This window comes from Micromonospora sediminicola, assembly GCF_900089585.1.
Lineage (GTDB): Bacteria > Actinomycetota > Actinomycetes > Mycobacteriales > Micromonosporaceae > Micromonospora > Micromonospora sediminicola.
Window position 1 is genome coordinate 4,475,906 of the sequence record NZ_FLRH01000003.1, and the last position, 54,451, is coordinate 4,530,356.

At 73.2% G+C, this 54,451-nt stretch carries 65 protein-coding genes (2 of these 65 cut by a window edge); 38 read left to right on the plus strand and 27 right to left on the minus strand.

All coding sequences use genetic code 11. The features are described from left to right. Positions 1–878, minus strand: the 5' portion of a protein-coding gene (locus GA0070622_RS20635; RefSeq protein WP_091576362.1) for a zinc-binding dehydrogenase. Its footprint begins 160 nt before the window's first position; 878 of the gene's 1,038 nt are visible here — the first part of the coding sequence; its start codon is at positions 876–878; its stop codon lies off the left edge, out of view. A 121-nt stretch (positions 879–999) separates the two neighbouring features. On the opposite strand from GA0070622_RS20635, the gene GA0070622_RS20640 reads away from it, so the two are divergent. Genes GA0070622_RS20640 through GA0070622_RS20660 form a run of 5 tightly spaced genes read left to right on the plus strand, consistent with a single transcriptional unit; the run spans position 1,000 to position 5,465 of the window. Further along, a complete protein-coding gene (locus GA0070622_RS20640) occupies positions 1,000–2,391 on the plus strand; it encodes an ABC transporter substrate-binding protein (protein ID WP_091576365.1) in 1,392 nt (463 codons plus the stop codon). After that, the gene (locus GA0070622_RS20645) at positions 2,388–3,347 is read left to right on the plus strand and encodes a carbohydrate ABC transporter permease (RefSeq protein ID WP_091576367.1); all 960 of its coding nucleotides are present in this window, start codon (positions 2,388–2,390) and stop codon (positions 3,345–3,347) included. The genes GA0070622_RS20640 and GA0070622_RS20645 overlap by 4 nt, the downstream gene beginning before the upstream one ends. After that, the gene (locus GA0070622_RS20650) at positions 3,347–4,213 is read left to right on the plus strand and encodes a carbohydrate ABC transporter permease (protein ID WP_091576370.1); all 867 of its coding nucleotides are present in this window, start codon (positions 3,347–3,349) and stop codon (positions 4,211–4,213) included. Before GA0070622_RS20645 ends, GA0070622_RS20650 begins: the two co-directional genes overlap by 1 nt. A 23-nt stretch (positions 4,214–4,236) precedes the next feature. Next, positions 4,237–4,839, plus strand: a complete 603-nt coding sequence (locus GA0070622_RS20655; protein WP_091576373.1) for a phosphatase PAP2 family protein — start codon at positions 4,237–4,239, stop codon at positions 4,837–4,839. Between the two features lie 23 nt (positions 4,840–4,862). Then, a complete protein-coding gene (locus GA0070622_RS20660; protein ID WP_091576375.1) occupies positions 4,863–5,465 on the plus strand; it encodes a class I SAM-dependent methyltransferase in 603 nt (200 codons plus the stop codon). Between the two features lie 13 nt (positions 5,466–5,478). On the opposite strand, the gene eccB is transcribed toward GA0070622_RS20660, so the two are convergent. Further along, a complete protein-coding gene (eccB, locus tag GA0070622_RS20665) occupies positions 5,479–6,861 on the minus strand; it encodes a type VII secretion protein EccB (RefSeq protein WP_091576377.1) in 1,383 nt (460 codons plus the stop codon). A 908-nt stretch (positions 6,862–7,769) separates the two neighbouring features. Between eccB and GA0070622_RS20675 the strand changes: the two genes are divergently transcribed. The 8 genes from GA0070622_RS20675 (at position 7,770) to GA0070622_RS20710 (ending at position 14,497) form a co-directional block, all read left to right on the plus strand. Beyond that, positions 7,770–8,039 carry a metal-sensitive transcriptional regulator gene (locus tag GA0070622_RS20675; protein ID WP_091064957.1) on the plus strand — a complete coding sequence of 90 codons (270 nt, stop codon included), beginning with the start codon at positions 7,770–7,772 and terminating at the stop codon, positions 8,037–8,039. Between the two features lie 133 nt (positions 8,040–8,172). Then, positions 8,173–9,573: an MBL fold metallo-hydrolase gene (locus tag GA0070622_RS20680; RefSeq protein ID WP_091576379.1), complete on the plus strand. Its 1,401-nt coding sequence runs from the start codon at positions 8,173–8,175 to the stop codon at positions 9,571–9,573. A gap of 72 nt (positions 9,574–9,645) precedes the next feature. Further along, positions 9,646–10,233 (plus strand): rhodanese-like domain-containing protein, encoded by a 588-nt coding sequence (locus GA0070622_RS20685; RefSeq protein WP_091576382.1) that lies wholly within the window; start codon positions 9,646–9,648, stop codon positions 10,231–10,233. Continuing rightward, a complete protein-coding gene (locus GA0070622_RS20690) occupies positions 10,230–11,129 on the plus strand; it encodes a sulfite exporter TauE/SafE family protein (RefSeq protein WP_091576384.1) in 900 nt (299 codons plus the stop codon). The genes GA0070622_RS20685 and GA0070622_RS20690 overlap by 4 nt, the downstream gene beginning before the upstream one ends. Beyond that, entirely contained in the window at positions 11,068–11,676 is a 609-nt protein-coding gene (locus GA0070622_RS20695) for a class I SAM-dependent methyltransferase (RefSeq protein WP_091576387.1), read from the plus strand. Before GA0070622_RS20690 ends, GA0070622_RS20695 begins: the two co-directional genes overlap by 62 nt. 81 nt (positions 11,677–11,757) lie before the next feature. Beyond that, positions 11,758–12,468, plus strand: a complete 711-nt coding sequence (locus tag GA0070622_RS20700; RefSeq protein WP_091576390.1) for a polyamine aminopropyltransferase — start codon at positions 11,758–11,760, stop codon at positions 12,466–12,468. Positions 12,469–12,541: 73 nt separating this feature from the next. Then, a complete protein-coding gene (locus GA0070622_RS20705) occupies positions 12,542–12,721 on the plus strand; it encodes a hypothetical protein (protein WP_091576392.1) in 180 nt (59 codons plus the stop codon). A 96-nt stretch (positions 12,722–12,817) separates the two neighbouring features. Next, complete coding sequence (locus tag GA0070622_RS20710) at positions 12,818–14,497, plus strand: long-chain-fatty-acid--CoA ligase (RefSeq protein ID WP_091576394.1); 1,680 nt, start codon at positions 12,818–12,820, stop codon at positions 14,495–14,497. A gap of 26 nt (positions 14,498–14,523) precedes the next feature. Here GA0070622_RS20710 and GA0070622_RS20715 read toward each other — a convergent pair whose 3' ends face one another. After that, on the minus strand, positions 14,524–14,724 hold the full coding sequence (locus tag GA0070622_RS20715; protein ID WP_091576396.1) for a hypothetical protein: 201 nt from the start codon (positions 14,722–14,724) through the stop codon (positions 14,524–14,526). A gap of 89 nt (positions 14,725–14,813) precedes the next feature. Between GA0070622_RS20715 and GA0070622_RS20720 the strand changes: the two genes are divergently transcribed. The 3 genes from GA0070622_RS20720 to GA0070622_RS20730 all read left to right on the plus strand — a co-directional run bounded on the left by GA0070622_RS20720 (position 14,814) and on the right by GA0070622_RS20730 (position 16,556). Further along, positions 14,814–15,137, plus strand: coding sequence for a dihydrofolate reductase family protein (locus tag GA0070622_RS20720; protein WP_141561886.1), 324 nt, complete (start codon positions 14,814–14,816; stop codon positions 15,135–15,137). Positions 15,138–15,177: 40 nt separating this feature from the next. Further along, entirely contained in the window at positions 15,178–15,405 is a 228-nt protein-coding gene (locus tag GA0070622_RS20725; RefSeq protein ID WP_141561887.1) for a hypothetical protein, read from the plus strand. A gap of 62 nt (positions 15,406–15,467) precedes the next feature. Continuing rightward, on the plus strand, positions 15,468–16,556 hold the full coding sequence (locus GA0070622_RS20730) for a winged helix DNA-binding domain-containing protein (RefSeq protein ID WP_218012348.1): 1,089 nt from the start codon (positions 15,468–15,470) through the stop codon (positions 16,554–16,556). 7 nt (positions 16,557–16,563) lie between these two features. Here the strand turns inward: GA0070622_RS20730 and GA0070622_RS20735 are convergent, their stop codons facing one another. The 3 genes from GA0070622_RS20735 to GA0070622_RS20745 form a co-directional block, all read right to left on the minus strand. Continuing rightward, positions 16,564–17,052: a hypothetical protein gene (locus GA0070622_RS20735; protein ID WP_091576400.1), complete on the minus strand. Its 489-nt coding sequence runs from the start codon at positions 17,050–17,052 to the stop codon at positions 16,564–16,566. An 85-nt stretch (positions 17,053–17,137) separates the two neighbouring features. Then, entirely contained in the window at positions 17,138–17,782 is a 645-nt protein-coding gene (locus GA0070622_RS20740) for a hypothetical protein (RefSeq protein WP_141684600.1), read from the minus strand. Positions 17,783–17,800: 18 nt separating this feature from the next. Next, complete coding sequence (locus tag GA0070622_RS20745; RefSeq protein WP_091576405.1) at positions 17,801–18,439, minus strand: class I SAM-dependent DNA methyltransferase; 639 nt, start codon at positions 18,437–18,439, stop codon at positions 17,801–17,803. Between the two features lie 42 nt (positions 18,440–18,481). On the opposite strand from GA0070622_RS20745, the gene GA0070622_RS20750 reads away from it, so the two are divergent. Continuing rightward, positions 18,482–19,255: a class I SAM-dependent methyltransferase gene (locus tag GA0070622_RS20750; RefSeq protein ID WP_091576407.1), complete on the plus strand. Its 774-nt coding sequence runs from the start codon at positions 18,482–18,484 to the stop codon at positions 19,253–19,255. Between the two features lie 18 nt (positions 19,256–19,273). Here GA0070622_RS20750 and GA0070622_RS20755 read toward each other — a convergent pair whose 3' ends face one another. After that, complete coding sequence (locus GA0070622_RS20755; protein WP_091576409.1) at positions 19,274–20,224, minus strand: hypothetical protein; 951 nt, start codon at positions 20,222–20,224, stop codon at positions 19,274–19,276. A gap of 76 nt (positions 20,225–20,300) precedes the next feature. Here GA0070622_RS20755 and GA0070622_RS20760 point away from each other — a divergent pair, with 76 nt between their 5' ends. Next, positions 20,301–21,206 (plus strand): aminoglycoside phosphotransferase family protein, encoded by a 906-nt coding sequence (locus GA0070622_RS20760; RefSeq protein WP_245666460.1) that lies wholly within the window; start codon positions 20,301–20,303, stop codon positions 21,204–21,206. Here GA0070622_RS20760 and GA0070622_RS20765 read toward each other — a convergent pair. Further along, a complete protein-coding gene (locus tag GA0070622_RS20765; RefSeq protein ID WP_176710517.1) occupies positions 21,181–22,131 on the minus strand; it encodes a LysR family transcriptional regulator in 951 nt (316 codons plus the stop codon). The genes GA0070622_RS20760 and GA0070622_RS20765 overlap by 26 nt on opposite strands. A 91-nt stretch (positions 22,132–22,222) precedes the next feature. On the opposite strand from GA0070622_RS20765, the gene GA0070622_RS20770 reads away from it, so the two are divergent. Then, positions 22,223–23,476 carry an MFS transporter gene (locus GA0070622_RS20770; RefSeq protein WP_245666462.1) on the plus strand — a complete coding sequence of 418 codons (1,254 nt, stop codon included), beginning with the start codon at positions 22,223–22,225 and terminating at the stop codon, positions 23,474–23,476. Between the two features lie 31 nt (positions 23,477–23,507). Further along, positions 23,508–24,224, plus strand: a complete 717-nt coding sequence (locus tag GA0070622_RS20775) for a hypothetical protein (protein ID WP_091576414.1) — start codon at positions 23,508–23,510, stop codon at positions 24,222–24,224. Between the two features lie 29 nt (positions 24,225–24,253). Here GA0070622_RS20775 and GA0070622_RS20780 read toward each other — a convergent pair whose 3' ends face one another. Then, complete coding sequence (locus GA0070622_RS20780) at positions 24,254–24,838, minus strand: carboxymuconolactone decarboxylase family protein (protein WP_091576416.1); 585 nt, start codon at positions 24,836–24,838, stop codon at positions 24,254–24,256. Positions 24,839–24,968: 130 nt separating this feature from the next. Here GA0070622_RS20780 and GA0070622_RS20785 point away from each other — a divergent pair, with 130 nt between their 5' ends. After that, complete coding sequence (locus tag GA0070622_RS20785; protein ID WP_091576419.1) at positions 24,969–25,634, plus strand: HAD family hydrolase; 666 nt, start codon at positions 24,969–24,971, stop codon at positions 25,632–25,634. A 39-nt stretch (positions 25,635–25,673) separates the two neighbouring features. After that, entirely contained in the window at positions 25,674–26,975 is a 1,302-nt protein-coding gene (locus GA0070622_RS20790; RefSeq protein ID WP_091576422.1) for a low temperature requirement protein A, read from the plus strand. A gap of 18 nt (positions 26,976–26,993) precedes the next feature. Here GA0070622_RS20790 and GA0070622_RS20795 read toward each other — a convergent pair whose 3' ends face one another. Further along, a complete protein-coding gene (locus tag GA0070622_RS20795) occupies positions 26,994–28,214 on the minus strand; it encodes an ROK family transcriptional regulator (RefSeq protein WP_091576424.1) in 1,221 nt (406 codons plus the stop codon). A 96-nt stretch (positions 28,215–28,310) separates the two neighbouring features. Here GA0070622_RS20795 and GA0070622_RS20800 point away from each other — a divergent pair, with 96 nt between their 5' ends. Further along, positions 28,311–29,174, plus strand: coding sequence for an alpha/beta fold hydrolase (locus tag GA0070622_RS20800; protein WP_091576427.1), 864 nt, complete (start codon positions 28,311–28,313; stop codon positions 29,172–29,174). Between the two features lie 31 nt (positions 29,175–29,205). Continuing rightward, a complete protein-coding gene (locus GA0070622_RS20805; RefSeq protein WP_091576430.1) occupies positions 29,206–29,811 on the plus strand; it encodes a YdeI/OmpD-associated family protein in 606 nt (201 codons plus the stop codon). Here the strand turns inward: GA0070622_RS20805 and GA0070622_RS20810 are convergent. From GA0070622_RS20810 to GA0070622_RS20820, 3 genes are all read right to left on the minus strand, one after another. Beyond that, positions 29,801–30,406: a class I SAM-dependent DNA methyltransferase gene (locus tag GA0070622_RS20810; RefSeq protein ID WP_091576433.1), complete on the minus strand. Its 606-nt coding sequence runs from the start codon at positions 30,404–30,406 to the stop codon at positions 29,801–29,803. The genes GA0070622_RS20805 and GA0070622_RS20810 overlap by 11 nt on opposite strands. A gap of 17 nt (positions 30,407–30,423) precedes the next feature. Then, positions 30,424–31,662: a low temperature requirement protein A gene (locus GA0070622_RS20815; RefSeq protein WP_218060604.1), complete on the minus strand. Its 1,239-nt coding sequence runs from the start codon at positions 31,660–31,662 to the stop codon at positions 30,424–30,426. A 104-nt stretch (positions 31,663–31,766) separates the two neighbouring features. Further along, entirely contained in the window at positions 31,767–32,399 is a 633-nt protein-coding gene (locus tag GA0070622_RS20820; RefSeq protein ID WP_091576435.1) for a GNAT family N-acetyltransferase, read from the minus strand. Between the two features lie 122 nt (positions 32,400–32,521). Between GA0070622_RS20820 and GA0070622_RS32105 the strand changes: the two genes are divergently transcribed. After that, positions 32,522–32,779, plus strand: coding sequence for a hypothetical protein (locus tag GA0070622_RS32105; protein WP_141561889.1), 258 nt, complete (start codon positions 32,522–32,524; stop codon positions 32,777–32,779). A 3-nt stretch (positions 32,780–32,782) separates the two neighbouring features. Here the strand turns inward: GA0070622_RS32105 and GA0070622_RS32640 are convergent, their stop codons facing one another. The 3 genes from GA0070622_RS32640 to GA0070622_RS33720 are packed head-to-tail and all read right to left on the minus strand — an operon-like array spanning position 32,783 to position 33,347. After that, a complete protein-coding gene (locus GA0070622_RS32640) occupies positions 32,783–32,956 on the minus strand; it encodes a hypothetical protein (protein WP_172967801.1) in 174 nt (57 codons plus the stop codon). Further along, a complete protein-coding gene (locus GA0070622_RS20825) occupies positions 32,953–33,171 on the minus strand; it encodes a hypothetical protein (RefSeq protein ID WP_091576437.1) in 219 nt (72 codons plus the stop codon). The genes GA0070622_RS32640 and GA0070622_RS20825 overlap by 4 nt, the downstream gene beginning before the upstream one ends. Next, entirely contained in the window at positions 33,168–33,347 is a 180-nt protein-coding gene (locus GA0070622_RS33720) for a hypothetical protein (RefSeq protein WP_245666464.1), read from the minus strand. The genes GA0070622_RS20825 and GA0070622_RS33720 overlap by 4 nt, the downstream gene beginning before the upstream one ends. 403 nt (positions 33,348–33,750) lie before the next feature. Here GA0070622_RS33720 and GA0070622_RS20835 point away from each other — a divergent pair, with 403 nt between their 5' ends. The 6 genes from GA0070622_RS20835 to GA0070622_RS20860 all read left to right on the plus strand — a co-directional run bounded on the left by GA0070622_RS20835 (position 33,751) and on the right by GA0070622_RS20860 (position 38,627). After that, a complete protein-coding gene (locus GA0070622_RS20835) occupies positions 33,751–34,878 on the plus strand; it encodes a helix-turn-helix domain-containing protein (protein ID WP_091576442.1) in 1,128 nt (375 codons plus the stop codon). Next, positions 34,875–35,450 (plus strand): HD domain-containing protein, encoded by a 576-nt coding sequence (locus GA0070622_RS20840; RefSeq protein WP_091576445.1) that lies wholly within the window; start codon positions 34,875–34,877, stop codon positions 35,448–35,450. Before GA0070622_RS20835 ends, GA0070622_RS20840 begins: the two co-directional genes overlap by 4 nt. An 80-nt stretch (positions 35,451–35,530) precedes the next feature. Further along, a complete protein-coding gene (locus GA0070622_RS20845) occupies positions 35,531–36,460 on the plus strand; it encodes a GlxA family transcriptional regulator (RefSeq protein WP_091576448.1) in 930 nt (309 codons plus the stop codon). Between the two features lie 16 nt (positions 36,461–36,476). Beyond that, positions 36,477–37,118, plus strand: a complete 642-nt coding sequence (locus GA0070622_RS20850; RefSeq protein ID WP_091576451.1) for a DJ-1/PfpI family protein — start codon at positions 36,477–36,479, stop codon at positions 37,116–37,118. After that, complete coding sequence (locus GA0070622_RS20855) at positions 37,115–37,786, plus strand: lysophospholipid acyltransferase family protein (RefSeq protein WP_091576454.1); 672 nt, start codon at positions 37,115–37,117, stop codon at positions 37,784–37,786. The genes GA0070622_RS20850 and GA0070622_RS20855 overlap by 4 nt, the downstream gene beginning before the upstream one ends. Before the next feature lie 319 nt (positions 37,787–38,105). Further along, the gene (locus tag GA0070622_RS20860) at positions 38,106–38,627 is read left to right on the plus strand and encodes a GNAT family N-acetyltransferase (protein WP_091576456.1); all 522 of its coding nucleotides are present in this window, start codon (positions 38,106–38,108) and stop codon (positions 38,625–38,627) included. Between the two features lie 37 nt (positions 38,628–38,664). Here GA0070622_RS20860 and GA0070622_RS20865 read toward each other — a convergent pair whose 3' ends face one another. After that, a complete protein-coding gene (locus GA0070622_RS20865; protein WP_091576458.1) occupies positions 38,665–39,204 on the minus strand; it encodes a GNAT family N-acetyltransferase in 540 nt (179 codons plus the stop codon). A 74-nt stretch (positions 39,205–39,278) separates the two neighbouring features. On the opposite strand from GA0070622_RS20865, the gene GA0070622_RS20870 reads away from it, so the two are divergent. The 3 genes from GA0070622_RS20870 to GA0070622_RS20880 all read left to right on the plus strand — a co-directional run bounded on the left by GA0070622_RS20870 (position 39,279) and on the right by GA0070622_RS20880 (position 42,212). Continuing rightward, a complete protein-coding gene (locus GA0070622_RS20870) occupies positions 39,279–39,776 on the plus strand; it encodes a DinB family protein (protein WP_091576460.1) in 498 nt (165 codons plus the stop codon). A gap of 68 nt (positions 39,777–39,844) precedes the next feature. Then, positions 39,845–41,035, plus strand: coding sequence for a serine hydrolase domain-containing protein (locus tag GA0070622_RS20875; RefSeq protein WP_091576463.1), 1,191 nt, complete (start codon positions 39,845–39,847; stop codon positions 41,033–41,035). A 76-nt stretch (positions 41,036–41,111) separates the two neighbouring features. After that, positions 41,112–42,212, plus strand: a complete 1,101-nt coding sequence (locus GA0070622_RS20880; protein WP_218012349.1) for a pentapeptide repeat-containing protein — start codon at positions 41,112–41,114, stop codon at positions 42,210–42,212. Between the two features lie 14 nt (positions 42,213–42,226). Here GA0070622_RS20880 and GA0070622_RS20885 read toward each other — a convergent pair whose 3' ends face one another. Then, complete coding sequence (locus GA0070622_RS20885; protein ID WP_141561890.1) at positions 42,227–42,739, minus strand: ribonuclease FAU-1 family protein; 513 nt, start codon at positions 42,737–42,739, stop codon at positions 42,227–42,229. Between the two features lie 134 nt (positions 42,740–42,873). On the opposite strand from GA0070622_RS20885, the gene GA0070622_RS20890 reads away from it, so the two are divergent. Next, on the plus strand, positions 42,874–43,758 hold the full coding sequence (locus tag GA0070622_RS20890) for an aminoglycoside phosphotransferase family protein (RefSeq protein ID WP_176710518.1): 885 nt from the start codon (positions 42,874–42,876) through the stop codon (positions 43,756–43,758). Positions 43,759–43,812: 54 nt separating this feature from the next. Here GA0070622_RS20890 and GA0070622_RS20895 read toward each other — a convergent pair whose 3' ends face one another. Continuing rightward, positions 43,813–44,376 (minus strand): dihydrofolate reductase family protein, encoded by a 564-nt coding sequence (locus tag GA0070622_RS20895; RefSeq protein ID WP_091576470.1) that lies wholly within the window; start codon positions 44,374–44,376, stop codon positions 43,813–43,815. Between the two features lie 276 nt (positions 44,377–44,652). Continuing rightward, positions 44,653–45,096 carry a DUF4240 domain-containing protein gene (locus GA0070622_RS20900; protein ID WP_245666466.1) on the minus strand — a complete coding sequence of 148 codons (444 nt, stop codon included), beginning with the start codon at positions 45,094–45,096 and terminating at the stop codon, positions 44,653–44,655. A gap of 330 nt (positions 45,097–45,426) precedes the next feature. Between GA0070622_RS20900 and GA0070622_RS20905 the strand changes: the two genes are divergently transcribed. Continuing rightward, positions 45,427–46,077 carry a hypothetical protein gene (locus GA0070622_RS20905; protein ID WP_091576472.1) on the plus strand — a complete coding sequence of 217 codons (651 nt, stop codon included), beginning with the start codon at positions 45,427–45,429 and terminating at the stop codon, positions 46,075–46,077. Between the two features lie 18 nt (positions 46,078–46,095). On the opposite strand, the gene GA0070622_RS20910 is transcribed toward GA0070622_RS20905, so the two are convergent. Then, complete coding sequence (locus GA0070622_RS20910; RefSeq protein ID WP_218060605.1) at positions 46,096–46,815, minus strand: DinB family protein; 720 nt, start codon at positions 46,813–46,815, stop codon at positions 46,096–46,098. 120 nt (positions 46,816–46,935) lie between these two features. Further along, positions 46,936–47,406 carry a hypothetical protein gene (locus GA0070622_RS20915; protein WP_091576475.1) on the minus strand — a complete coding sequence of 157 codons (471 nt, stop codon included), beginning with the start codon at positions 47,404–47,406 and terminating at the stop codon, positions 46,936–46,938. A gap of 221 nt (positions 47,407–47,627) precedes the next feature. Here GA0070622_RS20915 and GA0070622_RS20920 point away from each other — a divergent pair, with 221 nt between their 5' ends. After that, positions 47,628–48,281, plus strand: a complete 654-nt coding sequence (locus GA0070622_RS20920; protein WP_091576479.1) for a tetratricopeptide repeat protein — start codon at positions 47,628–47,630, stop codon at positions 48,279–48,281. A gap of 9 nt (positions 48,282–48,290) precedes the next feature. Here GA0070622_RS20920 and GA0070622_RS20925 read toward each other — a convergent pair whose 3' ends face one another. From GA0070622_RS20925 to GA0070622_RS20935, 3 genes are read right to left on the minus strand one after another with little or no spacing between them, the layout of a single operon-like run. After that, entirely contained in the window at positions 48,291–48,665 is a 375-nt protein-coding gene (locus GA0070622_RS20925; protein WP_176558805.1) for an MmcQ/YjbR family DNA-binding protein, read from the minus strand. Then, positions 48,658–49,638 carry a S66 peptidase family protein gene (locus GA0070622_RS20930; protein WP_218060606.1) on the minus strand — a complete coding sequence of 327 codons (981 nt, stop codon included), beginning with the start codon at positions 49,636–49,638 and terminating at the stop codon, positions 48,658–48,660. The genes GA0070622_RS20925 and GA0070622_RS20930 overlap by 8 nt, the downstream gene beginning before the upstream one ends. Before the next feature lie 59 nt (positions 49,639–49,697). After that, complete coding sequence (locus GA0070622_RS20935) at positions 49,698–50,327, minus strand: hypothetical protein (RefSeq protein ID WP_218060607.1); 630 nt, start codon at positions 50,325–50,327, stop codon at positions 49,698–49,700. Positions 50,328–50,411: 84 nt separating this feature from the next. On the opposite strand from GA0070622_RS20935, the gene GA0070622_RS20940 reads away from it, so the two are divergent. Then, positions 50,412–51,152, plus strand: coding sequence for a phosphotransferase family protein (locus tag GA0070622_RS20940; protein WP_091577750.1), 741 nt, complete (start codon positions 50,412–50,414; stop codon positions 51,150–51,152). A 16-nt stretch (positions 51,153–51,168) separates the two neighbouring features. Here the strand turns inward: GA0070622_RS20940 and GA0070622_RS20945 are convergent, their stop codons facing one another. Next, on the minus strand, positions 51,169–52,986 hold the full coding sequence (locus GA0070622_RS20945; protein WP_091576486.1) for an acyl-CoA dehydrogenase: 1,818 nt from the start codon (positions 52,984–52,986) through the stop codon (positions 51,169–51,171). Positions 52,987–53,001: 15 nt separating this feature from the next. Then, positions 53,002–54,451, minus strand: the 3' portion of a protein-coding gene (locus GA0070622_RS20950) for an ATP-binding protein (protein ID WP_091576489.1). It continues 20 nt past the right edge of the window; 1,450 of the gene's 1,470 nt are visible here — the last part of the coding sequence; its start codon lies beyond the right edge, outside the window — the gene reads right to left on this strand; its stop codon occupies positions 53,002–53,004.

Below are 54,451 nucleotides of genomic sequence, written 5' to 3' on the forward strand. Positions count from 1 at the left end.
CCGGACCACCGGCCGGCCGTGCCGGGTGCCGGGTCCGGCCCGGAGACCTGGGCGGCCACCAGCTGGATCCGGTTGTGGTGGAACTCCTCGCCGAGTTCCAGCCCGTGGGCGTACCCCTGGTAGAAGCCGGCGGCGACGACGCGGCCGGCGTGCGCGGTGGCCCGGATCGCCTCGTGCAGCGCCGGGTAGGAGCCGGACAGTTCCAGGCAGACGTCGGCGCCCCGGCCGTCGGTCTCCGCGCGCAGCGCGGCGGCGGCCGAGTCGGCGCCGGCGTCGACGACCCGGCGGGCGCCGAGCCGGGTGGCGTGGGCGAGCCGTCCGGGCACCCGGTCGACGGCGACCACCCGCGCGCCGGACAGCACGGCGAGCCGGGTGCCGAGCAGCCCGATCACGCCCTGCCCGAAGACGCCGACCCAGTCGCCGAGGTGCAGGTCGCCGGCGAGCACGGCGGTCAGCGCGATGGCGCCGGGGCGGGCGAAGACGGCGGTGAGCGGGTCGAGGCCGGGGGCGAGCGGGTGCGCCGCGGCGGCGGGGAGCACCGCTTCGGCGCGGTGTCCCCAGATGCCCCAGACGAGTTGGCCGACCCGGCGGTCGGCGACGTCGGGGGCGACCTCGACGATCTCGCCGACCTCCTCGTACCCGAAGCCCACGACCGGGTACGCGGGCGTGGCCTGTCGGGGCACGAACATCCGGGCGGCGGCGTCCCAGTCCTTGCGGAGGCGGGGATTGCTGCCCCGGTAGAGGGTCAGCTCGGTGCCGGCCGAGATGCCGGAGTAGCAGGTGCGGACGCGGACCTGGCCCGGGCCGAGCCGGTCCGGGGGGCAGGGCTCCAGGCGTACGCGCCGGGGCCCGGCCAGAGAGACAACCCAGTTGCCCATGGCGTCGCTCCGAGGGAAGTGCCGGCCTCGATTCTAACCGAAAAAATGGGCATATGTGATTAGATCGATGAATCGGTGGGTATTGATGCCGCGCCGTGCTCTTTCGAGAGGAGTGCCACCGATGTCATCACCCTCAACACGGCTGCTCGCTTCGAGCCTGATCCTGGCACTGGCCGGGACCGGCGCGACCGCCTGCAGCGACGACGGGCAGAAATCCGACAGTTCCCAGATCACCGTGTGGAGCCTGGAGGACGTGGCGGACCGGGTCAACGCCACCAAGGCGATCATCGCCGACTACACCGCCAAGACCGGCGTCAAGGTCAACCTGGTCACCGTCAACGAGGACCAGTTCCCGTCCCTGATCGCGTCCAGCGCCGCCGCCGGCGACCTGCCCGACGTGGTCGGCTCGGTCTCGCTCGCCGGCGTACGGACCCTCGCCGGCAACGAGCTGCTGGAGCCCGACGCCAACGGCGCCGTCGTCGACGCCCTCGGCCGGGACACCTTCTCCCCCCGCGCGCTGGAACTGACCAGCGACGACGGCCGACAGCTCGCCGTGCCCAGCGACGGATGGGGTCAGCTGCTGGTCTACCGCAAGGACCTGTTCGACGCCGCCGGCCTGCCGGCCCCCGACACGTACGAGAAGATCGCCGCCGCGGCGGCGAAGCTGAACACCGGCGGGGTCGCCGGCATCACCGCGGCCACCGCCCCCGGCGACGTGTTCACCCAGCAGACCTTCGAGCACCTCGCGCTGGCCAACAACTGCCAGCTCACCGACGACGCCGGGAAGGTCACGCTGGACTCGCCGGAGTGTGTGGAGGCGTTCCGCTTCTACGGCGACCTGATGCGGAACAACTCGGTCAAGGGCGCCCAAGACGTCGACACCACCCGGGCCACCTACTTCGCCGGCAAGGCGGCCATGCTGATCTGGTCGCCGTTCATCCTCGACGAGCTGGCCGGGCTGCGCAACGACGCCCGGCCCACCTGCCCGCAGTGCCAGTCCGACCCGGCCTGGCTGGCGAAGAACAGCGGTTTCGTCACCGCCATCAAGGGCCCGAACGGCACCGAACCGGCCCAGTACGGCGAGGTCAGCTCCTGGGCGGTGCTCGACGGCGCAGCCGACCCGGCCAAGTCCTTCGTGGAGTACATGCTCTCCGACGGCTACCCGCGCTGGTTCGGCATGTCCCCCGAGGGGCGCTTCCCGGTGCGGACCGGCACCAAGGAGGACAAGCAGAAGTTCCGCACCGCCTGGAACACCAGCCCGGCCGGTGTGGACACCAAGAAGCCGCTCTCCGAGGTCTACGGCGACGACGTGCTCACCACCCTGCGGGAGAGCCCGGACACCTTCCAGCGCTGGGGCCTGACCCAGGGCCAGGGCAAGCTGGTCGGCGCCATCCTCGGTGAGCTGCCGGTGCCCAAGGCGCTCGCCGACGTGGTCGGCGGCAAGTCCGACGCCCGGGGCGCGGCGGAGCGGGCCAAGAAGGACGTGGACGCCATCGCCAAGGGTGTCAATTGACCACCACCGTGCCGGAGGCCGGCCGCTCCCCCACCCCGGAGCGGCCCCGCCGACCCGGCCGCCGGCCACTGACCCTGCGCCGCCGCGAGTCCCGCGCCGGGCTCGCGCTGGTCGCGCCCACGCTGCTCGTCGTGCTCGCGGTGATCGGCATACCCATCGTCTGGACCGTGGTGCTGGCCTTCCAGCGGGTACGCCTGGCGACGCTGCGCAAGACCGGCCTCTTCGGCGAGCTGACCCTGGACAACATCGACCGGGTGCTGCACACCCCCGGCTTCGCCGACACGCTCTGGACCACCGTGCTCTACAGCGTCGGCGGCACCGTCGGGTCGATCGTGGTCGGCCTGGCGGCGGCGCTCGCCGTCCGCGGGCCGTTCCGCGGCCGCACGCTGGTGCGCGCGTCGATGCTGCTGCCGTACGTGGCGCCGGTGGTCGCCATGACATTCGTCTGGCAGGTGATGCTCGACCCGCAGCTCGGCATCGTCAACGACTGGGGCCGGCGGTTCCTCGGCTGGGACTCCCCGGTGCCGTTCCTGTCCCAGGAGTCCACCGCGCTGTGGACGGTGATCGCGTTCGAGGCGTGGCGCTACTTCCCGTTCGCGTTCCTGTTCCTGCTGGCCCGGCTCCAGGCCGTGCCGGGCGAACTGGAGGAGGCCGCCCGGGTGGACGGGGCGACACCGACCCAGCGGTTCCGGCACATCCTGCTGCCGCAACTGATGCCGGTGATCGCGCTGATCGGCGTGCTGCGCTTCATCATGACGTTCAACAAGTTCGACGACGTCTACCTGCTCACCGGCGGCTCCGCCGGCACCGAGGTGGTCAGCGTCCGGGTCTACCAGTTCCTCACCGCCCGCACCGACATCGGCGCGGCCGCCGCCCAGGCGGTCGTGCTGGCCGTGGTGCTGCTCGTGTTCGTGGCCATCTACCTGCGCTTCTTCGGCGCGCGACGGGAGGCGTGATGGACCGCGACCGGATCGAGACGGTCAGCCTGCGCTGGCTGCGCCGGCTGGTGATCGCCGGCTTCCTGGTGGTCACCCTGCTGCCGTTCTGGTACATGCTGGTGCTCTCGGTGCGCCCGATCGAACGCCTGCTGCTCGACCCCGGCTCGCTCTGGGTGCCGTTCGGCGAGCTGACCGTCGCCACGTACGCCGAGGTGCTGCGGTCCGTCGAGAACGGTGGCCAGGGTTTCCTCACCTTCATCCGCAACAGCGGCCTGGTGGCGCTGGCCGCCACCGTGCTCACTCTGCTGGTCGCCATCCCCGGCGCGTACGCGGTGTCCCGGTTGCGGTTCTTCGGCCGGCGGCAGGTCAGCGCGCTGTTCCTGGCGGTCTACCTGTTCCCGTCGATCGTCATCGCGATCCCGCTGTTCGTGGTCTTCACCCGGGCCGGGCTGCGCGGGTCGCTGTTCGGGCTGGTGCTGGTCTACATCTCGCAGACGCTGCCGGTGTCGGTCTACATGCTCAAGAACTACTTCGAGACCATCCCGGTCAGTCTGGAGGAGTCGGCGGCGATCGACGGGGCCGGTCGGCTCGGCATCATCCGCCGGGTCAGCCTGCCCCTGGCCGCCCCGTCGGTGATGGCGGTCGCCCTGTACGACTTCATGATCGCCTGGAACGAGTTCCTGTTCGCGCTGCTGTTCCTGGTCGACCGGCCGGACCGGTGGACCGTCTCGCTCGGGCTGTCCCTGCTCGCCGACGGCGTGGAGGTGCCCAAGACCGTGCTGATGGCCGGCTCGGTCATCCTCACCCTGCCGATCGTGGTGCTGTTCTTCGCCGGCGAGCGGCTGCTCACCGAGGGACTCACCAGCGGGGCGGAGAAGGGCTGACCCCGGCATGCCAGGATGACCCGGTGCGAGCACCACGGGAGCGTCCGGCCGGCGCGCGGCTGGCCCGGCTGCTCACCGAGGTGCTCGCACCGGGCGTCCTGGTCACCGCGCTGCCGCTGGTCGCCGCCGCCCGGGTCAGCCGCTCCCCCGCGCACCTGCTGCTCTGGGGCGGCACCGCGCTGCTGTTCTGCGCGGTCGTCCCGGTCGGCGTGATCCTGCACGGCGTACGCCGGGGCCGGCTCACCGACCGGCACGTCGGCGACCACCGGCAGCGGGCCCGCCCGCTGTCCATCGGCCTGGCCTCGGTGGCGGTCGGGCTGCTCCTGCTGGCGGCGCTACGCGCGCCGGCCGAACTCTTCGCGGTGATCGTGGTCATCTTCGTGGTCGGCGCGGCGTGCACGCTGGTCAACCACTGGTGGAAGCTGAGCATCCACGCCGCGGTGGCCGGCGCCACGGTGGCCGTGCTGGCGCTGCTGTTCGGGCCGGTGGCGCAGCTCGGCTGGCCGCTGGTGGCGGCCGTCGGCTGGTCCCGGGTGCGGCTGCGCGACCACACCTGGCCGCAGGTCCTGGCCGGCACGGCGCTCGGCGCGCCGCTGGCCGCCGGGGTGTTCCTCGCGCTGACCTGAACAAGATCAGTTACCGTGAGGTCATGGCCAAGCCGACCCGCTGGGTGACCGACACCAAGCCCGGCCACTCGCAGTGGTACGTCGACCGGTTCCGCCGCCTCGCCGCCGAGGGGGCGGACCTGGCCGGTGAGGCCCGGATGGTGGACGCGCTCGTGCCGCCGGGGTCGCGGATCCTCGACGCCGGCTGCGGCACCGGCCGGGTCGCCGCCGCGCTGGCCGCCCGGGGACACAACCTCGTCGGGGTGGACGCCGACCCGACGCTGGTCGAGGCGGCCCGCGCCGATTACCCCGGCCCCCGCTTCCTGGTCGCCGACCTGGCCGAGCTGGACCTGCCCGGGCAGGGCGAACCCGAGCCGTTCGACGCGGCCGTGGTCGCCGGCAACGTGATGACGTTCGTCGCCCCCGGCACCGAGCCCGCCGTGCTGGCCCGGATCGCCGCCCACGTGCGCCCGGACGGCCTGGTGGTGGTCGGGTTCGGCACCGACCGGGGTTACCCGGTCGCCGAGCTGGACGCCGACGCGGTGGCCGCCGGGCTGCGCCTGGAACACCGCTTCGCCACCTGGGACCTGCGACCCTGGCGCGACGACGCCGAGTTCGCGGTGACCGTGTTGCGCCGCCCCGTCTGAGTCGCGGGACCGGTCACGCCGGCGTGGCCACCGCGCGGGCCGCCTCCGGGTCCAGCGGGCTGCCCGCCGGCAGCAGGTCGACCAGGCTCGCCGGCAGCCGCACCGGGCGCACCCCGGCGTAGCCGAGCATGCCCGGCACGTCGGCGCCGGTCAGCGCGTACCGCCGGCCCAGGTCGGTGACCACGCAGACCGCGCCGCCGGTCGCGCCCGGCGCGGCCGCCGCCTCCACCAGCGCGCCGCGTCCCGGTTCCACCACGACCTGGTCGGCGAGCCCGTCCCGGCCACCGGCGGTCCGCGCGGCGGCGGCCGGGTCCGGCGCGGTGGCGCCGAGGCGCATCTCGCGTACGCCCGTGTCGTCGCCGGCCCGGGCGCAGAGCGCGCCGCCCTCGGACATGGCCAGCCGGGGCGGCACGGCGGGCGGAGCGGCCGGACCGGTGGGCACCAGGTCGGGCAGCTTGGGCAGCGCGGCGAACCGGCCCAACGTGATCGGCTCCGGCTCGCCCTGGCCGGTGCGGGCCAGCAGCAGCGCGGCCTGCAACTTGGTGATGCCGGCCAGTCCGCCGCGCCCGGCCACCGCGTACTGCCGGCCGCCGCCGGAGTTGCGGACCAGGTAGACGTCGCCCACCTCGGCGCCGTCGACCCCCTCGGACGGGGCGCCCAGGTCGCCCACCGGGGGCGGGACCAGGTCGGCGCCGGCCGGCACGGTGTTGAGCAGCGGCGCCGCGACCGGGACGGCCCGTTCCCGGGTGGCGGCCAGCGCGGCCAGCACCCGGTCGGTGTCCCGCAGCAGGTAGCGCCGATCGTGCCAGATCAGGTGCAGCCCGCCGTCCGGGTGGCGGACGAGCAGGCCCTGGTCACCGAGCGGGCGCCCGCCGGGAGCGTCCCGGCCGATCAGCAGCGTCGAGCGGGCCTCGGCCCGCCCCGCCTCGACGGTCACCGACGAGCACAGCGTCCACCCGTCACGGACCAGCCGGCCGGCGGCGGGCAGCGAGTCCGGGGCGTCGGCGATGCCGAGCGGCAGGCCGCGCGGCACCCCCTCGATGGCCCGGCGGGTGACCAGCACGGTCTTCGGCCGCTCCGCCCCGATGATGAGCAGGGCCGAGGCGTAGTTGAGGACCGGGTGCAGCTTCTCCTCCCGGTAGACGAAGCGGGCGCCGGACTCCTTCTCCACGATCACCGCCGCGGTATCGCGCCAGGCGCTGCCCCCGCCGGTGAACAGCCCGTAGAGCGCCACCCCGCCGAGCGCGATCGCCGCCACCAGCACACTGGCCAGCCCGGCGCCGGCCAACCGGCGAAACGGCGACCGCGCCGGGTCGGTCTCCCGCATGACCAGCGCGGCGACCGCCCGCTGGACGGCGAACTGGTACGAGTGCAGCTGGTCCTGCCGCGACGCCATCGATGCCCCTCCGCCGGGATCGTCGGCGCACAGGATAAGCGCTGCGTCGATCCCCCGGCGACCCTGCGTGTCCCCCGAGCCGCCGTGCGCCGCCCGGCCAGCCCGGCTCGGTCCGGCTGGTCCGGCTGGTCCGGCTGGTCCGGCTGGTCCGGCCGGCCCGGCTGGCCCGGCTGGCCCGGCCGGCCCGGCTGGCCCGGCTGGCCCGGCTGGCCCGGCTGGCCCGGCTGGCCCGGCTGGCCCGGCTTGGTCCGGCTTGGTCCGGCTGGCCCGGCGCAACCTCGCCGAAGTTGCGGGATCGCGCCCGTCCGGACCCAGCAACTGGAGTGAGGCGGCCCGGGACAGCGCTGAAGGTGGGCCCGAACGGCGGGCCCCCGGTGCCATTGACGGAGTTGTCTGCCGCCGTGGTCGCGGAGAACCGGATACACCCATGATGTTCCACCGACGGGGTTGAAGGCCGACGGGTGGAACGTGGTGGGTGTTTCCCGGGCCATGAGACACCCATGGTGTTCCCCTCACGGGGTGGGTCCCGCCGGGCGAAACCCCCTTCCCCCTCCGCGTCGTCCAGGCGCAGCCCCGACGCCGCGACCTTGCCGCACCCGTTCCGTCGATCTTGGAGTTGTGGCACCCGGCAAACCGTGTAATTCATTGCAAACCAGGAACCACAACTCCAAGATCGACGCGTCGCGGGAACGGGTCACGCGGGAGGCGGGCGGGCGGCGGGTGGAACGTGGCGGGTGTCTCCTGCGGCGTGAGGCGCCCACGGTGCCCCGGTGGCCGAGTGACGGGTGGTGGCCACACGATCAACAGCGGCGCGACGCGAACCACCGGCAGCAGACGGGGTCGCGTGGTCCGGAGAGGTGGCAGCCCGGGTACCCCCTGGGGTATGGTCGAGGGCAGGAGGTGGTGACGTGAAGCTTCGACCCGAGATGACCGGCGACGCGCTGACCCGACTCAAGCGGGCCCGGGGGCAGCTCAACGCCGTGATCGAGATGATGGAGAACGGCGAGGACTGCCGCGCGGCGCTGACTCAGCTCGCCGCGGTGTCCAAGGCGATCGACCGCGCCGGGTTCAAGATCATCGCTTCCGGCATGCGCCACTGCGGCACCGCCCGCCAGGCGGGCGAGGAGCCGGAGATGACCGAGGAGGAGCTGGAGAAGCTCTTTCTCTCCCTGGCCTAGCACCGAAAGACGCCCGCCCCGGGCCGCGTGATCGCGTCCCGGGCGGGTAACCCCGTGCCCGGAGGACCCGGGCCGGAGTCTGCCTCATGCATACCCCCCCGGGGTATGTATGCCAATGAGAGGAGAACGGCACGTGACTGTCGAGGTGTCCGTCATCGCCACGTCCTCGCTCGGCGACCGCAGCTACCTGGCCTCGGACGGCCGGGTGGCGATCGTGGTCGACCCGCAGCGGGACATCGACCGCGTCCTGCACCTGGCCGGAGCCAAGGGGGTGCGGATCACCCACGTGGTGGAGACCCACATCCACAACGACTACGTGTCCGGCGGACTGGAGCTGGCCCGGATCACCGGCGCCCACTACCTGGTGGCCGCCGCCGACGAGGTCGGCTTCAACCGGATGCCGGTGGCCGACGGCGACGAGGTGCCGGTGTCGGACGCCCTGCGGCTGCGGGTGGTCGGCACGCCCGGCCACACCTTCCACCACCTCTCGTACGCGCTCGACGAGGCCGGCGACGGCGACTGGACCCCGGTCGGCGTGTTCACCGGCGGGTCCCTGCTGTTCGGCACCACCGGCCGCACCGACCTGCTCGGCCAGCAGCACGCGCACGAGCTGGCCCACCACCAGCACGCCTCCGCCCGCAAGCTGGCCGACCTGCTACCCGACGGCGCGCAGGTGTGGCCGACGCACGGCTTCGGCAGCTTCTGCTCGGCCAGCCAGGCCGACGCCCCGGAGTCGACCATCGGCCGGGAGAAGGAGGCCAACCCGGTGCTGCGGCTGGCCGCCGACCGGTTCGTCACCGAGACGCTCGCCGGACTGGACGCCTACCCGGCGTACTACGCCCACATGGGCGTGGCCAACGCCGCCGGGCCGGCGCCGGTCGACCTCACCCCGGTCGCCCGCGCCGACGCCGACGAGCTGCGCCACCGGATCGCCGCCGGCGAGTGGGTGGTCGACCTGCGACACCGCAAGGCGTACGCGGCCTCGCACCTGGCCGGCACCGTCAGCCTCGGCCTGGACGGGCCGATGTCGACCTGGCTCGGCTGGCTGATCGACTGGGGCGTGCCGATCACCTTCCTGGCCGAGACGCCGGACCAGGTCGCCGACGCCCAGCGGGAGCTGGTCCGCATCGGCATCGACCGGCCGGCCGCGCAGGCCACCGGCGAGCCCGAGCGGTGGGCCACCGACCGGTCGGAGCTGCGCCAGCTGGCCGTGGCCGACTTCGGCGCGCTGGCCGCCGCGCAGGCCGGGAACACCCCGGCCGGCCTGCCCGCCCCGCAGGTCGTCCTCGACGTGCGGATGACCAACGAGTGGAAGGCCGGGCACGTCGACGGGGCGGTGCACGTCCCGCTGCCCGACCTGCCGACGCGGCTCGCCGACGTGCCCGCCGGCACGGTCTGGGTGCACTGCGGCTCCGGCTACCGGGCCACCGCCGCCGCGTCCCTGCTGGCCAACGCCGGCCGCGACGTCGTGCTGATCGACGACATGTTCGGCCAGGCCGAGGCGGCCGGCGTCCGGATGGCGCCCACCACCTGACCCTTCCCACCCGCACCCGGCCGGCGCGCTCGCGCCGGCCGGCGATGACCCCTGCCCACGAAGGAGAAGAACATGACCACCACGACCCCCTCGACCGTCGACGCGGTCACCCTGAGCGAGCTGATCGCCGCCGGGCGCGCGCCCCGGCTGCTGGACGTCCGCACCCCCGGCGAATTCGAGGCCGCGCACGTCCCCGGCGCCTACAACGTGCCGTTGGACCTGCTCAAGGAGCACCGCGAGGAACTGCGCAACCACCTGGACGAGGACGTGGTGCTGATCTGCCGGTCCGGCGCCCGCGCCACCCAGGCGGAACAGGCGCTCGCCACCGTCGGCCTGCCCAACCTCAAGGTCCTCGACGGCGGCATGCTGGCCTGGCAGGCCGCGAACGCCCCGGTCAACCAGGGTCGGCCGCGCTGGGACCTGGAGCGGCAGGTCCGCCTCGTCGCCGGTTCGATCGTGCTGGCCAGCGTCGTCGCCTCGGTCTTCGTGCCGGGCCTGAAGTGGGTCGCCGGCTTCATCGGCGCGGGCCTGACCTTCGCGGCCGTCTCGAACACCTGCGCGATGGGCATGCTGCTGAGCAAGCTGCCGTACAACCGGGGCGCCAGCTGCGACCTGGACAGCGTCGTCGGCCAGCTGAGCGACGCCGGGCGCCGGTCGTGAGCGCCGCGCTGGTGCTGACCGTGGCGGGCGCGGTGCTGATCGGGGTGAGCCTCGGTCTGCTCGGCGGCGGCGGGTCGATCCTCGCCGTACCGCTGCTGGTCTACGTCGCCGACCTGCCGCCCAAGGAGGCCATCGCCACCTCGCTGCTCGTCGTGGGGGCCACCAGCGCGGTCGGTGTGCTGCCGCACGCCCGCGCCCACCGGGTGCGCTGGCGCACCGGGCTGATCTTCGGCCTGGCCGGCATGACCGGCGCGTACGCCGGCGGTCGGCTGGCCGAGTTCATCCCGGCGAGCGTCCTGCTCACCGCGTTCGCGCTGATGATGCTCGCCACGGCGGCCGCGATGATCCGCGGTCGGCGCTCCGCCGAGGGGCGGCCGACGCCGCACGAGCTGCCGGTGCTGCGGGTGGTCCTCGACGGCGTGGTGGTCGGTCTGGTCACCGGCCTGGTCGGCGCGGGCGGCGGCTTCCTGGTGGTGCCCGCCCTGGCCCTGCTCGGCGGCCTGCCGATGCCGGTCGCGGTCGGCACGTCGCTGGTGGTCATCGCGATGAAGTCGTTCGCCGGCCTGGCCGGCTACCTCTCCAGCGTGCAGATCGACTGGGGTCTGGCCGCCGCCGTCACCGCCGCCGCGATCGTCGGCAGCCTTCTCGGTGGCCGGCTCGCCGGCCGGATCCCGGCCGACGTGCTGCGCACGTCGTTCGGCTGGTTCGTCGTGGTGATGGGCGTCTTCGTCCTGGCGCAGCAGCTTCCCCCGGCGTGGGGACTCGCGGTGGGAGCGCTTGCCGCTGCCGGTACGGTCAGCGTGGTGGTGTGGGGCCGCCGAAGGAGGGGACACAGTGGACAGCAGCGCCTGGGACAGCCGGTACGCCAACACGCCCGGACTGGTGTGGAGCGCTGAGCCCAACCGGTTCGTGGTCGAGGCGGTCGCAGGTCTGACACCCGGCGCGGCGCTGGACGTCGCCGCCGGCGAGGGGCGCAACGCGGTCTGGCTGGCCGGTCAGGGCTGGCGGGTCAACGCGGTGGACTTCTCGACCGTGGCCATCGACCGCGGGCGCGAACTGGCCGCCGCGCGGGGCGTCTCGGTCGACTGGCGGGTCGCCGATGTGACCGCCTACCGGCCGGTGCCGAACAGCTACGACCTGGTGCTGATCAGCTACCTGCACCTGCCCGCCGCCGACTTCGCCCGCGTGCTCGGCGCCGCGCGGTCGGCGCTGCGCCCCGGCGGCACGCTCGTGGTGGTCGGCCACGACCTGGCCAACCTCTCCGGCGGCACCGGTGGCCCGCAGGACGCGAGCGTGCTGCTCACCCCGGAGGCGGTGGTCGACGGGCTGGCCGGGCTGCGCATCCAGCGCGCCGAGACGGCCCGCCGGCCGGTGCCGACCAGCGACGGCGGCAGCGTGGACGCGTTGGACACCGTGGTGGTGGCGACCCGTCCCGCCGACTGAGGCGCCGCAGCGGTCGTTCCCGCGGGCCGGGCCCGGGTCGACCGGTAACATCCGGTGACGGAACGGCGGAGAGGACACCGGGTGGGCGCGCGCTTCGAGGAACTGGCCTGGCGGGAGACGCCGATCGGGGCGATCAGTCTGCGCCGGCGCCGTGACCCGGCGCTGGACGCCGAGGTGTACGAGGTCAAGCTCGACGACGAGTACCTCATGTCCAGCGCGTTCCCGGTCGCCGAGATCGAGTTGGCCCGGCTGGGGCTGGCCCCGCTCAGCGGCGAGGCGCTCGACGTGGTGGTGGGCGGGCTCGGCCTCGGCTACACCGCGCGTACCGCGCTGGAGGACCCGCGGGTGCGCTCGATGCTGGTGGTCGAGGCGATCGAGGACGTGATCGACTGGCACCGCCTGGACCTGCTGCCATTCGCCGCCGGTCTGGCCGCGGACCCGCGTACCCGGTTCGTCCGGGCGGACTTCTTCGCCGCGGTCGCCGACGCCGGCCTCGACCCGGACGAGCCCGGGCGGCGTTTCCACGCCGTGCTGCTGGACGTGGACCACTCCCCCCGCCAGGTGCTGCACCCCAGCCACGCGCCGTTCTACACGACCGAAGGGCTGCGCCGGCTGGCCGCGCTGCTGCACCCGGAGGGCGTCTTCGCGCTCTGGTCGAACGACCCGCCCGACCCGGCGTTCCAGCGCACCCTGACCGAGGTGTTCCCGACCTCGGTGGCGCACGTCGTCCGGTTCCCCAACCCGTTGCAGGGCCGGGAGGCGGCGAACACCGTCTACGTCGCCCGGCGGTGATCCCCGGCGCGGCGGCATGGCCGCCCGCGCAGCGGGAAAGCGCACGGCCCACCGTACGACGGGAGGCTGGAACATGCGCGCGTTGCTCTGGGTGGTCGGCGTGGTCGCCGGTGTGCTCATCCTGCTCGGGCTGCTGCTGGAGGCGGTCCGGTGGCTCGTCATCATCGGCGTGATCGCGCTCGCCGCGGTCATCATCTTCGCGATCGTGAAGACCCGGCGGGTGGTGAGTCACCACTCGACGGGCCGCCGTTGAGGCCGGTGTGACCAACCCGGCAACCTACGTCAGCGTAGGTTACCGGCTGGTTAAGTTAGGCTGGGCCGGTCATCCGCGCAGCGAGGAGAGACGGCGATGGACGCGACCGACCGGCGACCCTGGACCCGCAGCTACGCGCCGGGGGTGCCGGCCGAGGTCCCGGAGCCGGACGGCTCGCTGGTCGACCTGCTCACCGACGCGGCCCGGCGCTTCGGGCCCCGGGTGGCGCTGGACTTCTACGGCGCCACCACCACCTTCACCGAACTGGCCGACCAGGTCGCCCGTGCCGCCGAGGCGCTGCGCCGGCTCGGCGTCGGGCCCGGTGACCGGGTCGCCCTGGTCCTGCCGAACTGCCCGCAGCACGTGGTCGCGTTCTACGCGGTGCTGCGCCTGGGCGCGGTGGTCGTCGAGCACAACCCGCTCTACACCGCCGACGAGCTGGACCGGCAACTCACCGACCACGGCGCCCGGGTGGCGGTCGTCTGGGACAAGGTCGCGCCACTGGTGGCGGGACGGGGCTCCGTGCGTACCGTCGTCGCGGTCGACCTGACCTCGGCGCTGCCCCGGCTCAAGCGGTGGGCGCTGCGGCTGCCGCTGCCCAAGGTCCGCGCCGCCCGCGCGGCGATGACCGCCCCCGCGCCCGGCGCGGCGGCCTGGTCGGAGCTGGTCGCCGCCGCCGGGCCGCTGCCGTCCGCGCACCCCGGTCCGGAGGCCGGCGACGTGGCGCTGCTCCAGTACACCGGTGGAACCACCGGCGTGCCCAAGGGCGCCGTGCTGACCCACCGCAACCTGCGCGCCAACGCCGCGCAGGGCCGGGCCTGGGTGCCCGGCCTGCGCGACGGCGCGGAGACCGTCTACGCGGTCCTGCCCCTGTTCCACGCCTACGGCCTGACGCTCTGCCTCACCTTCGCCGTCGGCATCGGGGCGACACTGGTGCTGTTCCCCCGCTTCGACGCCGACCAGGTGCTCGACGCGACCCGCCGACGCCCGCCGACGTTCCTGCCCGCCGTACCGCCGGTCTACGCGCGGCTGGCCACCGCCGCCCGCGAGCGCGGCGTCGACCTCACCTCGATCCGGTACGCCATCTCCGGCGCGATGGCGCTGCCACCGGCCACGGTGGACCTGTGGGAGCAGGTGACCGGCGGCCTGCTGGTCGAGGGCTACGGGATGACCGAGACGTCCCCGATCACGCTGGGCAACCCGGTCGCGCCGACCCGCCGGCCGGGCACGGTCGGGGTGCCGTTCCCCTCCACCGACGTCCGCATCGTCGACCCCGAGGACCTGGACCGCGACCGCGCCCCCGGTGAGGCCGGGGAGCTGCTGGTCCGGGGTCCGCAGGTGTTCGCCGGCTACTGGAACCGGCCCGAGGAGACGGCGAAGGTGCTGCTGCCCGGCGGGTGGCTGCGCACCGGCGACATCGTCACCATGGACGCCGACGGCTTCGTCACCGTGGTCGACCGGATCAAGGAACTGATCATCACCGGCGGCTTCAACGTCTACCCGTCGGAGGTGGAGGAGGCGTTGCGCCGCATCCCCGGCGTCCGCGAGGCCGCCGCCGTGGGTCTGCCCACCGACGACGGCGAGGAGGTCGTCGCGGCGGTGGTGCTCGACGCCGCCGTCGGCGGCACCCCGGAGGCGATCCGGACCGCCTGCCGCACCCACCTGGCCGGGTACAAGGTGCCCCGCCGGGTCGTGGTGGTGGAGGACCTGCCCCGCTCGCAGATCGGCAAGATCCTGCGCCGCGCGGTCCGCGACCAGCTCCGCAGCGACGGCTGACCCGGCGCGCTCCCCGCGAACGGCGGTCAGGTGTACACGCCGTCCCAGTACCGTTCCTCCGGCACCGTGAAGTCGTTCGCTCTGGTCCGGCGTAGGTGGGCGTACCGCTCGTGGTAGAGGTCGAGTGCCTGCGGGATGCCGCAGCGCTCGGCCTCCCGGATCGCCCGCACGGCGAGGATGATCCGCTGCTGCACGATGTGCTCGTCGATCGTCTCCCAGGAGTCCACGCCGCCATCCTGCCCGAGCGCCGCCGGCGGCGGACCTGGACCACTTCGCGCGCCTCTGGCCGGGCCGCGACGGCGACCGGGCCCGGCTGATGAACGCGACGCCCAAGCGGGTGGCGACCCGGACCGGCGTCGACGTGACCGCGTGGTCGAACTCGGCGGCGATCCCCGGCGACGCGGTGGCCTGGGCCGGCGAGGAGCGCACGCGGCGGGACGTCGTGGTGATCGGCAGCCTGAGCCTGGTGCACGCGCTGGCCCGGGCCGATCTGGTGGACGAGTACCGGCTCATCACCTTCCCGACCGTCGCCGGGGCGGGCGAGCGGCTGTTCGCCACCGGCATCCCCGGCGACTTCCGGTTCACGCTGGTCGAGCCGGTCGGCCCGACCGTGCTGACGGTGCTACGACGGGCCCGGTGACAGCGTTTGCGGCAGCGACGCGGCGGGTAGCCGATCGTCCATGGTGGATTCTCGAGCTCGTTCCGTCGGCCGCTACGTCATGCGGCTCGTCGGTGGGGTGGCCGTCATCCTGGGCATCCTCGGCGCCTTCTCCAGCCTGGCCGACGGCAATCTCGTCGGCATCGTGCTCAGCGCCGTGTTCCTCGCCGGCGGGGTGTTCCTGCTCAAGCGGTCGGGTGACGGCGGCCGGGCGGCCCGCCCGGCATCCGTGCCGCGCGACGCGCGCTGACGGCGGCAGCGCGCCGGCCGCGACGCGCGGAAAGTGTCGGTGTCGCCGCCTAGGCTGGTCCGGTGGTCGACCGGCGTCAGGTGATGAGTTTCCGCGTCCGTGCCCAGCAGCTCGACCGGGAGCGGGGCGCGCTCGCCGACACCGCCGTGCTCGACCTCGGCGTGCAGGACACCGGTCCCGACGGCGGCCGGTGGGCGCTGGCCCTGCGCGGGGTCGATGTGAGCGCCCTGTCGGCCGACGACCTGGTGCTGCTGTGGGCGGTTCGCGGCGCTCCCCACCTCTACCGCCGCGCCGACGTCGGCGCGGTGGCGTCGGCCGTCGAGCCGTTCTCGGACGCCGACGCGGGCAAGCGCATCTACGACGCGTCCAAGCCGCTGAAGGCGGCCGGCGTCGGCAACCTGGCCGCGCTCGACGAGGTGGCCGCGCGGATGCGGGAGGTCGTGACCGCGCCGACCGTGAAGGGCGAGGTCTCCGGCCGGCTGGCCGAGCTGCTGCCCGAGCCCTACCTGCGCTTCTGCCGCCCGTGCGACGCGACCCACCTCTACGAGATGCCGTTTCGGCTGGCCGCCGTGCGGGCCGGGCTGGAGCTGCGGCTGGACACGTCCCCGCCGGTCCTGCAACGCATCCCCGACCTCACGCCCCGCGACCCGGGCGAGCGGTTCGACCTCGTCCGCGCCTATCTGCGGCTGCTGGGGCCGGCCACGCCCAAGCACGTGGCCGACTACCTCGACGCCCCGGTCAAGGACGTGAAGGCACGCTGGCCGCAGGACGCGGTCGAGGTGACTGTCGACGGTGAGAAGCGGTGGCTCCTCGCCGCCGACGAGGCGGCGCTGACCTCGACCGACGTGGCCGCGACCCGGCTGCTCGGGCCGTTCGACCTGTTTCTCCAGGCCAAGGACCGGGCGACAGTGGCGCCGGACGCGGCGCGGGCCAAGGAGTTGTGGCCGGTGCTGGGCCGCCCCGGCGCCGTCCTGGTCGACGGCGAGCTGGTCGGCACCTGGCGCCCCCGCAAGTCGGGCCGCACGTTCCGGGTGTCCGTCGAGCCCTGGCAGAAGCTGTCCGAGAGCCGGCGCCGCGCCGTCGTCGAGCAGGCCGAACGCCTGGCGGCCCACCGGTCGGTGTCCCTCGCGGGCGTGGACTTCGGCGGCTGACCGGCGGTCAGCGGCGTCCGGCCGTCTTCGCCTCCAGCAGGTCGACCGCTGCGTCGAGGGTGGCGGTGAACTCGTCCGGGCAGATGGTGGCGGAGAAGACCCGACCCCGGTCCTCGCGTCCGGCGGGGTCGGATCGCCAGAACGCGAAGACGAGCACCAGAGCGTCGTCGAGGTAGGCGTAGCTCGACAGGTTGTCGACCGTCTCACCCCACCGCAGGAACCAGTACCGTTCGCGGAACTCCGTCTGATCGGCCGCGAGCAGGCGGAAGACCTCCTCGGCCGGGCGCCCCGGGAACGGGCACGGCGGGATCGCGCGTCGGCGTACCTGCTCCGCCGTGTCGCGCAGCAGACGGCGGAACGCCGGCACGAACGCCACGTTGTCGTCGGTGGTCAACAGCGTGTCCGCCGCCCACAGGTCGACGACGCGAAGGGCTGGCGAGAGCGCCTCGCCGATCTCCACGGCGAAGGTGCTCCGGGTACCGAATCGTCGTGCCATCGACGCGGGAACCTACCAGCCGCTCCGCGACGCGCCGGTGGGCATCCGGTGCGCCGACCCAGCGCGTCACCGCCGGACGGGACGCTCAGCCGAGGCGCTCGATCGTCGCCGGGATCAGGCCGTGCCGGCGTGCCGCGGTGGTGACCGCTTCCAGCAGCGTCCGCAGGTGCGCGCCGCTCCTCCGCTCGGCCGTCACGTCGACGCACCACGCCACTCCGCCGCCGACGCGCCGCACCTCCCAGCGCGCGGTGTCGGCTGCCCGCCCGGTGGCTACCACGCCGGGCCCGGCCGGCCCGGGTTCGTCGCTCCCATCGGCCGGGAGCGACGCCACCAGGCCGGCCAGCCGTCCGGCGTCGAGGTCGCCGGCGAACAGCACCCGGTGCACGGCCGGGCCGGTGCCCAGCCGCAGCGGTTCCGCGACCGCCAGCGTGAGGTCGTCGCGGAACCGGTCGCGCAGCGTGTCCTCGTACGGCAGCGCCCCGCCGCCGAGCCGGGCATACGTATCCTCGGCGGCCGTGCGGGTCACCGCGCGGACCCGGGCGCGGACGTCCGGCCGGGCGCGCAGCGCGCGGGCGAAGGCGCGGGAACTCCACCAGCCGCCGTCCGACGGCGTCCAGCCGGCGCTGCGCAGTCGCGTCGCGGAGAGGTCGTCGGCCAGCTCGAACTCCTCGACCAGCAGTCCGAGCGGTACGCCGTCAGCCGGAGCCAGAAGCTGGTAGTAGTCGAGCACCACGGCACGCTACCGCCCTCAGCGGTGGGCGAACACGAACCCGCCCTCGACATCCGGGGCGGGACGGTGGGTCATCTCGGCGTCGACGGTGAAGCCGGCGGCGTCCAGCCAGCCCGCGACCCGCTGCGGCGGGCGGCGGTGCACGTGGACGCGCATCGGGTGTCCGCCGTACCCCTGGGTCTTGAGCCGGCTGCCCTCGCCGGCGAAGAAGCCGAGCAGGACCACCCCGCCGGGCCGCAGCGCCCGGTGGAACCCGGCGAGCACCCCGGGCACGTCCTCGTCCGGCACGTGGATCAGCGAGAACCAGGCGAGCAGACCGGTCAGCGACGCGTCGGCGAGGTCGAGTCGGGTCATCGAGCCCACCTCGAAGCGCAGGTTCGGGTGGTCCCGCCGGGCGACCTCGATCATCGCGGGTGACAGGTCGACGCCGAACGCGTCCAGCCCGAGGCCGTGCAGGTGGGCGGTGATCCGGCCCGGTCCGCAGCCCATGTCGGCGACCGGCCCGCTCCCCTGCGCCCGCACCAGTTCGGCGAACAACCCGAGAATTCCGCGCTGGAACGGTTCCCCGGCGAGGGCGTCGCGCAGCAGATCCGCGTAGCTGGTCGCCACCGTGTCGTAGGAGGTGCGGGTGTCGTCGAGCCAGCTGGCAGCGCCCATGTCCGCACACGATAGCCCCCGCCGCGTGTGAGGATGCTCGGCATGTCCGAGCGCGCACTCAGCTTCGGGGCGGCGGCGCGGGCGTACGAGCGGTTCCGCCCCGGATATCCGCCGGCCCTCGCCGACCTGGTGCTGGCGTACGCGGACCGTCCGCTGCGGACCGCGCTGGAGATCGGCGCCGGGACCGGCAAGGCGACGCGCCTGTTCGCCCGGTCGGGCCTCACGGTCACCGCCACCGAACCGGACGCCGCCATGCTCGCCGAGCTGCGCGCGCACGTGCCGGCGCAGGTGCGGACCGTGCAAGCCGCGTTCGAGGAGCTGCCGACGGACGTGGCCTACGACCTGGTCTACGTGGCGGCGGCGCTGCACTGGACGCGCCCCCAGGGCCGGTGGGACCGGGTGGCCGCGCTCCTGACTCCCGGCGGCGTGTTCGCCTCGTTCGGTGGGCCGCTGCGGTTGCGCGACCCGGCGGTGGAGGCGTCGGTGCGGCGGGCCCGGGCGCCGTTCCTCGACAGCGACGAGATCCCCTCCCCGGACGGGACGCCGGAGACGCACGCCATGCGGTGGCCGGGCACCGAGCTGCGCCGGGATGCCCGGTTCACCGACGTCCGGCAGTCCGAGATCGAGCGCCGCGTCACGATGGGCGCGGACGACTACGTCGCTCTGTTGTCGACCGTCTCGGCCTACCTGGAACTGTCGGCGGATCGGCGGGAGCAGGTCTTCCGGCGGATCCGGGAGGTGCTGCCCGACACGGTCGAGGTCACCACCGACGTCACCGTCCACCTCGCCCGCCGGCGGCCGGACGCCTCGTCCTGACCTGCCCCCGGCTGCCGGTCACTGGATGGTGGTGGCGGCCGGGTGGTCGAAGGACGTGGGGCAGCGGAACACGTAGAGAGAGTAGCCCCGCCCGATCGTCACCTCCGTCGGCGCTGCGGACGCTCCGGGCGGGTCCTCCACCGGCCGCCAACTGCCGTCCGTCCCGTGCCACTCGGAGGAGTCGGCGGTGAACAGCAGCGTCATCGGGGTGCCGCACTCGGCGCAGTCCACCGGGTGGGGGTCGGTCAGCGACCAGTTCGCGAAGCCGCCGACCTTCCAACCCGGGGCCAGTGACAGGTCCACCTGGTAGGTGTCCTCGTCCTCGTCCTCCCAGTCCCTGATCCGGGCGTCCAGGTCATCGGGCAGCAGCCCGCCGTACTGGTATTCGCGGATCCGCTCCGGATGCAGCACGCAGGACGCGGGCAGGTAGGAGTCGTTGACCACTGGTGGTTCGGGGGCGGTCGCCACCGGCTCGGTCACGTCGTCGGCGCGCCGCCAGAACAGCCGTACCTTGGGGCTGTATCCCAGCTCGGGGTGGTCCAGCGGGCACCACAGGACCTGCATCACGTCCGTGTCGTCGGGCCCGACGAAGTCGGGGACGTCCCGACGGTGCAGTTGGGCCACCGGGACCATCGGTATCGGCTGGTCCACCAGGTGGTGGGGCTCGGAGAAGCCCAGGGGCGACAGCTGCGCCCGCTGCTCGTCGGTCACCTCGTCGGCGGCGAGGATCGCCCGGTCGCGGTGCACCGACGCCGGGGTCCGGAGCTGGAAGACGTAGTGCGCGTCGCCGTCGTCGCAGACCGGCCACGCCTCGTGCGCCGGCCAGAGCAGCGGCCCGCCGACCGAACTGTCGGCGACCGTCGGGCGGCCCGGGCGGGGGTGCAGCCGGGTGGCCGTGGTCGAGTGGGCGGTCAGCTCGGGGAAGAGGGCCGCGACGTCGACAGGGCGCGGCGGCGTGGTGCGGGTCACGGTCGACGATCATAGAGAGCGGGTACGACGGACAATCCTGTTGCGGGCGTCCGCCGCGACGGACAGGCTGCCCGGCATGCCGATGCACGAGGGACAGCTCACCGTCACCCCTGCCACCGTGCGTGGGCTGGTCGACGCACAGTTCCCCGCGTGGCGGGACCTGCCCGTCCGCCCGGTGGCCTCGGAGGGCACGGTCAACGCCGTCTTCCGCCTGGGTGAGGGCCTCGCCGTCCGGCTCCCGCTGCAACCGCAGGAGCCCGAGGTCGCGCGGCGCTGGCTGGAACGCGAGGCGGACGCGGCCCGGGAGCTGCTGGGGCGTACCCGCTTCCCCACCCCGGAGCCGGTCGCGCTCGGCGCGCCCGGCGCCGGCTATCCGCTGCCCTGGTCGGTCCAGACCTGGCTGCCCGGCGTGGTGGGGACCGACCGGGACCCGGGTGACTCGTACGCCTTCGCCGACGACCTGGCCGAGTTCGTCGACGGCGTCCGGGCCATCGACACCCGGGGGCGCACGTTCGACGGCCCGGGCCGGGGCGGTGACCTGCCCACGCACGACGAGTGGATGGAGACCTGCTTCCGGCACAGCGAGTCGTTGCTGGACGTGCCGCTGCTGCGGCGGTTCTGGGCGGCGATGCGGGAGCTGCCCCGGGGTGACACGCCGGACCGGATGACCCACGGCGACCTGATCCCCGGCAACGTCCTCGTCACCGACGGGCGGCTGGCCGGGGTGCTGGACGTGGGCGGGCTGGGGCCGGCTGATCCGGCGCTCGACCTGGTCGGCGCCTGGCACCTGCTCGGGGCCGGGCCGCGCCGGGCGCTGCGGCGGCGTCTCGGCTGCGACGACCTGGCGTGGGAACGGGGCCGGGCGTGGGCGTTCGCCCAGGCGATGGGGCTGGTCTGGTACTACCGGGAGTCCAACCCGGTGATGAGCCGGACGGGCCGGCGCACGCTGGAGCGGATCACCGCCGACCCGCCGCCGGGCTGAGCCGGGGCCAGGCGGGTCGCCACGCCGGCTCGGGCACCGGCGGCAGCGCCGCGACGTGGTCGAGGATCGCCCGCAGCCCCGGGTGCGGGTTGGTCCGGGGCAGCAGGAGCGAGATCGGGTACGCCGGCGTCGGGTCCACGAGCGGGATGCGACGCAGGTCGTGGCCCGCCGGCCAGACGTAGCGGTCGCGTGCGCCCACCAGGGTGGCCACGTCGGCGGAGCCGGCGATGGCGTCGAGGAGGACCTCGTCGCCGAAGTTCGGGCCGGTCGCGTCGACGCGCAGGTCGAACGCGGTGACGAGCTGGTCGTAGAACTCCGACCACTCGCTGCGCGGCACGATGCCGGGCACCCGGATGAGGTGTCCGCGCAGTCGCGACGGGGTCACCGACCGGGCGGACGCGAGCGGGTGCCGGGGGCCGACGAGGAGTTGCAGCGGGGAGTCGAACGCGTGGACCATCCGGACGTCGGGCGGCAGGGCGGCCGGGTCGGTGACGGTGCGGAACGCGGCGTCGATGTCGCCGGCCTGCACGGCGGCGGCGACCCGGCGCGGGTCGTCGACGCGGAGGGTCACCACGTCGACGTCGGCGCCGGGATGTGACCGCCAGTAGTCGTGCAGGACCACGGCCTGCGCGCTGCGCAGCCCGAGGACGTCCACGCGCGGGGCCCGTGACCCCGGCCGGACCGCGGCGACCGCGCGGTCCGCGCTCACCACCACACCCCGGGCGTACGGGAGGAACGCCCGGCCGTCGAGCGTCAGCTCGACCCCCCGGGCGGTACGGGTGAACAGGCGGACCCTCAGGTCGCGTTCCAGGGCGGCGACGCGCTTGGAGACCGCCTGCGGGGTCACGCCCAGCTCGTCGGCGGCGTGGCGCAGCTGCCCGAGTTCGGCCGCCCGGACGAACGATCGCACTGCCTCGGTGTCCACCGGCCCACCCTAGGGCCGCCCCACCGATGGTTGTGGCTCGCCGATCGCCGGTTGTTTGATCCGCCGCCCGCGCGGCCGGTGTGATGCGCCGGTGAAACTCGGATCGGGCTTCGGCTGGCTGTGGGCGGCGTACGCGGTCAGCACGTACGGCACGTGGACCGCGTTCGGGGCGTTTCCGCTGCTCGCGGTGCGGGTGCTGCACTCGTCGGCGTTCGCGGTGTCGCTGCTGGAGGCGGCCGGGCTCGCCGTCGCGGCGGTCGTGGCGATCCCGCTCGGGCCGTGGGTGGCGCACCGGCCCAAGCGGCCGGTGATGGTCGCCACCGACCTGTCCCGATTCGTCGCGACGGCGAGCGTGCCGGTGGCGTACCTGCTCGGGGTGTTGACCTACGGTCAGCTGCTGGTCGTCGCGGTCACCTGCGGCGCGGCGGGCATCGCGTTCGGCGCGGCGTCCGGGGCGTACCTGAAGCACCTCGTCCCGGGCGGGCGCCTGCTCGTGGCGAACGCGCGGTTCGAGGGTACGAGCTGGGTGGCGACCGCGGTCGGCCCGCCGGTGGGCGGCGCGCTCGTCGGGCTGCTCGGCCCGGTCGTCACCGTCGCGGCCGACGCGCTGAGCTATCTGCTGTCTGCGTTCGCGGTCCGCCGGATCCGGGGGGACGACGTGGCCGCGCCCCGCGCCGCGGGCGCCCGGCTGACCGGAGCCGACCTGGTCCGGGGCTGGCGGTTCATCCGCCACGACCGCGTCCTGCGGCGCCTGTTCCTCAACTCGGTGCTGGTCGGCGGTCTGATCATGGCCACCGCGCCGCTGCTGGCCGTCCTGCTGCTGGGCGACTACCACCTCCCGGCCTGGCAGTACGGGCTGGCCTTCGGCGTCCCGGCGCTCGGCGGTCTGGTGGGCGCCCGTCTCTCCGCGCCCCTGGTCCGGCGGCACGGCCGGCACCGGGTGATGATCGTGTCCGGCTGGCTGCGAGCGGTCTTCCCGCTCGGCCTCGCGTTCGTCGGTCCCGGCGTCTCCGGGCTGCTGACCGTGATCGTCGTCGAGGCTCTGCTGATCACGTGCATGGGCGTGTTCAACCCGATCCACGCCACCGAACGGCTGCGCCGAACTCCCCCCGACCACGCCGCCCAGGTGCTCACCGCGTGGAGTGTGAGCAGCCGGCTCACGCAGGCCGTCCTGATGCTGGCCTGGGGCGTCCTGGCGACGCGCGTCGGCCCGCTCGCCGCGATCACCGTCTCCGGTGTCCTGCTGCTCGCCACCCCGCTCCTGCTGCCCCGACCGGAACCGGGGCGCGGGCCCGAGGCCGACGCCGCACCCGGGGGGCAGCGAGCTGTCGGTGCGCCGCGCTAACGTCGGCCGCGACTGTGCGGGGAGGTCGGTCGTGCTCGACGACATGCGGGTGCTGCGTGGCGCGGTGGAACGCTACCGGAGGGCGGCGACCGCCGCCGGTGTCCCGTGGGACACCGACGAGCGGGCCGACGCGCTCGGCGTCGAGGCGCTCTGCCGCGTCTTCGACGTCGACCGCATCGCGGAGCAGGCGATCTGGTTCCACCACGAGGGCCTGCCGTATGCGCGGGTCCTGCCCGAGGGTGGTCATCCGCTGCTCTGGGACAACGCCGACAACCTCCTCGGCTACCTGTCCATGGCGGTCGGGGTCCCCTTCCCCTGGCGGCATCAGCTGCCGCTGCTCATCTGCGACCGCATCGTCTTCACCTTCGTGCTCGCCGGCGACCACGAGGGGGAGATCTGGCGCTACCAGATCGAGGTGGACGACCGGAACCCGGTCCGCGCCGCCACCAGCCTGGCGGCGCTGGTCTCCGCGTGGACCGACGGGTTCGCGGCGGGGGTCTACGCGCGCTCGCCGTACGACACCTGGCTGCACGTCGGGCCCGACGACCGTGACCCCGTCGACGTGCTCGTCGAGTGCGGTCTCGACCCGTTCGCCTTCCCGGTGCACGTCTCGGCGTACTCCCACCACGACCTGCTGCGGGCCCGGCAACGGGAGTGCGGTGTCAACCCGGACCACGCCGACGACTTCGACCGCCAGGAGGAGTTGCTCGGCGCGGTCGATGTCGCGCTCGCCTCGCTCCGCGCCTGACCCGGGAGGTCCCTCGTGGAGGAACGGTCCTAGACCGGACGGCCGAAGGTGACGGCGTCCCGCACGAGCGGGGGCACCCGCTCCGCGAGCTGCTGGTCCGGCCGGGCGCCGAGGGCGTCGTTGACCGTGGAGAACGCCAACCGGAAGGCGACCAGGGTGGTCGCCTCGAAGATCTCCCGGTCGCTGAGGCCGGCCTCGCGCAGGCCCCGCACGTCGTCCTCGGTGGTGGCGTTGGGGTCCCGCACGACCTGACGGGCCCATCCGGCCAGGGCGGCCTCCCGGCCGGACAGCTCGCCGTCGGCGCCGCCCAGCACGTCCGCGGCGGTCGCCTCGTCGCTGAGGTCGGCCAGCCGGGCACCCCAGGCCAGGGCGCAGTAGGCGTCACCACGGGCGGCGGCGGTGGCGGCGACCAGCACGGCCACCTCCCGCGCCGACAGCCCCGAGTCGCCCAGCAGCTCGGCGCGGACGGCCTGGAACGACGCGGACACGTCCGGACGCCAGCACCAGACGCGGGTGAGGTTGTTGACGTAGCCGTCGGAGGCGACGTCCTCGTCGTAGGCGGCGGTGACCGCCGGACCCGGCGGCGGGTCGGGAAGGAAGGTCGGGCGACTCATGGAGGCAGTGTGCCGGAATTTCTGGGCCACCCGGAGACCGATGGACGACAATTCGCGGAGCCGGCCCCGGACGGTCGCGTCGATCCGCGCCTATGATCCACCCACGGCGCGACCGGGGCGGGGGAACGGAATGATCAAGTCGATCTTCTTCGATGTCGGCGGGACGATCCTGGACGAGTCCCGCGAGTTCGCCGACTGGGCGGACTGGCTGGGCGTGCCCCGGCACACCTTCTCGGCGGTGTTCGGCGCGGTGATCGCCCGGGGCCTGGGCTACCAGGAGGTGTTCCGCGTGTTCCGGCCCGACTTCGACCTCACCGCCGAACTCGACCGCCGGGTGGCCGCCGGCGTGCCGGAGACGTTCGGCGAGGAGGATCTCTATCCCGACGCGCGCGCGTGCCTGACCGCCCTGGCGGAGCAGGGCCTGCACCTGGGGCTGGCCGGCAACCAGCCGGCTCACGCCGAGGCCAGCCTGCGCGCCCTCGGCCTTCCGGTGGACGTCATCGGCACGTCGCACGGGTGGGGTGTGGACAAGCCGGCACCGGCGTTCTTCACCCGGGTCGTCGAGGCGGGCGGCGGTGACGCGTCGTCCATCCTGTACGTCGGCGACCGGCCCGACAACGACGCCCGCCCGGCCATGGCGGCCGGCATGCCGGCGTGCCTGATCCGGCGCGGCCCGTGGGGACACATCCTCGACATGCCGGACGTGGCCCAGCGGTGCCTGTTCCGCATCGGCTCGCTGGCCGAGCTTCCGGACCTGGTGGCCGAGCACAACGCGGCGGGCGAGCGGATTCGTTGATCGCGCCATCCGCCCTGTTTCGGTGCAGATAATGCCTGTATGGGGAGGATAATCAGGTCCCAGCTGATCAGCTGGGGTGGGCCCGGCACCCGAGCAACCCGCCTGGAGCTCTTCTACGACCTGGTGTTCGTCTTCGCGTTCTTCAACGTCTCCACCCTCACCAGCAAGAACCTCACGGCGCAGTCGCTGCTGGAGGCGCTGCTCGTGCTGGTCCTGCTGTGGTGGTGCTGGACCGGCTTCGTCACGATCGGCAACGCGGTCCGGTCCGACGAGGGCGTCATGCCGCTGATCGGGCTCGCCATGATGGTGCCGGTGTTCCTCCTGGCGGTCAGCGTGGGGGTGGCGTTCCGCGATGAGCCGGGTGGTCTCTACGGCCCGTGGCTGTTCGCCGTGGCGTACCTGATGACCTGGGGGCTGAAGGCGACCGCACTCTGGACCATCGCGCGGGCGGAGGGCACACCGCGCCGGTCCGCGCTGTTGCTGGTCGGGCCGGCGCTGGTCAGTACGGTGGTCGTCCTGTTGGCGGCGGTGGTGCCGCAGCGGATCGTGGCGGCCGGCGCGGTGCAGAACGTGCGGATCGGGTTCTGGGTCGTCGCCCTGGTGCTGGAGTACCTGGGCGGACTGCTGCTCGCCCGAACGGGCTGGCGACTGCGCTCGGTGGGGCACGCGGCCGAACGGCACGCGCTGATCGTGCTCGTCGCCCTCGGCGAGTCGGTGATCGCGCTGGGGATCGGCGCGTCGGCGCAGTACGGCCGCCCGGTGGGTCTGCCGACGGTCGTCGCGTCGGCGCTGGGCATCGTCGTGATCGCCGCGCTCTGGTGGCTGTACTTCGACTGGATCGCCGCGGCCGTGGAACAACGCCTGCACGGCGTACGCGGGCCGAGCCGGATCCCCCTCGCGCGGGACGTCTACAGCTACCTGCACCTGCCGCTGGTCGTCGGGATCATCCTCTTCGCCCTCAGCCTCGAACGGCTGCTGAGCATCCTGCTGCACGCCGAGCATCCGACCGGTGCGGAACGACCCGGTCAGTTGCATCCGCTCCTGCTCTACGGCGGGGTGATCCTCTTCGCGCTCGCCCTGGTGGCGATCGAGCTGCGCGCGTTGCGCCGACTCGACCGGGTGCTGCTGGGAGCGGCCCTGGTCCTCGCCGCGCTGGTGCCGGTGGCGTACCAGGTGCCGGAGCTGGCCGCGCTGGCGCTGCTCGCCGGCGTCACTCTCGGGGTCGTGACCGTCCAGCTCCGGGTGACCCGGACGCTACGTCGGGAGGTCCGCCGGGTGGCACTCGACGAGCAGACGCGGATGGAGACCGAGCTGAACCGGTGGCGGGCCCGCCGGCTGTGAACACACGCCGCCCCCGGGTCAGCTCGCCACGGCGGTGCGGTTTCCGAGCGGATCGGCGAGCAGCGGCGCGAAGCCCAGCTCGGCGGCGCCGATCAGCGTGGTGTCGTCACCGAAAGCCGACACCCGCAGCTCGACCTTGTCCCGCGACACGGGCAGCACGTTGGCCCGGATCCGGCGGCGCACGTGCGGGGCCGAGCCCTGGAACACCTCGCGGAGCGTGCCGCCGAAGATCACCACCCCGGGGTTGAACAGGTTGATCACGTTCGCCACCCCGATGCCCAGCCAGTCGCCGACGCGCCGCAACGCTTCCTGGGCGGCGAGGTCGCCCCGGGCCGCGTCGGCGACCACGGCCCGCACCGCCTCCCGGCCGATGCTGTCGGCGGGACGGCCGGCCGCGTCGAGCAGCGCCCGCTCCCCGACCTCGGCCTCCAGGCAGCCGTGGGAACCGCAGAGGCAGGGCCGACCCTGGTAGGGGTTCACCAGCATGTGACCGACCTCGGAGCCGTAGCCACCGTCCCCGCCGAGCAGGTCGCCACCGACGATGATCCCGCCGCCGACACCGACGTCGCCGTGCAGGTAGACCAGGTTGCGCACCCCGACCCCGGCACCACGCTGGTGTTCGGCGACCGCGCCGAGGTGGGCCTCGTTGCCGACGAGCACCGGCAGGCCCAGGTCCAACCGCCGGGCCAGTTCGGCGCCGAACGCCTGGTCCACCCACCCGAGGTCCGGCCCGTACCGCACCAGCCCGTCGCCCGGCCGGATCATCCCGCAGTAGGACGCCCCGACCCCGACGCACACCGACCCGGGTGGCGCGCCGTGCTGCAACGCCCGACCGAGGTCGGCGAGCACGGACACCACGAAGTCGAGGTCGGCCCCGGCCCTCGGCCTGGTCGCCTCCAGGCGGCCGGACACCACCCCGCCCAGACCGACACGGGCGGCCACGAGCCGGTCCACCGCGATGTCGAAGGCGAGGACGTGCACGGCGTCGGACGCCGGCCGGACCAGCAGGGACGGTCGGCCGGTCCGCCCGGTGGCCGGGGCGGACCCCTCGCGGACCAGTCCCGCCGCCGCGAGTTCGCCGGTCAGCGCCAGCACCGTGCTGCGGTTGACGCCCAGCTCCTCGGCCAGCCGGACGCGCGAGACCGGGCCGCCCAGGTGGACACGGCGGAGCAGCGCGGCGAGGTTACGCCGGTGGCTGTCCCCCGTCGCGGGTCGCTCCGCGGCCAGACCGTTCAGCATCGACCACTCCGTCAGATGGCAACTGGCACGACAAGGATAGATGGCCCGCCAGCGCGCGGACGTTTGCCGAGTGGTCCGGCCGGTCACCTGTGGTGCATGTTCGACGACTTCACCGACGAGCGGATCGACGTCGGGGAGGTGGAGCTGCGGGTCCGCCACGCGGGGCAGGGCCCGCCCGTCCTCCTGATCCACGGCCATCCCCGCACCGGAGCGACCTGGCACCGGGTCGCCCCGCGGCTGGTGGAGCGGGGGTTCGCCGTCGTCTGCCCGGACATGCGCGGCTACGGGCGGTCCGGAAAGGCGGACCTGCGCCCGGACCACTCCCAGCAGTCCAAGCGGGCGGTGGCGGCGGACCTGCGGCGGCTGATGGACCTCCTCGGCCACCCGAGGTTCGCCACGGTCGGGCACGACCGCGGGGCCTACGTGGCGCTGCGCCTGGCACTGGACCACCCGGACGCGGTCGACCGCCTGGTGGTCCTCGACGGCGTGCCGATCAGCGAGGCGCTGGCGAGGTGCGACGCGACCTTCGCCCGCGAGTGGTTCCACTGGTTCTTCTTCGCCCAGCCGGACATCCCGGAGCGGGTCATCACCGCCGATCCGGACGCCTGGTACGCGGCCAAGGCGCGCCCCGAGAGCATGGGCGCGGAGAACCACCGGGAGTTCCTCCAGGCCGTCCGCGACCCGGCGACGGTCCGGGCGATGCTGGAGGACTACCGTGCCGGGCTGGGTGTGGACCGGGAGCACGAGGAGGCCGACCGGCGGGCCGGTCGCTCCGTACGCTGTCCGACCCTGTTCCTGTGGTCGACCCGCGACGACATGGAACGTCTCTACGGGGATCCGCTGGCCGTCTGGCGTCCCTGGGCCGACGACCTGCGCGGTCACCCGATCGAGTCCGGACACCACGTAGCCGAGGAGAACCCGGACGACCTGACCGAGGCGCTGCACCGCTTCCTCACCTGATCCCGTCGGAGGTGGCGGCTACCCTGCCGTCATGGCGGGAGCGGAGCTGGACGAGTTGGTCGTGGCGGACGCGGGCGCGCTGCGGGCGTGGTTGTCGGCCCACCACGCCACGTCCCCGGGTGTCTGGCTCGCGCTGACCCGCAAGGGTGGCACCGTCACGACGTTGACCTGGCAGCAGGCGGTCGACGAGGCGCTGTGTTTCGGCTGGATCGACGGGCAGGCCCGCAAGCGGGACGAGGAGACCTCGTGGATCCGGTTCACCCCGCGCCGGCCCCGCAGCATCTGGTCGCAACGCAACGTCTCGCACGTGGCCCGGTTGGAGGCGGCGGGCCGGATGACACCCGCGGGCCGCGCCGCGGTGGAGGCCGCGAAGGCGGACGGCCGCTGGGACGCCGCCTATGCCCCGCCGTCGGAGGCGGAGGTGCCGGCCGACCTGCTGGCCGCGATCGCCGCGGTGCCCGCCGCCCAGGCCATGTTCGACGTGCTCACCAAGGCCAACCGGTTCGCGCTCATCCACCGCCTCAACGCGGTCAAGCGGGCGGAGACCCGCGCGCGCAAGATCGGCGAGTTCGTGGCCATGCTGGCCCGCCACGAGACGCCCCATCCGCAGAAGGCCAGGCCTCCGGTCACGCCCTGACCGCCGCGACGGCCGCGTGTGGGCGGTTGACGCCGTCGGCGGGCCGGTGCAGCCGGGCCACCTCGGCGAAGCCGGCCCGGGCCAGCCGGTCGACGAACGCGTCCACGGGCCAGCGGAAGGCGGTGATGACCTTGTGGTCGAACGCGGCCACCTCGTCGCCGACGAAGATGCCGAACACCATCGTCGCGCCCGGGCGCGTGACCCGCCGGAACTCGGCGAGCACGTCGTCGAGGTCGTCCGGTGGCAGGTGGATGACCGAGCCCCAGGACAGGACGCCGGCGAGGCGGCGGTCGGCGATCGGCAGATCCGTCATGGAGCCGAGCAGGTAGCTGCCGTCCGGGTAGGTGGCCCGGGCGTGGGCGATGAACTCGCCGACGACGTCGAGGCCGGTGGCGTCGGCCCCGGCCGAGCGGAGGTGGTCGGTGAGGTGACCGGGCCCGCAGCCCACGTCGAGCACCGGACCGGGCCGCCCGGCCACATGCGCACGGATGAAGGCGAGGTCGTCGGCGTGCACCTGCCCGCTGGTGCCGAACAGTTCGATGTAGAGGTCCGCGACGGACGCGTACGCCTCGCGGACCTGATCCGTGGTCGTCACCCGACGACGATAGAGGGTCAGCGCCGGTCCAGGGCGCGCATCGTGTGCCGGAACCCGACGGTCTCGTGCCCGACCACCTCGACGATCCCCGCCAGCGCGACCAGGGCGATGGCGGCGACCAGGGCGGTCAGGCTCGTCCCGTCGTCCGGGTGGATCGGCCCGGTGGCGCCCAGCAGCGACGGCACGGTGACGGCGGCTGCGAGCGGAACGAGCGAGAGCACCAGCAGCGGCACGTGCGTCAGGTCGTAGGAGCGCATCAGCACGCTCCAGGTCACGAAGATCATGACGAGCAGGGCCGCCATCGGCCCGGCGAGCGAGAGCGCCACCTGGAGCACGGAGATCTTCTCCTCCTCCACGGCGGCGGTGGCGACCCGCAGCCCGGCGCCCACGGCGGCGATCGCGCCGAAGATCGGCAGGTGGGCGTACCGCCAGGCGAACGTGCGGCCCGGCCACCGCTCCAGGATGGGCCGGGAGGGGATGAGGAAGTAGGCCCACCACAGCGTCGCGGCGAGCACCAGACCGGACGCGATGATCACGACGGCGGCGAGGCTCCACCCCTGCGCGTGGATGAGCGCGGCCACGGCGGCGGTGGTGGCGGCGACCACCTCACCGAGCGTGATGAGGGTGAGCAGGCTGAACCGTTCGGCGAGGTGGCCGGCGTTCCAGGGCGGGCTGCCCCGCCGTCGTTCCAGCACCACGGGCAGGGCCATCTCGCCGAGCGCCAGCAGCACCAGCGCGGCGACGACCACGGTGACCGGCAGCGGAAGGATCGCGGTCAGCAGCCAGCCGACCTGCGCCACGGCGATGGTGACCGCGTACGCGACGGTGATCCGCCGGTGCGCCGGGTCCTGCCGGGCGGCGCGCAGCCACAGCCCGATGATGGGTACGCGCATGATGACGTAGCCGACGACCAGGAGCAGGTTGTTGGGGCTGCCCCCATCCGCCGCGGCCTCGAAGCTGACCGGAAGCCCGAAGATCAGGACGACGACGCCGAGCATCTGCACGAGCGTCGCGCCACGGAACAGCGCGTCGTCGTTGTCGTACGCGGAGGAGAACCAGGTGAAGTTGATCCACGCCCACGTCACCGCGAAGATCGCGAACGCGTACGCGCCCAGGGCCGCGCCGACGTGACCCTCGCCGATCTGGTGCGCGAGCTCGTCGGCGGCGGCCCCGAACGCGACCACGTAGGTCAGGTCGTAGAGCAGTTCCAGCGGCGTGGTCGACCGGTCCCGCTCGCCGGGGTCACGGCCGGTCATCGGCCGCAGCCGGTGATGGAGCTCGTGTCGGAGCCGAGGAGCCAGGTCGGAGGTTTCCGGACTACTCACGCGGTCTCCCACCTGGGCGGCACGACCGCCTGATCCTATGAGGTGGCCGGCGGCGGCGCTGCCGAAACGTGCTCCCACATCTCGCGGGTCATCTCGTACTCGACCTCGCCCTGGTCCGCTCCCGGCACCGGCTCGTCGAAGGTCGGGAAGTAGGTGCGCACGTAGCGCATGCCGACCGCCTCCATGACCCCTCGGGAGCCGGCGTTCACGGTCATCGTCTGGGCGATCACAAGGCGCTGCCCGACCGTGTCGAAGGCGTGCCGCAGCAGGACGCGGGACGCCTCGCTGGCCAGGCCCCGGCGCCAGTACCGGCGCACCAGCCGGTAGCCCAGTTCGGCGACGGTGGGGTCGTCAGGCTGGTCGGGGCCGTTCGCCGGGGGCAGCATCATGAGCCCGACGAACTCACCGTCGTCCTCCCCCGCCGGGGCCGTCGAGCCGCGCGCGCCGCCGTCGGAGCCGAACGCCATCCAGAAGCCCAGGCCGTCCACCTTGGTGGCCAGGCCCCGCCGCCGCGCGTGGGAGGCGACCACCTCGTCCCGGGTGCGCGGGCGGGAGTAGAGGTAGCGGAGCACCTCGGCGTCGGAGTCGAGCTGGACCTCCAGCTCCAGGTGCCGGTCGGCCAGGGGAACCAGCAGCAGGCGGTCGGTACGCAAGATCGGCTGAGGCATGCGGCAACGATCGCACGACCGCGCCGCCGCCGCGATCGGAATCCCCCGCCGGCGGGTCGCCGGTGCGTGGCGCCGGTGGGTCATGCTGGGGTGACTCGGGCAACGGCCGGTGGGGGTGGACCGTGACAGCGACCTGGCTCTGGATCGTCCTGTGCGGCGTACCGCTGCTTCTTGTGGTGGCGTTCGTCGTCCGACGACGCCGAGCGGCCCGCGCGGCGGCGGGCGATGCCGTGCTGCGGGACGCCCGGCGGGCCATGGCCGAGATGGACCGCCGGCGCGGGCGCTCCCGCAAGGGCACGATCCGGGGCCAGGGCGGCGGCGGGAACGCGGGGACGATGTACGACGCCGCGTACGGCTCGGACACCTCCGCCGGCGCCTGAACCTCACACGACCTTGCGGATGCGTACCCTCGGTCGCTCGTTGCGCAGGTGACCCAGCTTGTGCTGGCGGACCTGCTCGTCCCACACCGCCTGGTCGTAGTCCGGCCCCGGCGCGATCCACCGGTGCGAACCGTCGCTGTAGTGGAACTTCTCGTCCCCGGCCCGCAGCACGCTCACCGCAGCCAGCCCAGGAACCGCCGGTGCAACGCCCCGGCGGGCGCCCAGCTCAGGTCGGCCGTCGCCCGCACCAACTGCGCCCCCATGTACAGGGCCAGCGACATCGGCGCGTCCTCGTACTCCGCCTTCAACTCCCGCCGCCGGGTCGCGCACGGCCACGGCCCGCCGCACCCACCGCACGTCCAGACCGGCAGCACCGGCCCGTGGGCGCTCACCCGCCCGCTCCCAGGAAGCGGGCGACGCTCGCGCGGGCCTGCCGGCTGGTCGCCCACGTCACCTGCCAGCAGGGGTACGGAGTGAGCCGCGCCCACCACAGCCGACACCCCGCGCACATCCCGTCGAGACCCCGTACGTGCACCGCCAGGATCCGGTCCACGTCCTCATCGCTCACTCGTCCTCCTGGCGAGGCCAGTGGCGGCGATTGATGGGTATGCGGTGCCGGTTCCGACACGGCAACTCTCCACCACATCGGCAGACCCATTTCCACCGCGGCCACGACCACCGCGGGCGGTGCCGTCGTGCCAGCGTCAGCGCAACAGCTATCACATACTGGTCGTAGGTAACCCGTCTCCATGGTGGTGTCCTCTCCCCCATCGCCGTTTCCTCCGAAGAGCAGCGGACTGCGACCGGCCCCGAATCGCGGGACCGGGTCTGAAACGTTCGGTAACTGCGACGCTACGATCACGGCATCGATCACTGGACTCACCAGCCGTACGAGTGAGCCGTCCAGGAACGCCACCTGCGCGGTCCACAGACGGGGAAACGTGGACCACCGGTCAACGTAGGGATGTCAGATGGCAGGCCAGCGTTTATCAACTCCCCATCGCGGCGAGGTGACGGGCTATCTCCTGAAGCTCGTCAGGGAATCCATCCCGCTGACTCAGGAGCAGCTCGCAGCCCAATTGGGCGTAGACCGGGCGACCGTCCAGAGCTGGGAGTCGGGACGTAGGCCATTCACCGCCGTACCGTTCGGCCAGGCCGTTGCGATTCGCCAACGGCTCGGGAGTCTTGGTGCGAACGCAAAGCTTCTCGCCGCCCTGGACGATGCCGCCGAGGCGGACCTCGTCCTTGCGGCTCTTCTCAGGGATGAGGCAGCACCATTCGCCGTCGCCGAGGAACCGCTCGGCTGGTCGGTCCTGACGCACCGTCTGACAGACCTGATCCTCTGGGGCGTCCTAGGGCAGGAGCCCACCTTCCTCAGGAGCATTCCCACACCCCGACGACGCGGCCCCGTGGCGACTGCCCCATCCCTGTCCGTCGCTGAGAGAGCAGCGTTCTTCGCGCGCCTTCGCGTCCTCGCCGAACGCTCGTCGCCCGGGCGACAGACGGATGTCCTGTTACACCGACAAGCTTGCTTCCTCGCTGGCATGGACCCCACTGGCGCATCCGCATCGTGGCTCGCCGACAGCACACTCCGGGCGGCGCGGCGGTACCAACGCTTCCACACCTGGTCACCGCAGTGGCCCGACGTCCGATCGATGGTGACCTCCCTAGCCAATCAGGGAGATCCGGAACCGTTGCGGCACTTCATCGCTAGCGCTCACCCGGACGACGCATGTGAACGTGCCGCTCTCAACTACTCCGCCTATTGGGTAGGTGAGAGTCCGTACCGGCATCGTGACGATTCGTTCATGCCCACTGCGCTCGGCGACTGGCGAGGAGTCATCTTGTTCCGGCACCTGGTCGAGCGCCTTGCCATCGGTCACCCGTTCGTCGATCTCAACATCCACAACCTCTGGGCATTGCTGACTGTGAGGCGTCGCCTGCCCCAGGACGACCCCGTCGCCGGGCAGGCACTTGCCGACCGCAGCGCCTTCCTGCTCGACAGCGACCAGGTATCGAAGCAGTCGCGACAGGAACTAGCGTCTATCCTCTACAGCCTCCGTGCCGACGGAGTCACCGGTACAAGGACGGGCAGATGAGCGACGACCAGGACGCTGCTGGAGCGATGAGCTTCATCTTCGAGGCGGGAGTGCTCAAGCGCGCGGCCCGGACCGGCTGGTGGTTCGCCGGTGTGAAGCACCCGGAGTCGATTGCCGAACACTCGTTCCGCACGGCGCTCATCGGCATGGTGCTCGCGGCCATGGAGGGCGCGGACCCGGGCCGGGTGTCGATGCTGTGCGTCCTGCACGACACCCAGGAAACCCGGATCACCGACATGCCGCACATCGCCAAGCGCTATCTCACCTCTGTGCCCAACACCGCCGTGACGGCCGACCAGGTCGCCGACTGCCCACCGGCTGTCGCCGAGGCGATGCGGGCCGCCGTCGCCGAGTACGAGGCCGGCGAGACCCACGAGGCGGTGGTGGCCCGCGACGCCGACAAGCTCGAATGCCTCGTCCAGGCCGTCGAGTACCGGCACCAGGGCGTCGCCGACGTCCAGCGATGGATCGACAGCTCACGGGCGGCGCTGAGGACGGCATCCGCACACCGCCTCGCCGACGCCGCCCTGACCGGCAGTCCGATGGCGTGGTTGAACCCGCCCGCGCGGTGAGACCGTGACCGGGACGCCGTGGCAGAGAAGGTGGGATCCACGACGTTGCTGCCGTTGACACCAGGCCGCAGGCTGGTCGCATGTCCGGCCGTACCGTTCTGATCCTGCTGTTCGCGGGTGTGCAGAGCCTCGACGTGACCGGCCCGTTGGAGGTCTTCGCGGGCGCCGGCCCGGCCTACCGGGTGGTGACCGCCAGTTCCGGCGGCGCGGCGGTCCGCACGTCGAGCGGCCTGACCCTGGTGCCCGACGCGGACCTGTCGGTCGTGCCGGCGCCGGACACGGTGATCGTGCCCGGCGGCGAGGGCACCCGCGACACCGATCCGGCGATCGTCCGGTGGCTCCGGGCGCACGCCTCGGGGGCGCGACGCGTCGTCTCGGTGTGCAGCGGTGCGTTGGTCCTGGCCGAGGCCGGTCTGCTGGCCGGCCGCCGGGCCACCACCCACTGGCGGGTCTGCGACACGCTGGCCCGGCGGTATCCCGACGTCCTGGTCGATCCGGAGCCGATCTTCGTCCGGGACGGGCCGATCGCCACCTCGGCCGGCGTGACCGCCGGCATCGATCTCGCGCTCGCCCTGGTCGAGGAGGACCTCGGCCGCGACGTGGCGCTGGCCATCGCCCGGCACCTGGTGATGTTCCTGCGCCGCCCCGGCAACCAGACCCAGTTCAGCGCCCAGCTGTCCGCCCAGGTCGCCAGCCGCTCCGGCCTACGCGAGGTGCAGCGGTGGATCGCCGACAACCCGCACGCCGACCTGCGGGTCCCGACGCTGGCGCGACGGGCCAACCTGTCACCGCGGCAGTTCGCCCGGGCGTTCACCACCGAGGTCGGTGAGCCACCGGGCCGCTACGTCGACCGGGTACGCCTGGAGACCGCGCGCCGCCTGCTGGAGGAGGGTGACGACAGCGTCGACCGGATCGCCGGACGGTCCGGGTACGGGACGAGCGAGGCCATGCGCCGCGCCTTCGTCCGCGCACTGGGCGTTCCGCCCTCCGAGTACCGACGCCGCTTCTGACCCCGGGGAGGGTTCCTTGCAGATCGCGTTCCTGCTCTTCGACCGTTTCACCGCACTGGACGTCGTCGGCCCCTACGACGTGCTCAGTCACCTGCCCGGCGCGCGGGTCACCCTCGTCGCCGACCGTCCCGGCCCGGTCCGCAACGACGTCGGCAGCCTCCACCTGTACGCCGACGCGGCGCTCGTCGACGTGACCCGCCCGGAGGTGATCGTCGTTCCGGGCGGCCCCGGCCAGAACGCGCACATGCACGACGGCCCGGTCCTGCGCTGGCTGCGTGCCGTCGACCCGCACAGCACGTGGACCGCCTCGGTCTGCAGCGGCTCGCTCCTGCTCGCCGCCGCCGGCCTGCTCGCCGGCCGTCGCGCCACCACGCACTGGCTGCTCCGCGACGACCTGGCCGCGCTCGGCGTCGTCGCGTCGCCCGAGCGGGTCGTCTTCGACGGCAAGTACGGCACCGCCGCCGGCGTCTCCGCCGGCTTGGACCTCGCCTTCGCCCTGGCCGGCCGGATCGCCGGTGGCACGGTCGCGCAGGGCATCCAACTCGCCCACGAGTACCAGCCGCAGCCGCCCTACCGGGCCGGCGATCCGGCGACCGCGCCGGACGCGGTCGTCGCGGCGGTCCTCGCCCGGCGCTCGGCCATCGTGGGGCGGGCATGAGCGGCCACGGGCGCGGCTACGCCGTCCTCCGGACGACGCTCGGCCCGGTGCTGCGGGCCGCCGTCCGGTTGCGGGTCGAAGGGGTGGAGAACGTTCCGCTGAGCGGGCCGGTCCTGCTCGCCTCCAACCACCTGTCCGTCACGGACTCGACCTTCCTGCCACTCGTCGTACCCCGGCCGGTGACGTTCATGGCCAAAGCCGAGTACTTCACCGGACGCACCGTCCTGGGGCGACTCACGTCCCGGTTCCTGGCCGCCGGCGGTCAGGTCCCGGTCGACCGGGACGACCGGCGCGCCGCCGTGGCGTCCCTGGAGACCTGCCTGCGGGTGCTGACGGAAGGCGGGATCCTCTGCATCTATCCGGAGGGCACCCGCTCCCCGGACGGCCGCCTCCATCGGGGCCGCACCGGGGTGGCCTGGCTGGCGCTCAGCTCCGGCGCACCGGTCGTCCCGGTGGCCATGTCCGGCACCGACCGGGTGCTGCCGCCCGGACGGACACTCCCCCGCCCGGCGCGGGTCCGGGTGACGTTCGGCAAGCCGGTCGACCTCGGTGTGCTCGGCGGCGATCCCGGCGACGCGCGGTCCCGGCGGATCGCGACCGACGCCGTCATGGCCGCCGTGGCCGAGCTGTCCGGCCAGGAGTACGTGCCGCGGTACGCCCGGCCGTGACGTCCCGCGCCGCCGGTCCGGCCAGGAGCGACCGGCAGTAGGCGTGAAGGCAGTGGTTGCGGCACCCGCCGACGGCGCCGCGACCACGCTGTGACGCAGATCACTCACCTCGCTCATGCTCAGCCCTCGCGCGCCAGGGTCCGCTGCCGCGGAAGTAGCCACTCACCCACCCTGAGACCCCCGGAGACCACTTGGGCGAGCACACACGTACTCCCCCAAAGCAAACGCCCTCGCCGAAGGCAGAGACTGCCTGCGGGCATGATCCACAGTGGATTCGAGGGGATCGCCGGAGGCTCGGAACGTGGCTACGGTGGCTCGCATGCCAACTCTGATATCGCCCACCACCAGCCTGTATGCCGCCTTCCAGGACTGCCGCGACGACTGGGGACCCGGTCTGCACGAGGACGGCTTCGGCATCGGCCCCGAAGACGACCTGGACTCGCCCGACGGCTTCGCCGACTGGGTGCGGCGATGTGTCCGGCTCGACCACGGGGCCGGGGCGCCATGCCCCGACGAGCGGCACGCCTCCTGCCGGTGGATCGTCGAGGACGGGCAGGTGCTCGGGGGGATCGCGATGCGGCACTGGCAGGACGACGACCTGGGCCAGATCGGCTACGGCGTACGTCCCTCGGCGCGCCGCCGCGGCCTGGCGAGCTGGGCCCTGGGCGAGATGCTCCGCGAGGCCCGCACCGTGCTGGGTCTGCGCCGGGTACTCATTCCCTGCCTGGAGGACAACCTCGCCTCGGCGCGCACCATCGAAAGCCAGGGCGGCGTGTTCCAGGGAATCCTCGACACCGGACAGGTCCGGGTCCGCCGCTACTGGATCACGCTCAGCCGCTGACCTGCCCACCGGCCGGCGGAAGGGCCTGCCGGTCGCGCTAAGGCGTCCAGTCGCGCCGCAGCAGGCCGTAGATCACCATGTCGGCGAAGCCGTCGCCGTCGTACTCGCGCTCCCGCTGGGTGCCCTCGTGCGTGAAGCCGCACCTCTCCGCGGTCCGCCGCATGGCGGTGTTGCCGGCCAGCGTCTCCAGCTCCAGGCGGCGCAGGTTGCGGTTGCGGAACCCGTACCGGCAGAGCAGCCGGACCACGTCGGTCCCGTACCCCTGGCCGCGCGCCTCGGGCAGCAACGTGATGCCGAGGTGGGCGTACCGGTTGAAGGTGTTGATCCCCCACAGCGAGCTGCCGCCGAGAAACGTGCCGTCCGCCACGGCCTCGGCGAGCAGCGACACCCCGTCGTCGACCTCGGCCGGGTCACTGATCCGCTTCTCCAGCCGGGCCCGGACCTGACCGACGTGGTGCGGCACGAACGGGCCGTCGTTGGTGAGCAGGTGCAGTTCGGGGTCGCCGTGGAGACGGAACAGGTTCGGCGCGTCGTCGGGCGTGGGCGGGCGCAGCCGGACCCGGTCGGTGGCGAACATGCCGCGACGCTAACAGCCGGGGTACGGCGCCACGAACGAGTTAACGCCGGCCGCCGGTCTGGAATGCTTCGTCCATGCCGTCCTTCCCGCCCACCTTCGCCGCCGAGGTCGTCGCGCAGCCCGCCCGGGCCCAGTTCGAGGCGTTCCTCGACGAACACCGCGACGCGCTCGACCACTGCCTCGACGGGCTGACCGAGGAACAGGCGCGCCGGTCGTTGGTGACCTCCCGGACCACCCTGCTGGGTCTGGTGAAGCACGCGACCTTCGTGGAGAAGGTCTGGTTCGACGAGGCGGTCACGGGCCGGTCGCGCGCCGAGATCGGCATCCCGGAGCGGTCGGAGGACTCGTTCCTGCTCGACGACGGGGACACGATCGCCGGCATCCGGCAGGCACACCGCGCGGCCTGCGAGGCGTCCCGCCGGGCGACCTCGTCGCTGGGCCTGGACGACGTCCTCACCGGGCACCGGCGCGGGCCGCTCCCGCTGCGGTGGGTCTACCTCCACGTGCTGCGTGAGCTGGCCCAGCACTGCGGGCACGCGGACATCCTCCGGGAACAGGTCCTCGCGGCCTGACGCGCGGGGGCACGTGCGATCGTCGCGCGCCGGGTACCGTGCGAACGGGCGGGACGAGGAGGAGAGCGATGACCGGTGGCGGCCTCTCGTCGAAGCGGCTGGTGCGGCTGCGCGACCTGCTCAACCGGCACGTCGACACGGGCTTCGTCCCGGGAGTGGTGACCGTCCTCGCCCGCCACGGCCACGTGCACGTCGAAGCGGTGGGCCGGCTCGCCTTCGAGGGCGCGGGGTCGGGCACGCCGATGGCGGCCGACACGATCTGCCGCCTGGGTTCGATGACGAAGCCGGTCGTCTCCGCGTGCGTGATGACGCTGGTCGAGGACGGCACGCTCCGCCTCGACGACCCGGTCGACGACCTCCTGCCCGAGCTGGCGGACATGACCGTGCTCGCCGACCCGCACGGGCCCCTGGACGCCACCGTCGCGGCGCGACGCCCGATCACGCTGCGGGACCTGCTGGTCGGCACCCTCGGCACCGGCATGGTCCCCGCCGAGCCGGGCACCGTCCCGATCGCCGACGCCCTGGACGCGCTCGACTACGCGTCACCCGACGGGTGGATCCGCCAGCTCGGCGCGCTCCCGCTCGTCCACCAGCCCGGCGAGCGCTGGATGTACGACGTCGCCGCCAACGTCACCGGCGTGCTCGTCGCCCGGGCCACCGGCATGTCCTTCAACGACGCCATCCGCGAGCGGGTCTGCGACCCGCTCGGCATGCGGGACACCGCGTTCAGCGTGGCCGCCGGGAACACCGACCGGCTGGCGACGGCGTACGCGCAGGACGACGCCCCCACCGGCGATCCAGTCGTCGAGGACGGCCCCGACGGGCGGTTCAGCCGGCCCCGGGCATTCGAGTCCGGCGGCGGCGGGCTCGTCTCCACCGCCGACGACTTTCTCGCTTTCGCCTCGGCCCTGCTCGCCGGCGGCGTCCACCACGGCGAGCGGGTGCTCTCCCGGCCGGCGGTCACACTGATGACCAGCGACCACCTGACCCCGGAGCAGAAGCCGGTGTCCGGCTTCTGGCCCGGCTACTTCGACGCCATCGGCTGGGGATTCGGGATGTCGGTCCGCACCCGCCGCACGCACCTCGGACCCTCGGTCGGCAGCTACGGGTGGCCCGGCCTCTACGGCACCGCCTGGTACAACGACCCCGCCGAGGACATGACGACGATCGTCATGATGCAACGGGCGCACGCCGGCGACCAGAGGCTGCCGATGTGGCACGACCTCTGGACGGCCGTCTACCAGTCGATCGACGACTGACCGCGGGCCTGTGGGAGCGAACGAGCCGGGTGGCGGACGGCGACGCGGGCGCGATCTGCCGGTAGGTCGGCGCGCGGTGGCGGCCGTCGTGGGTGCGGCGATCGGACTGGCCGTTCTCGCCACGGCGTTCGTGGTGCTGCCGGGCCTGGTGGTCGGGCACGACCTGGCCGGAGCGAGCGTCTCCGCGCCGGATCGGCTGACCGCGGTGGGCGAGGTCCGCAAGACGATGCTCCAGGCGCTCGCCGGCGTCGTGCTGTTCTTCGGCGCCTACGCCACGTGGCGGCAGCTCCGGGTCAGTCAGGACAGCCTGCGTGCCACCCAGGAGAGCAACCTGACCGACCGCTTCAGTCGAGCGGTCGACCAGCTCGGCAGCGACAAGCTGGACGTGCGCATCGGCGGCCTGCACGCGCTGTGGCGGATCGCGGAACACTCCCCCCGCGACCGGGAGGCGGTCATCTCGATCCAGGCCGCCTTCCTGCGTACGCACCTGCCCTGGCCGCCGCACGCCGCGGGAGCGCCCGCGGCGGACGTCGACATCAACGACGTCACGCCGCTGGAGACGCGTGTCGCCGACGCCCAGGTCGCGCTGACCGGGCTGGGTGTGCTGTGCCAGCACCACCGGGAACAGCGCTGGGTCAACCTCAGCGACACGGATCTCCGTCGGGCGGACTGCGACGGGTTGTGGCTGCCGGAGGTTAATCTCGACCGGGCCTGCATGGAGTCGGCGGGCCTCTTCCACGCCAACCTCACCCAGTCGTCCCTGGTGTCGACGAACCTGCGACACGCCGACCTCAAGACGGCCGTCCTGCGCCGCGCCCGGTGCGTCGGGGCCGACCTGCGCGGGGCCCGGCTGGTGGAGACAGACCTGCGCGACGCCGACTTCGGCGAGGCGGACCTCCGCGAGGCGAACCTGCGCAAGACCGACGCCACCGGCGCCGTCTTCCGCCGCGCCGATCTGCGTCTGGCCGACCTGCGCGGCGCCGATCTCGGCGCCGCCACCCTCACCGGGGCGCGGTTGGACGGCGCTCTCGCCAGCGACCTCACCCGGTGGCCTGCCGACTTCGACCACCTCGGCGCCGGCGTCGTCGTCACCGACGACCCCGGCCCCGAGCCGCCGCCCCTGCTCCAACCGCCCGGGATCACGACGAAGGCCCCGCGGCTCCGGTCGATCCCCTGACCGGGGATCCAGACTCACATCGGCTGGTCGAGCAGCTGCCAGCCGCGGCGCAGCCACGGTTCCGTACCCTGGCGGAGCAGATCCGCGCAGTGCTGTGCCGTGGCCCGGGCCAGTTCGGCGTCGTCCGGGTTCATCCAGCCGTCGCGGCAGGCGTCGTCGTACTCGTCCCAGTCCTCGATCTCGACCCGCCCGTCGACCTCGTGCCGGACCGGATCGAGTTCGAGGTCGACGTACCGCCAGCCGCCCTCGGTGACCTCCGGTGGGCGGCACACGTCGATCTCCAGTCGTCGGTCGGCGGGATCGCCCACCCACCACGCCGCCCACGGCCGACCGGTCGCCAGCAACACCACCACCGGTACGGACAGGGTGCCGCGGTCGTGCGGGGCGCCCCAGGCCGAACCGACCGGCCCGCGCAGCCACGTGCCGTCGCGGTCCTGCCCGACGCACCGCAGGTCGAACCAGAAGACACCACCCGGGCGCTTGATCTTGAACAGACGCACGGTCCCGGCGGCCATCCTGTCGGTCACCCGAGCAGCCTACGGAGACGTACCTCCGGCGGGACGCCGACCGACGGTGGCCCCGGCGGATTCGCCGCCGGGGCCGCGATGCCGGCGGTCCGAATTCGATCGACAGGACGATCGAGTGGCCCTACGGTCGCGTGGTGCGCCCCGGAGAGATCGTCGTCACTGCCGAGCAGGTTCGCGCCCTGATCGACGCGCAGTTCCCCGAATGGTCGGAACTGCCGATCGCCGCGCAGCCGTTGACCGGCACCGACAACGCGCTGTTCCGGCTCGGCGACTCGCTGACGGCACGACTGCCGCGGGCGCCGTGGGCGGTCGACCAGGTGGCGACCGACGCGACCTGGCTGCCGCGGCTCGCGCCGCACCTGCCGGTGCCGGTGCCGGTGCCGATCGGCCTCGGCCAGCCGGGTGGGGACTATCCGTGGCCGTGGACGATCGTCCCGTGGCTGGACGGGCACAACCCGGAAGCCGGGCAGGACCTCGTCGACCTCGCCGTCGACCTCGCCGGCTTCGTCCGCGCGATGATCGCGATCGACCCGATGGACGGGCCGGTCAAGGAGGGGATTCAACGCGGCGTACCCCTGGCGCAGCGGGACGAGCTGACCCGCCGGTCGATCGCGGCGCTGGGCGACCGGATCGACCGGCGGGCGGTGACCGCCGCGTGGGACGAGGCGATGGCGGCGGACGAGTGGCCCGGACCACCCGTGTGGCTGCACGGCGACCTGCTCGGAGGCAACCTGCTGGTCGACCGGGGCAGGCTCACCGGCGTCATCGACTTCGGCGCTCTCGGCCGCGGCGACCCGGCGGTCGAGACGCGGCCGGGCTGGAGCCTGTTCGATGCCCGCGCCCGGGCCGCCTACCGGGAGGCGCTCGGTTTCGACGAGGCGACCTGGGTACGCGGGTGGGCCTGGATGCTGTCGGGCTCACTCTACTGGTTGGCCGACCTGTGGGACCTGATCAGCGAGGACGACCGCGCGGACACGATCCGCTCCATCGACCACATCGTCCGTCACCGCCACGACTGACCCGCGTCGAACGCGCACCGGCCGCGGCGCCTCGGCAACAGGGCCGCGCCCCGGTCAGCGGACGAGCGGGCGGTAGCGCAGGTGGACGACGCCGTTGCCGAACCGGCGCTCGCCGAGGAGCGTGTAGTCGGTGCGTCCACCCGTGGGTAGTCCCGATTTGCCGCCTCCCACGGACGTGGGCCAGACGAGCAACTGGCACTCGTCGACCAGGCCGGCCCGGATGGCCTGCGCGGCCAGGTCGGCGCCGCCGATGGTGATGTCCCTGTCCGCCGTGGCCTTCAGCTGGCGTACGGCGGCGGGGTCGAAGTGGCGCTCCACCCGGGTGGCAGCCGTCGGCACCTCGGTGAGAGTCGTCGAGTAGACGACCTTGTCCGCCGCCTTCCAGACGCGCGCGAACTCGGCCATGAGATCGGACTGCGCGGCCAGCGAGGCGTCGGTCTCCCAGACGGCCATCATCTCGTACAGGCGCCGCCCGTAGAGGAACGTGCCCGCCGACCGCAGGAGATCGGTGGTGAATGCGAACACCTCGTCGTCGGGCGGGAACCAGGCGAAGACTCCCGCCTCGTCCTCCATGTACCCGTCGAGCGACACGTTGTTCACGTAGATCAGCTTTGCCATGCCTCTACCTTCCGGTGCACCCGCGGTGTCACCTTGATCTGCCCGCTGACCGACCGTCATGTCTGTCATCAGGATCCGGCCGGGCGTCTCCACCCTCCGCCTGTTCCACGATCGACGGGGCCCGGGTGCGACGGCATCCCGAGAGAAAGTTGTGGAGACGGTCGACTGACAGGCGCGAGGGATACCGAAGTCCTCGGCAGCCAGTGGTGTCGGATCAGGCCAGCCGATCCATGCGTGACGGGATCGGAGCACAGGGATACGCCGGGCTCGCGTCCGTCAGTCGGTCTCGCGTTCCCACGGACGCTCGATCCACGGATTGCTGTCGAGGTAGGCCGTGAGCCTGGGAAACCGCTGCCGGGTGCGGGTCTCGTCGGTCAGGTCGCCCGGCGCTCCCACCGGTGTCTCGGGTCCGGACGGGCCGTCGATGGCGAACGGAGCCCCGGTCGCGGCGATGTGCGCATCGAGGGGAAGACCGCAGAACCAGTCGATTCGCGCGTTGTGCCGGTCGGACGCCAACTCGACGAGGCTGTCAGGGTCGTTCTGCACGAGCCGGACGACAGGCCGTCCATGCGACAGGATCCAGTCCTGCACGGCGGAGAAGTCGTCGTCGTCCACGCTGCCCAGAAGCAGAGTCGCGGCGTCCCGGATCGACCAGCGGTACAGGCTGTCCTGCGCCTGCAGCCACAGGTCGTCGAACCATTCGATCTCGTCCGGGGTCAACGCGCGCAGGCGGCGGCGGAGCACCTGGGCGACGCGTTCCGTGTCGGCGCCCCCCCTCCGCTCGGGCGCGTTCCACGATGCGCCAGAAGTCCTCCCACTCCATGGCGCAGACCCTAGCGAGCCGACTCCGCGTGCCGGGGCTCGGCGGCAGGTGCGTTCCGAGGACGCGTGCTGTCAACGCGCTAGCGGGACACGGCATCGTGCTGGTTTTCTGGGATGGGTACGGCACTGGGCGGCCGGCAAGCCGTCGTTCGACGCCCCTGAGGCTCGGACGTCAGCCGCCGGCCGTGCGCCTGCGGGGCGAGGCTCTCGATCGGATATCTTGCCGGCGTGGAGATCCAGGTGCTGGAGGGCACGCTCGTCGAGGTGCCGACGCCGGGCATGACGGGCATGGACCGGCGTGCGTTCGGCGAGTTCGTCGGGCCGGGGGGTGAGCTGGCGTCGTACGCGTTCGGCTGGGTCACCGGCTCGGACCCGCACGTCGCCCGGCTGTCCGTGGGGATCGGCGCCGGCAATCCCGGCGGCGGCACCTTCCACGCCGTCATCTTCGCCAACGAGGAAGGCCATGCGTTCTCGCTCGTCGACGAGCCCTTCGAGCGGGTCCCGCAGGGCGGCCCGGACCTGACCGCGGACCAGTCACGTGCCCACGAGGACCTGCCGTTCGTGTGGTGGGTGACCGACCACGTCATGGAACACGATCGGCGAGCCCGGTGGATGCGACACTGGCTCCTGGGCACCACCTGCATCCAGACCGCTCAGGTCTTCGAACGCCACGAGCCCGTGCTGCGGATCAGTCACGACGCGGACGACGGGATCTGGCAGCTCATCGGGGCCAGCGACGCGGACGGCAGCAACGGCAGGCTCGGGCACCTGCACCATGCCGTCGACGAGGATCCCAGCCTGATCGACGTCCTTGACCTGCCGCCCGGACGAAGCGCGGTACGCGCGGCCCCGGGACGGCCCTGGACCTGCGACGCCTGACCTCGATCGAGACCAGCCCTATTCCTGCGCGTCGAGGTCGCGCAGGGCGTAGCGGAGGTGTTCCCACTCCTCGTCGAGGATCACGTGGAGGCAGTGCACGACCGGCTCCTCGTGATCGGGTGACCACGCTGTCGGCCGCGGCTCGGCGAGCAGGGCCGGCGTGGCGTTCGCGAGGAAGTCCCGCACCATGGCCTGCCGCTCGGCCCGCAGGTCCAGGGTCTCGGCGAGACTCGGCGGCGTTGCCGCGAAGATGGACATGTCGTAGCCGTCCGTCTCGTACTCGGCGTGCGGCTGCCCGAGCGGGTGGAAGGGCTGCGGCAGTCGCAGAATCGCCTTGCCGAGCCATGCGTCGGTGGCGAACGCGAGGTGGCGCAGCGTCTGCGCGAACGACCACTCGCCGTCGATCGAGACGTCGGCGGCGCCCTCGGGCATGGACTCGACCCGGTCCACCGCGGCTGCCCAGGCCCTCTCGAGCGCCGCCCACGCCGCGCGCAGGCCGTCGAGATCCGTGGCGTTCTTCAGCTCGCGCCCGGGAAAGCGCCGGTTCAGCTCGGCCTCGACGAGCGGCACCACGTCGACTCCGTTGACCAGCAGTGCGCCGTCCGCCAGCCAGGGCGCATCGATATCGAGCCCGCGCACATCGACACCGCGCATCACCGCGCCGGCCAGCGTCGACCTGGTGAACCGCGCGCCTCGCAGGTCCTTGTCCTCGAAAGTCCTCACGTCGCCCTCGGCCACGGCGTCCCTCCTCCCATTGACGATCGCGGTGATGCTAGCGGGCGGGCCCGACAACGAATGTGCGACGCGACCAGCCGGCGGACCGCCGAGCCCGCTGCAACACGTTCCTGCGGTCCTTGGTCACAGATCGAACGCGGCGACGAGGGCCGAGAATGTCGGTGCCACCTCGCGCCACGAACACGGCCCCGGCTGGGTCCAGAAGTCACTGGCGAGGACGCGAGGGTCGGTGGGATCCGTGCGGTAGTCCAGGGCGACGACCACGTCATCGCCGGCTCGCTCGTTCACCGCCACGAGGAACGCCTTGTCGATGTCCAGCCACGGCAGGTCGACCGGCCCGGGCTGCTCGCTGCCCCGCGCCAGCCTGAACACCTGGGCCGTCGCGTCGTCCTCACTGAGCGAGTCCAGCGATCGCGACTCTCGCGCCATCGCCTCGATGCTGGTAAGGAAGTCCAGCGGGTCCTCGAACCACGGCATCGTCCGGGCAAGGACGGTGGTGCCGGGATGCCGCCATCGACCTTCCCTCACCAGCGACAGCAGCAGCCGCGGAACGACAAGGCCACGAATCCGGACCGGAATACGGCTACCCTCCACCGTCCAATCGTCCCACCGATCAGTCCGTGCCTTGGTCTGTCGTGAGCCGCACACATAGATAGGGCCCGACCCTAAGAACACGTACATCCGCTGCCTCGCCCCGGCCGCGACTGAACACACCGATCGACGCGGACACCTCCGGTCGTGACGGCGATCCACGCTCGGTCCGGATGGGTAAACTGCCGCACACGCATGTCGGAGCGGTGCCAGCGGGGGCGGCCATGAGCGCTGAAGACCGGATCGAACGAGCCAGGGAAGCCTCTGAGCGGGCGGTGTACAGCGGTGACACCGGCGCGTTGACCGAGGCCGAGCGAGCCCTGGACGCGGTCGAGGCCGACGTGGCGTTGGCGCGCGGAAAGATCCTGCACGCCCGGTATCAGGCCGCCGCCGGCTCGTCGGCCGCCGAGGACCCCGCCGAACTTCCGCTGTTCGAGCGCGCACTCCGGTTGTACCGCGCACTGGGCGACACCCGCGGCGAGGCCGAGGCGCTGTTCTGGATCGGCTGTCTCCACCAGTTCGTCCGGCGCGACGACGAGGCCGCGACACCGCACCTGGAACGGTCGTGTCGGCTGGCGGCCGAGACCGGTGACCGCCGGACCCAGGCCGAGGCGCTGCGGCACCTGGGCATCGCGGCGCACGCCGCCGGCAGGTGGGACGAGGCGCGTGAGCAGCTCGAGGAGTCGTCCCGGCTGCGCCGGGAGATCGGGAACCTCCCGGGCGTGGCGTCCAACATGGTCGGGCTGGCCTACATCGCCGCGGCACAGGGCCGCCGGGCGGAAGCGCTCGCCACGCTCGACGAGGCGTACGCCATCGCCCGTCCGCACGGCGCCCACGCCACGGTGCGGCACATCGAGCAGGCGAGAACACAGATGTGACGTCGCCCGTCAGCTCCCCGCCGCGTCGAGGTCGCCGACGAGCGAGTCGGGGGCGCGCATCCGCCACGCGTCGGTGACCAGTTCCGTCAGGCGCTCGACGTCGACGTGCGCCAACCGCAGCATGACCAGCGGAAAACCGTCGTACGCGGGTGTGGTGAAGAAGAGGTCCGGCTCGCCGAGCAGCAACGCCTGCTTCTCCGCCTCGTCGCCCACGTAGAGCACCGCGATGTCGGTGCGGATACGCCGCGGCCGTCCGGGCGTGCGCTCCGGATAGGACCAGACGAAGCCCTTGTCGGCGACCCGGAAGTCGAAGCCGTCGCTGTCCATCTCGACCACGTGGGGCAGCGCCGACGCCACCCGCCGGACGTCGTCCGCGTCAACCACGGCGGTCACCCCGGGAGACCGCCTGACCGGACGTGCGCCCGGGATCCGCGCACGCCGCCGGTTCGAGCAGCGACAGCCTCCGCTGCCCCGCGTCGAGGCCGACGCGGATGCCGACCGGCATCGGCAGGTTCGGGCCGGCGTGTCCGAACTCGACGTTGCCCAGCACGGGGATGTCCCGGTCGCCGAGCACGTCGAGGACGATCTCGGCCAGGGTCGGGTCGGGCACCCCCAACCCCTCGATGGCGTGCGGGACGCCCACGACCATGCCGGCGATCCGGTCGAGGACGCCGCAGTGCCGCAGCACCTGCAGGTCGCTCCACACCCACGACGCGAAGCCGCCCATCTCCTCCCAGAACAGCACCGCGCCGTCGAACCAGTCGAGTGGCAGCGCGTACCGGGTCGCCTGGATCCGCATGACGCGGTTGAGCACCCCGCCGATCAGCCGGCCCTCCACCCGACCGGCGCGCCAGCACTCCCACGACGGGGTGGTGGGCAGCGCGCCGATCGCCTCCGTGCCGGTGAGCAACGTCGAGTAGAGGCGCTCCAGTTCCGCCCGGCGCGCCTCGGTCACCCGCTGCCACGCCCCGCCGAGCCCCGGCGTGGCCAGGTCGGCGTGGAACCCGACCAGGCCCGTACGCGCGTGGAGCACGAGGTGCAGCAGCGAGATGTCGCTGTAGCCGAGGATCGGCTTGGGGTCGGCCGCGATCGCCTCGACGTCGATCAGGTCGAGGTAGCCGAGCGCCGTCTGACCGCCGTCGTGCGCGACGACGGCGCGCACCTCGGGGTCGCGCAGCAGCGCGTTGAACTCCTCGGCGATCTCCGCCGCGGTTCCCGCGCTCCACCAGTGGCGCCGCCCCGCCTCGAGCAGCGGCGCCCGACGCACCCGGAATCCCATCCCTTCCAGGACGGCCACCGCCCGGTCGAGGTCGGGCTCGTAGGTGGCGTGCAGCGGCCCGGACAGGGACGCGATCACGACGAGGTCTCCGGGGCGCAGGGCTCGCGGTCGAAGCAGTGGGGGCAGCGCGGATGCGGTCACGGTCTCCACGTACCCTTCGGGCCGGTCGGCGGCCGGCCGAAGATGCCGTCGCCGGTCACCGTGGCGTCGTCGATCCGGCTCGGGTCGACGCTCCACCGGCCGGCGATCGCCATCACGTCGAACTCGTTGGGCATGGCCTCGTGCCACCGGTCCCACTCGTCGTCCGACCAGTGCTCCATACCGGGCTCCCGGCGGCGGACGCCGACGTTCCGCTCGATCTCGTCGACGGTGGGCTCGCCCACGACCAGCGGCACCTCTCCTCGCTCACCGATGTAGCAGTAGGCGCGCAGCAGATCACCGTCCACCGCCCGCGCCCACAGGTGGTACTCGGGGACCCGCTCGGTGACGAAGAACTGCACCTCGCCGAGCGTCCGGCTCAGCTCCCGCAGCCAGTCGCGGAACTCCGGCTCCGTCGTGTCGAGGCCGGGCGGCAGGTCCAGCCGGCCGTGGGCGAGGACCCAACCGGGTACGGGCTCCGCCACGTACACGCCCTGCCGGTAGGCGCGGTCGGTGCCGGCGGCCCAGTCGAGCGTCTCCCGCTCGCGCAGGTCGAGGGCGTCGGCCACCTCCTGCACGGTACGGTCGCGGACCGCCAGCCATGTCGTCTTGAAGCAGAACCCGGCCACGGCGCACATGATCGCAGAATCAGCACCGGCCGTGCTCGCGAAAATCCGGTGACCGGCGAGGGCCACCGCCGTGACAATGTCGCCGTGGAGCAGATCGAGGTCGTCGTCGCCCATACGGAGCGCGCGACCCTGCGCGTCGGCGAGGTGTTCCTGAAGATCGACACCGACCCGGCGCGTACCGATGTCGAGGTCGAGGCGATGGCGCTGGTGCCGCTGCCCACCCCCGAGATCCTGTGGCGCCGGCCGCCCGTACTCGCGCTCGCCGCCCTGCCCGGGACAGCGCTCGGCCGCCTCGGCGAACCGTCGACGGCGTCGCCGGCGGCCTGGGCGGCGGCCGGCGCGGCCGCGCGGCTGCTGCACGACGCGCCGCTGCCACCGTGGCCGGGACGCGGCCACGACGAGTTGGCCGCGCAGCTCGACGGCGAGTGCGCGTGGCTGCTGCGCCACGAGGTCCTGCCCACCGACCTGGTCACCCGCAACCGCCGGCTCGCCGAGACGGCGCTGCGGCCGTGGACGCCGGCGTTCATCCACGGCGACTTCCAGGTCGACCACGTGTTCGTCGCCGCCGACGAGATCACCGGCGTGGTCGACTGGTCCGAGGCGAGCCCGGGCGACGCCCTGTACGACCTGGCGACCCTGACGCTCGGGCACCGGGAACACCTGGCGGACGTCGTCGCCGGTTACGGCGCCGACGTCGACCTCGACCTGATCCGCGCCTGGTGGTCGATGCGCAGCCTGCTGGGGATCCGCTGGCTGGTCCAGCACGGCTTCGACCCGCACGCGCCGGGCTGCGAGGTCGACGTGCTGCGGGCGCAGCAGGCATGAACGACGCGGTGCCGGATCAGAACCAGCTCTCCCGCATGTCCAGCGTGGTGCGGTCCAGGCTCTCCAGCAGGTCGAACCGCGCCGCCACCGTCGGCAGCTCCCACCGGTAGAAGTAGCGCGCCGCCTGCCGCTTGCCCGCCAGGAACTCCCCCTCGGCGCCGTCCGGGGAGCCCAGCGCCTCCACCGCCAGCGCCTGCTCCAGCCACATCCAGGCGATCACCACGTGCCCGACCGCCTCCAGGTAGACCGAGGCGTTGGCCAACGCCAGCTCCGGGTCGCCGGTGGCCCACAGTCGCCGGGTCACCACGCCGATCCGGTCCACCGCCGCGCCGAGCTGGCCGGCCAGTTCGGACGCGAACCCCTCCGCCTTCCAGGCCCGGGTGACCGTGCCGCGGATCGTCTCCAGCAGCGCCTCCAGCGCCGCACCGTCGCGCATGGTGACCTTGCGGCCGAGCAGGTCGAGGGCCTGGATGCCGTGGGTGCCCTCGTGGATGGCGTTGAGCCGGTTGTCCCGCCAGTGCTGCTCGACGTCGTAGTCGCGGGTGTAGCCGTACCCGCCGTGCACCTGGATGGCCAGGTCGTTGGCGGCCAGGCACCACTGCGCCGGCCAGCTCTTCGCGATCGGGGTGAGCAGTTCCAGCAGCAGGTGCGCCCGGTCCCGGTCGGCCTCGGCGGGCGCGGTCTTCTCCTCGTCGAGCAGCCGTCCGCAGTAGAGGATCAACGCGAGCGCGCCCTCGACGTAGCTCTTCTGGGCCAGCAGCATCCGGCGTACGTCGGGGTGGGCGATGATCGGCACCTGCGGCGCGGTGGGGTCCTTGTCGGCGACCGGGCGGCCCTGCGGTCGCTGCCGGGCGTAGGCGACGGATTTCAGGTGGGCGGTGTAGCCGAGCGCGGTGGCGCCCGCCCCGATGCCGATGCGCGCCTCGTTCATCATGTGGAACATCAGCGTGAGCCCCTGGTGCGGCTGGCCCACCAGGTAGCCGACCGCCCCGGCCCGCCCGTACGGCCGGTGCACGCCCTCGCCGAAGTTGAGCAGCGTGTTGGTGGTGCCCCGGTAGCCCAGCTTGTGGTTGAGCCCGACCAGCACCACGTCGTTGCGCGGGCCCGGCCCGTCGCCGTCGCGCAGCACCTTGGGCACGATGAACAGCGACAGGCCCTTCACCCCGGGCGGCCCGCCGGGAATGCGGGCGAGGACCAGGTGGACGATGTTCTCGGCCAGCTCGTGGTCCCCGGCGGAGATCCACATCTTGGTGCCGACGATCCGGTACGTGCCGTCGTCCTGCGGCTCGGCGCGGGTGGTCAGGTCGGCCAGGGAGCTGCCCGCCTGCGGCTCGGACAGGCACATGGTGCCGAAGAACCGGCCCTGGACCATCGGGCGGACCCAGGTGTCGACCTGCTCCGGGCTGCCGTGGGCGAGCAGCAGGTTGGCGTTGCCGAGGGTGAGGAACGGGTACGCCGACGTGCCCACGTTGGCGGCCTGGAACCAGGCGAACGCGGCGGCGGCCACGGCGTGCGGGAGCTGCATCCCGCCGATCGACTCGTCCAGCGTGGCGGCGAGCAGCCCGGTGCCGGCGAACGCGTCCAGCGCGGCCTTGACCTGCGGGATGGTGCGGACGCGCTGGCCGTCGAAGGTGGGTTCGCCGGTGTCGGCGGCCCGGTTGTGCGGCGCGAACCGCTCGGCGGCGACCTGGGCGGCGAGGTCGAGCACCGCGTCGAACGTCTCCCGGGAGTGCTCGGCGTAGCGGGGTCGCTCGGTCAGCCGGGTCACGTCCAGCCAGTCGTGCAGCAGGAACGCGAGGTCGCGGCGGGACAGCAGCAGATCGGACGAGGACACGTGGGCTCCTTCCGGTCAGCCGCGGCGCAGACCGGCGACGGCCTCCCGCAGGTCATCCTGACCGATCGGGGCCGGCGGCGCACCCTCCGCCGCCTCCCGCAGCGCCTTGGCGAGTTGCACCCGGCGCAGCGCCTCGCGCAGGTCCGCCCCGGTCAGCCCGGCCGTGTCGGCGGCCAGGGCGGCCGGGTCGAGGTCGTCGGCGAACATCCGGAAGCCGGGCCGCTCGTGCCGGTCGATCAGCTCACGGATCATCTTGGTGAGGATCTCCGCGCGGCCGGTCTCGTCCGGCGCCGGGATGGCGATCTTCAGGTCGAAGCGGCCGGAGCGGATCAGCGAGGCGTCGACGCGTTGTGGGAAGTTGGTGGTGGCCACCACGATGACGTCGGGGTTCTCCTCGAACAGCGTGTTCATCTCCTGCTTGAAGATGCCGGCGACGGCGTTGACCGCCTGGCTGGCCGCGTCCCCGCCGGCGCCCGCGTAGCTGATGATCGAGTCGAACTCGTCGAAGAGCATGACCGTGGGCCGGCGGTAGCGGCGGGCGTCGCGGAAGATGCGCTTGATGTTGCGTTCCGAGCCGCCGAGGTACTTGTCCAGGATCTCCGGGGTGCGGATCTCCTCGAAGTCCGCGCCGATCTCGTTCGCCAGCGCCCGGGCCAGCATGGTCTTGCCGGTGCCCGGCGGCCCGTACATCAGGATGCCCTGCGGCCGGCGCGCGCCCCAGCGGGCCATCGCCTGCGGGTGCCGGAACGACACGGCCACCTCGCGGAACCGGGCGACCACGTCGGGCAGGCCGCCGACCTGGTCGAGGGTCACCGTGGTGCTGCGCGGCTCGGCCACCGCGACCGGTCGCCGCCCCACCCGGTACGTCCGTCCGCGCAGCACGGACGGCTCCACACTGTCGCCGGCCAGCTCGCGGACGGCCTGGAACAGCAGGCTGAGCACGGCGATCAGCTGCGCCGGACCCACCTCGGCGCTGGGCACGTCGGCGCGGATGCGTACCGTGCCGTTGTCCTGGTCCACCTGGGGCCGCACCCCGGCGGCCTCGGCGGTGTGCAGCACCGCCCGGCCGGCCGGGTCACGCGGCGGCGTGACCAGGGCGGTACCGGCGGGGCGCAGCCCGAGCCGGCGGCCCGCCTCGGCCGCCGCCCGGCCCACCACGGCGGCCGGGCCGTCGCCGCCGCGCGCGGCGAGCCGCTCGGCGAGCAGCAGGCCGACCGGCCCGGCCAGCCCGAGGGCGAGCAGGCCGGCCGGCGCGGCCTCCACCCGCAGGTACGCCTCGAAGCGGTGCACCGGCCGCCCGGCGACGGTGTCGGCGCGCACGGTGCAGCGGACCTCCCGGACCGGGGCGGGGAAGTCGCCGCCGGCCAGCAGGTCAACCGGCCCGTCCTGGGCGGCGGCGAGCAGCCCCGTCGCGTCGACGACGCGCACCTCGGCGCCGAGCAGCGGCACCACGTCCTCGTCCGGC

What these genes read in the sequence shown, in the direction of transcription:
- GA0070622_RS20685 (WP_091576382.1), top strand. Translation starts at nt 9,646, where the DNA reads ATGACCACCACGACCCCCTCGACCGTCGACGCGGTCACCCTGAGCGAG.
- GA0070622_RS20840 (WP_091576445.1), top strand. Translation starts at nt 34,875, where the DNA reads ATGAGCGACGACCAGGACGCTGCTGGAGCGATGAGCTTCATCTTCGAG.
- GA0070622_RS20780 (WP_091576416.1), bottom strand. Translation starts at nt 24,838, where the DNA reads ATGAGTCGCCCGACCTTCCTTCCCGACCCGCCGCCGGGTCCGGCGGTC.
- GA0070622_RS20660 (WP_091576375.1), top strand. Translation starts at nt 4,863, where the DNA reads ATGGCCAAGCCGACCCGCTGGGTGACCGACACCAAGCCCGGCCACTCG.
- GA0070622_RS20800 (WP_091576427.1), top strand. Translation starts at nt 28,311, where the DNA reads ATGTTCGACGACTTCACCGACGAGCGGATCGACGTCGGGGAGGTGGAG.
- GA0070622_RS20835 (WP_091576442.1), top strand. Translation starts at nt 33,751, where the DNA reads ATGGCAGGCCAGCGTTTATCAACTCCCCATCGCGGCGAGGTGACGGGC.
- GA0070622_RS20705 (WP_091576392.1), top strand. Translation starts at nt 12,542, where the DNA reads ATGCGCGCGTTGCTCTGGGTGGTCGGCGTGGTCGCCGGTGTGCTCATC.
- GA0070622_RS20745 (WP_091576405.1), bottom strand. Translation starts at nt 18,439, where the DNA reads ATGGGCGCTGCCAGCTGGCTCGACGACACCCGCACCTCCTACGACACG.
- GA0070622_RS20795 (WP_091576424.1), bottom strand. Translation starts at nt 28,214, where the DNA reads ATGCTGAACGGTCTGGCCGCGGAGCGACCCGCGACGGGGGACAGCCAC.
- GA0070622_RS20760 (WP_245666460.1), top strand. Translation starts at nt 20,301, where the DNA reads ATGCCGATGCACGAGGGACAGCTCACCGTCACCCCTGCCACCGTGCGT.
- GA0070622_RS20870 (WP_091576460.1), top strand. Translation starts at nt 39,279, where the DNA reads ATGCCGTCCTTCCCGCCCACCTTCGCCGCCGAGGTCGTCGCGCAGCCC.
- GA0070622_RS20815 (WP_218060604.1), bottom strand. Translation starts at nt 31,662, where the DNA reads ATGACCGGCCGTGACCCCGGCGAGCGGGACCGGTCGACCACGCCGCTG.
- GA0070622_RS20920 (WP_091576479.1), top strand. Translation starts at nt 47,628, where the DNA reads ATGAGCGCTGAAGACCGGATCGAACGAGCCAGGGAAGCCTCTGAGCGG.
- GA0070622_RS20650 (WP_091576370.1), top strand. Translation starts at nt 3,347, where the DNA reads ATGGACCGCGACCGGATCGAGACGGTCAGCCTGCGCTGGCTGCGCCGG.
- GA0070622_RS20860 (WP_091576456.1), top strand. Translation starts at nt 38,106, where the DNA reads ATGCCAACTCTGATATCGCCCACCACCAGCCTGTATGCCGCCTTCCAG.
- GA0070622_RS20805 (WP_091576430.1), top strand. Translation starts at nt 29,206, where the DNA reads ATGGCGGGAGCGGAGCTGGACGAGTTGGTCGTGGCGGACGCGGGCGCG.
- GA0070622_RS20820 (WP_091576435.1), bottom strand. Translation starts at nt 32,399, where the DNA reads ATGCCTCAGCCGATCTTGCGTACCGACCGCCTGCTGCTGGTTCCCCTG.
- GA0070622_RS20735 (WP_091576400.1), bottom strand. Translation starts at nt 17,052, where the DNA reads ATGGCACGACGATTCGGTACCCGGAGCACCTTCGCCGTGGAGATCGGC.
- GA0070622_RS20725 (WP_141561887.1), top strand. Translation starts at nt 15,178, where the DNA reads ATGGTGGATTCTCGAGCTCGTTCCGTCGGCCGCTACGTCATGCGGCTC.
- eccB (WP_091576377.1), bottom strand. Translation starts at nt 6,861, where the DNA reads ATGGCGTCGCGGCAGGACCAGCTGCACTCGTACCAGTTCGCCGTCCAG.
- GA0070622_RS20865 (WP_091576458.1), bottom strand. Translation starts at nt 39,204, where the DNA reads ATGTTCGCCACCGACCGGGTCCGGCTGCGCCCGCCCACGCCCGACGAC.
- GA0070622_RS20875 (WP_091576463.1), top strand. Translation starts at nt 39,845, where the DNA reads ATGACCGGTGGCGGCCTCTCGTCGAAGCGGCTGGTGCGGCTGCGCGAC.
- GA0070622_RS20640 (WP_091576365.1), top strand. Translation starts at nt 1,000, where the DNA reads ATGTCATCACCCTCAACACGGCTGCTCGCTTCGAGCCTGATCCTGGCA.
- GA0070622_RS20895 (WP_091576470.1), bottom strand. Translation starts at nt 44,376, where the DNA reads ATGGCAAAGCTGATCTACGTGAACAACGTGTCGCTCGACGGGTACATG.
- GA0070622_RS20845 (WP_091576448.1), top strand. Translation starts at nt 35,531, where the DNA reads ATGTCCGGCCGTACCGTTCTGATCCTGCTGTTCGCGGGTGTGCAGAGC.
- GA0070622_RS20750 (WP_091576407.1), top strand. Translation starts at nt 18,482, where the DNA reads ATGTCCGAGCGCGCACTCAGCTTCGGGGCGGCGGCGCGGGCGTACGAG.
- GA0070622_RS20785 (WP_091576419.1), top strand. Translation starts at nt 24,969, where the DNA reads ATGATCAAGTCGATCTTCTTCGATGTCGGCGGGACGATCCTGGACGAG.
- GA0070622_RS20855 (WP_091576454.1), top strand. Translation starts at nt 37,115, where the DNA reads ATGAGCGGCCACGGGCGCGGCTACGCCGTCCTCCGGACGACGCTCGGC.
- GA0070622_RS20790 (WP_091576422.1), top strand. Translation starts at nt 25,674, where the DNA reads ATGGGGAGGATAATCAGGTCCCAGCTGATCAGCTGGGGTGGGCCCGGC.
- GA0070622_RS20710 (WP_091576394.1), top strand. Translation starts at nt 12,818, where the DNA reads ATGGACGCGACCGACCGGCGACCCTGGACCCGCAGCTACGCGCCGGGG.
- GA0070622_RS20720 (WP_141561886.1), top strand. Translation starts at nt 14,814, where the DNA reads ATGAACGCGACGCCCAAGCGGGTGGCGACCCGGACCGGCGTCGACGTG.